Annotated in this window: 64 protein-coding genes and 1 pseudogene (2 of these 65 only partly in view); 37 read left to right on the top strand and 28 right to left on the bottom strand. The window is 72.1% G+C overall.

The genetic code is table 11. The annotated features are described in order from the left end of the window. A protein-coding gene (locus ABEA77_RS02810) for a mercury transporter (protein ID WP_086755797.1) crosses the window boundary here: on the bottom strand, nucleotides 1-88 show its start. Its footprint begins 215 nt before the window's first position; 88 of the gene's 303 nt are visible here — the first part of the coding sequence; it begins with the start codon at nucleotides 86-88; its stop codon lies beyond the left edge, outside the window. Beyond that, on the bottom strand, nucleotides 85-471 hold the full coding sequence (locus tag ABEA77_RS02805) for an ArsR/SmtB family transcription factor (RefSeq protein WP_107468970.1): 387 nt from the start codon (nucleotides 469-471) through the stop codon (nucleotides 85-87). The genes ABEA77_RS02810 and ABEA77_RS02805 overlap by 4 nt, the downstream gene beginning before the upstream one ends. 125 nt (nucleotides 472-596) lie before the next feature. On the opposite strand from ABEA77_RS02805, the gene merA (ABEA77_RS02800) reads away from it, so the two are divergent. Further along, nucleotides 597-2021: a mercury(II) reductase gene (gene merA, locus ABEA77_RS02800; RefSeq protein ID WP_086755795.1), complete on the top strand. Its 1425-nt coding sequence runs from the start codon at nucleotides 597-599 to the stop codon at nucleotides 2019-2021. A gap of 2 nt (nucleotides 2022-2023) precedes the next feature. Here the strand turns inward: merA (ABEA77_RS02800) and ABEA77_RS02795 are convergent, their stop codons facing one another. From ABEA77_RS02795 to ABEA77_RS02780, 4 genes are all read right to left on the bottom strand, one after another. Then, nucleotides 2024-2401, bottom strand: coding sequence for a hypothetical protein (locus ABEA77_RS02795; RefSeq protein WP_086755794.1), 378 nt, complete (start codon nucleotides 2399-2401; stop codon nucleotides 2024-2026). Between the two features lie 21 nt (nucleotides 2402-2422). Continuing rightward, nucleotides 2423-2710 (bottom strand): hypothetical protein, encoded by a 288-nt coding sequence (locus ABEA77_RS02790; RefSeq protein ID WP_086755793.1) that lies wholly within the window; start codon nucleotides 2708-2710, stop codon nucleotides 2423-2425. A 74-nt stretch (nucleotides 2711-2784) separates the two neighbouring features. Beyond that, a complete protein-coding gene (locus tag ABEA77_RS02785) occupies nucleotides 2785-3108 on the bottom strand; it encodes a hypothetical protein (RefSeq protein WP_198427656.1) in 324 nt (107 codons plus the stop codon). Continuing rightward, nucleotides 3095-3517, bottom strand: a complete 423-nt coding sequence (locus tag ABEA77_RS02780; protein ID WP_086755792.1) for an ArsR/SmtB family transcription factor — start codon at nucleotides 3515-3517, stop codon at nucleotides 3095-3097. The genes ABEA77_RS02785 and ABEA77_RS02780 overlap by 14 nt, the downstream gene beginning before the upstream one ends. 123 nt (nucleotides 3518-3640) lie before the next feature. Here ABEA77_RS02780 and merA (ABEA77_RS02775) point away from each other — a divergent pair, with 123 nt between their 5' ends. The 17 genes from merA (ABEA77_RS02775) to ABEA77_RS34060 all read left to right on the top strand — a co-directional run bounded on the left by merA (ABEA77_RS02775) (nucleotide 3641) and on the right by ABEA77_RS34060 (nucleotide 20784). Beyond that, nucleotides 3641-5065: a mercury(II) reductase gene (gene merA / locus ABEA77_RS02775; protein ID WP_086755791.1), complete on the top strand. Its 1425-nt coding sequence runs from the start codon at nucleotides 3641-3643 to the stop codon at nucleotides 5063-5065. Between the two features lie 93 nt (nucleotides 5066-5158). After that, nucleotides 5159-5665, top strand: a complete 507-nt coding sequence (locus tag ABEA77_RS02770) for a DUF1440 domain-containing protein (protein ID WP_086755790.1) — start codon at nucleotides 5159-5161, stop codon at nucleotides 5663-5665. 93 nt (nucleotides 5666-5758) lie between these two features. After that, on the top strand, nucleotides 5759-7117 hold the full coding sequence (locus ABEA77_RS02765) for a dihydrolipoyl dehydrogenase family protein (RefSeq protein ID WP_086755789.1): 1359 nt from the start codon (nucleotides 5759-5761) through the stop codon (nucleotides 7115-7117). 63 nt (nucleotides 7118-7180) lie between these two features. Next, a complete protein-coding gene (locus ABEA77_RS02760; protein WP_086755788.1) occupies nucleotides 7181-7942 on the top strand; it encodes a glycoside hydrolase family 15 protein in 762 nt (253 codons plus the stop codon). A gap of 245 nt (nucleotides 7943-8187) precedes the next feature. Next, the gene (locus ABEA77_RS02755) at nucleotides 8188-8637 is read left to right on the top strand and encodes a MerR family transcriptional regulator (RefSeq protein WP_237277184.1); all 450 of its coding nucleotides are present in this window, start codon (nucleotides 8188-8190) and stop codon (nucleotides 8635-8637) included. 109 nt (nucleotides 8638-8746) lie between these two features. Beyond that, nucleotides 8747-9394 carry an organomercurial lyase MerB gene (gene merB, locus ABEA77_RS02750; protein ID WP_086755787.1) on the top strand — a complete coding sequence of 216 codons (648 nt, stop codon included), beginning with the start codon at nucleotides 8747-8749 and terminating at the stop codon, nucleotides 9392-9394. 51 nt (nucleotides 9395-9445) lie between these two features. Then, on the top strand, nucleotides 9446-9787 hold the full coding sequence (locus ABEA77_RS02745; RefSeq protein ID WP_086755786.1) for a MerR family DNA-binding protein: 342 nt from the start codon (nucleotides 9446-9448) through the stop codon (nucleotides 9785-9787). A 164-nt stretch (nucleotides 9788-9951) separates the two neighbouring features. Further along, nucleotides 9952-10536, top strand: coding sequence for an MFS transporter (locus ABEA77_RS02740; RefSeq protein ID WP_345641020.1), 585 nt, complete (start codon nucleotides 9952-9954; stop codon nucleotides 10534-10536). 62 nt (nucleotides 10537-10598) lie between these two features. Further along, complete coding sequence (locus tag ABEA77_RS02735) at nucleotides 10599-11852, top strand: methyltransferase domain-containing protein (protein ID WP_345640593.1); 1254 nt, start codon at nucleotides 10599-10601, stop codon at nucleotides 11850-11852. Further along, complete coding sequence (locus ABEA77_RS02730; protein ID WP_345640590.1) at nucleotides 11849-12700, top strand: class I SAM-dependent methyltransferase; 852 nt, start codon at nucleotides 11849-11851, stop codon at nucleotides 12698-12700. The genes ABEA77_RS02735 and ABEA77_RS02730 overlap by 4 nt, the downstream gene beginning before the upstream one ends. Further along, nucleotides 12697-14079, top strand: a complete 1383-nt coding sequence (locus ABEA77_RS02725) for a phosphotransferase (RefSeq protein WP_345640587.1) — start codon at nucleotides 12697-12699, stop codon at nucleotides 14077-14079. Before ABEA77_RS02730 ends, ABEA77_RS02725 begins: the two co-directional genes overlap by 4 nt. A gap of 33 nt (nucleotides 14080-14112) precedes the next feature. After that, a complete protein-coding gene (gene fxlM, locus ABEA77_RS02720; RefSeq protein WP_345640585.1) occupies nucleotides 14113-16488 on the top strand; it encodes a methyltransferase, FxLD system in 2376 nt (791 codons plus the stop codon). Between the two features lie 2 nt (nucleotides 16489-16490). Continuing rightward, the gene (locus tag ABEA77_RS02715) at nucleotides 16491-17351 is read left to right on the top strand and encodes a hypothetical protein (protein ID WP_345640582.1); all 861 of its coding nucleotides are present in this window, start codon (nucleotides 16491-16493) and stop codon (nucleotides 17349-17351) included. 25 nt (nucleotides 17352-17376) lie between these two features. Beyond that, nucleotides 17377-18261 (top strand): glycosyltransferase family 2 protein, encoded by an 885-nt coding sequence (locus ABEA77_RS02710; protein ID WP_345640579.1) that lies wholly within the window; start codon nucleotides 17377-17379, stop codon nucleotides 18259-18261. 40 nt (nucleotides 18262-18301) lie between these two features. Beyond that, on the top strand, nucleotides 18302-19075 hold the full coding sequence (locus ABEA77_RS02705) for a PIG-L deacetylase family protein (protein ID WP_345640576.1): 774 nt from the start codon (nucleotides 18302-18304) through the stop codon (nucleotides 19073-19075). 49 nt (nucleotides 19076-19124) lie between these two features. Continuing rightward, a complete protein-coding gene (locus ABEA77_RS02700; protein ID WP_345640574.1) occupies nucleotides 19125-20219 on the top strand; it encodes an NUDIX hydrolase in 1095 nt (364 codons plus the stop codon). 52 nt (nucleotides 20220-20271) lie between these two features. Then, the gene (locus ABEA77_RS34060; RefSeq protein ID WP_440078503.1) at nucleotides 20272-20784 is read left to right on the top strand and encodes a GFA family protein; all 513 of its coding nucleotides are present in this window, start codon (nucleotides 20272-20274) and stop codon (nucleotides 20782-20784) included. A gap of 7 nt (nucleotides 20785-20791) precedes the next feature. Here ABEA77_RS34060 and ABEA77_RS02690 read toward each other — a convergent pair whose 3' ends face one another. Together ABEA77_RS02690 and ABEA77_RS02685 are read right to left on the bottom strand one after the other, a co-directional pair. Further along, nucleotides 20792-21319 carry a GNAT family N-acetyltransferase gene (locus ABEA77_RS02690; protein WP_345640568.1) on the bottom strand — a complete coding sequence of 176 codons (528 nt, stop codon included), beginning with the start codon at nucleotides 21317-21319 and terminating at the stop codon, nucleotides 20792-20794. Beyond that, on the bottom strand, nucleotides 21316-22710 hold the full coding sequence (locus tag ABEA77_RS02685; RefSeq protein ID WP_345640565.1) for an NsdA family TPR-like regulatory protein: 1395 nt from the start codon (nucleotides 22708-22710) through the stop codon (nucleotides 21316-21318). Before ABEA77_RS02685 ends, ABEA77_RS02690 begins: the two co-directional genes overlap by 4 nt. 170 nt (nucleotides 22711-22880) lie before the next feature. Between ABEA77_RS02685 and ABEA77_RS02680 the strand changes: the two genes are divergently transcribed. Continuing rightward, nucleotides 22881-23357, top strand: coding sequence for an NUDIX hydrolase (locus ABEA77_RS02680; protein WP_189898305.1), 477 nt, complete (start codon nucleotides 22881-22883; stop codon nucleotides 23355-23357). On the opposite strand, the gene ABEA77_RS02675 is transcribed toward ABEA77_RS02680, so the two are convergent. Beyond that, nucleotides 23308-24039, bottom strand: coding sequence for a PIG-L deacetylase family protein (locus ABEA77_RS02675; protein ID WP_345640559.1), 732 nt, complete (start codon nucleotides 24037-24039; stop codon nucleotides 23308-23310). The two genes, ABEA77_RS02680 and ABEA77_RS02675, sit on opposite strands and share 50 nt — an antisense overlap. Before the next feature lie 66 nt (nucleotides 24040-24105). Between ABEA77_RS02675 and ABEA77_RS02670 the strand changes: the two genes are divergently transcribed. After that, the gene (locus tag ABEA77_RS02670; RefSeq protein ID WP_345640556.1) at nucleotides 24106-25194 is read left to right on the top strand and encodes a hypothetical protein; all 1089 of its coding nucleotides are present in this window, start codon (nucleotides 24106-24108) and stop codon (nucleotides 25192-25194) included. Here the strand turns inward: ABEA77_RS02670 and ABEA77_RS02665 are convergent. From ABEA77_RS02665 to ABEA77_RS02640, 6 genes are all read right to left on the bottom strand, one after another. Further along, the gene (locus tag ABEA77_RS02665; protein WP_345640553.1) at nucleotides 25179-26129 is read right to left on the bottom strand and encodes an aldo/keto reductase; all 951 of its coding nucleotides are present in this window, start codon (nucleotides 26127-26129) and stop codon (nucleotides 25179-25181) included. The genes ABEA77_RS02670 and ABEA77_RS02665 overlap by 16 nt on opposite strands. Further along, a complete protein-coding gene (locus ABEA77_RS02660) occupies nucleotides 26126-27037 on the bottom strand; it encodes an NAD-dependent epimerase/dehydratase family protein (RefSeq protein WP_345640551.1) in 912 nt (303 codons plus the stop codon). Before ABEA77_RS02660 ends, ABEA77_RS02665 begins: the two co-directional genes overlap by 4 nt. Next, nucleotides 27034-27678: an HAD family hydrolase gene (locus tag ABEA77_RS02655; RefSeq protein WP_345640549.1), complete on the bottom strand. Its 645-nt coding sequence runs from the start codon at nucleotides 27676-27678 to the stop codon at nucleotides 27034-27036. Before ABEA77_RS02655 ends, ABEA77_RS02660 begins: the two co-directional genes overlap by 4 nt. After that, nucleotides 27665-29218 (bottom strand): AMP-binding protein, encoded by a 1554-nt coding sequence (locus ABEA77_RS02650; protein WP_345640546.1) that lies wholly within the window; start codon nucleotides 29216-29218, stop codon nucleotides 27665-27667. Before ABEA77_RS02650 ends, ABEA77_RS02655 begins: the two co-directional genes overlap by 14 nt. Beyond that, nucleotides 29218-30342: an acyl-CoA dehydrogenase family protein gene (locus ABEA77_RS02645; RefSeq protein ID WP_345640544.1), complete on the bottom strand. Its 1125-nt coding sequence runs from the start codon at nucleotides 30340-30342 to the stop codon at nucleotides 29218-29220. The genes ABEA77_RS02650 and ABEA77_RS02645 overlap by 1 nt, the downstream gene beginning before the upstream one ends. 83 nt (nucleotides 30343-30425) lie before the next feature. After that, complete coding sequence (locus ABEA77_RS02640) at nucleotides 30426-31349, bottom strand: NAD(P)H-hydrate dehydratase (RefSeq protein ID WP_345640541.1); 924 nt, start codon at nucleotides 31347-31349, stop codon at nucleotides 30426-30428. Nucleotides 31350-31469: 120 nt separating this feature from the next. On the opposite strand from ABEA77_RS02640, the gene trpD reads away from it, so the two are divergent. Then, nucleotides 31470-32522, top strand: a complete 1053-nt coding sequence (gene trpD, locus ABEA77_RS02635; protein ID WP_345640538.1) for an anthranilate phosphoribosyltransferase — start codon at nucleotides 31470-31472, stop codon at nucleotides 32520-32522. A gap of 14 nt (nucleotides 32523-32536) precedes the next feature. On the opposite strand, the gene ABEA77_RS02630 is transcribed toward trpD, so the two are convergent. Next, nucleotides 32537-33367, bottom strand: a complete 831-nt coding sequence (locus tag ABEA77_RS02630; protein WP_345640535.1) for a nucleoside-diphosphate kinase — start codon at nucleotides 33365-33367, stop codon at nucleotides 32537-32539. Between ABEA77_RS02630 and ABEA77_RS02625 the strand changes: the two genes are divergently transcribed. Continuing rightward, entirely contained in the window at nucleotides 33366-33530 is a 165-nt protein-coding gene (locus tag ABEA77_RS02625) for a hypothetical protein (protein ID WP_345640532.1), read from the top strand. The genes ABEA77_RS02630 and ABEA77_RS02625 overlap by 2 nt on opposite strands. A gap of 391 nt (nucleotides 33531-33921) precedes the next feature. Here ABEA77_RS02625 and ABEA77_RS02620 read toward each other — a convergent pair whose 3' ends face one another. Together ABEA77_RS02620 and ABEA77_RS02615 are read right to left on the bottom strand one after the other, a co-directional pair. Beyond that, a complete protein-coding gene (locus ABEA77_RS02620) occupies nucleotides 33922-34815 on the bottom strand; it encodes a carbon-nitrogen hydrolase family protein (RefSeq protein ID WP_345640529.1) in 894 nt (297 codons plus the stop codon). 170 nt (nucleotides 34816-34985) lie between these two features. Next, nucleotides 34986-35828, bottom strand: a complete 843-nt coding sequence (locus ABEA77_RS02615; protein ID WP_345640526.1) for an SDR family oxidoreductase — start codon at nucleotides 35826-35828, stop codon at nucleotides 34986-34988. Between the two features lie 42 nt (nucleotides 35829-35870). On the opposite strand from ABEA77_RS02615, the gene ABEA77_RS02610 reads away from it, so the two are divergent. Further along, a complete protein-coding gene (locus tag ABEA77_RS02610; protein ID WP_345641044.1) occupies nucleotides 35871-36074 on the top strand; it encodes a hypothetical protein in 204 nt (67 codons plus the stop codon). Between the two features lie 11 nt (nucleotides 36075-36085). Next, a pseudogene (locus ABEA77_RS02605) lies at nucleotides 36086-36346 on the top strand (PIG-L family deacetylase); the annotation flags it as partial. 173 nt (nucleotides 36347-36519) lie between these two features. Here the strand turns inward: ABEA77_RS02605 and ABEA77_RS02600 are convergent. Both ABEA77_RS02600 and ABEA77_RS02595 read right to left on the bottom strand, forming a co-directional pair. Next, on the bottom strand, nucleotides 36520-37089 hold the full coding sequence (locus ABEA77_RS02600; RefSeq protein WP_345640523.1) for a hypothetical protein: 570 nt from the start codon (nucleotides 37087-37089) through the stop codon (nucleotides 36520-36522). 112 nt (nucleotides 37090-37201) lie between these two features. Beyond that, complete coding sequence (locus tag ABEA77_RS02595) at nucleotides 37202-37567, bottom strand: type II toxin-antitoxin system prevent-host-death family antitoxin (RefSeq protein WP_345640520.1); 366 nt, start codon at nucleotides 37565-37567, stop codon at nucleotides 37202-37204. A 236-nt stretch (nucleotides 37568-37803) separates the two neighbouring features. On the opposite strand from ABEA77_RS02595, the gene ABEA77_RS02590 reads away from it, so the two are divergent. The 4 genes from ABEA77_RS02590 (at nucleotide 37804) to ABEA77_RS02575 (ending at nucleotide 39263) form a co-directional block, all read left to right on the top strand. After that, nucleotides 37804-38334: a hypothetical protein gene (locus ABEA77_RS02590; RefSeq protein WP_345640517.1), complete on the top strand. Its 531-nt coding sequence runs from the start codon at nucleotides 37804-37806 to the stop codon at nucleotides 38332-38334. Nucleotides 38335-38469: 135 nt separating this feature from the next. Continuing rightward, the gene (locus ABEA77_RS02585) at nucleotides 38470-38679 is read left to right on the top strand and encodes a hypothetical protein (protein ID WP_345640514.1); all 210 of its coding nucleotides are present in this window, start codon (nucleotides 38470-38472) and stop codon (nucleotides 38677-38679) included. A gap of 255 nt (nucleotides 38680-38934) precedes the next feature. Beyond that, nucleotides 38935-39093, top strand: a complete 159-nt coding sequence (locus ABEA77_RS02580) for a hypothetical protein (RefSeq protein WP_345640511.1) — start codon at nucleotides 38935-38937, stop codon at nucleotides 39091-39093. Further along, complete coding sequence (locus tag ABEA77_RS02575; protein ID WP_159057265.1) at nucleotides 39090-39263, top strand: hypothetical protein; 174 nt, start codon at nucleotides 39090-39092, stop codon at nucleotides 39261-39263. Before ABEA77_RS02580 ends, ABEA77_RS02575 begins: the two co-directional genes overlap by 4 nt. 188 nt (nucleotides 39264-39451) lie before the next feature. Here the strand turns inward: ABEA77_RS02575 and ABEA77_RS02570 are convergent, their stop codons facing one another. Then, a complete protein-coding gene (locus tag ABEA77_RS02570) occupies nucleotides 39452-40444 on the bottom strand; it encodes a DUF6624 domain-containing protein (protein WP_345640509.1) in 993 nt (330 codons plus the stop codon). A gap of 66 nt (nucleotides 40445-40510) precedes the next feature. Between ABEA77_RS02570 and ABEA77_RS02565 the strand changes: the two genes are divergently transcribed. After that, nucleotides 40511-40945: a hypothetical protein gene (locus ABEA77_RS02565; protein WP_345640507.1), complete on the top strand. Its 435-nt coding sequence runs from the start codon at nucleotides 40511-40513 to the stop codon at nucleotides 40943-40945. A gap of 166 nt (nucleotides 40946-41111) precedes the next feature. Here the strand turns inward: ABEA77_RS02565 and ABEA77_RS02560 are convergent, their stop codons facing one another. Beyond that, nucleotides 41112-41681: a GNAT family N-acetyltransferase gene (locus ABEA77_RS02560; protein WP_345640505.1), complete on the bottom strand. Its 570-nt coding sequence runs from the start codon at nucleotides 41679-41681 to the stop codon at nucleotides 41112-41114. Nucleotides 41682-41685: 4 nt separating this feature from the next. Then, a complete protein-coding gene (locus ABEA77_RS02555; RefSeq protein ID WP_060880355.1) occupies nucleotides 41686-42465 on the bottom strand; it encodes a GntR family transcriptional regulator in 780 nt (259 codons plus the stop codon). Between the two features lie 584 nt (nucleotides 42466-43049). Here ABEA77_RS02555 and ABEA77_RS02550 point away from each other — a divergent pair. The 8 genes from ABEA77_RS02550 (at nucleotide 43050) to ABEA77_RS02515 (ending at nucleotide 49120) form a co-directional block, all read left to right on the top strand. Continuing rightward, nucleotides 43050-43238, top strand: coding sequence for a hypothetical protein (locus ABEA77_RS02550; RefSeq protein WP_345640501.1), 189 nt, complete (start codon nucleotides 43050-43052; stop codon nucleotides 43236-43238). Next, nucleotides 43238-43756 (top strand): hypothetical protein, encoded by a 519-nt coding sequence (locus tag ABEA77_RS02545; RefSeq protein WP_345640498.1) that lies wholly within the window; start codon nucleotides 43238-43240, stop codon nucleotides 43754-43756. The genes ABEA77_RS02550 and ABEA77_RS02545 overlap by 1 nt, the downstream gene beginning before the upstream one ends. Next, nucleotides 43753-43914: a hypothetical protein gene (locus ABEA77_RS02540; RefSeq protein WP_159057266.1), complete on the top strand. Its 162-nt coding sequence runs from the start codon at nucleotides 43753-43755 to the stop codon at nucleotides 43912-43914. Before ABEA77_RS02545 ends, ABEA77_RS02540 begins: the two co-directional genes overlap by 4 nt. Before the next feature lie 243 nt (nucleotides 43915-44157). Continuing rightward, entirely contained in the window at nucleotides 44158-45819 is a 1662-nt protein-coding gene (locus ABEA77_RS02535) for a DUF2637 domain-containing protein (protein WP_345641018.1), read from the top strand. After that, complete coding sequence (locus tag ABEA77_RS02530) at nucleotides 45812-47053, top strand: hypothetical protein (RefSeq protein WP_345640493.1); 1242 nt, start codon at nucleotides 45812-45814, stop codon at nucleotides 47051-47053. Before ABEA77_RS02535 ends, ABEA77_RS02530 begins: the two co-directional genes overlap by 8 nt. 22 nt (nucleotides 47054-47075) lie before the next feature. Next, nucleotides 47076-47540: a hypothetical protein gene (locus ABEA77_RS02525; protein WP_060880359.1), complete on the top strand. Its 465-nt coding sequence runs from the start codon at nucleotides 47076-47078 to the stop codon at nucleotides 47538-47540. Further along, nucleotides 47537-48613, top strand: coding sequence for a hypothetical protein (locus ABEA77_RS02520; RefSeq protein ID WP_345640490.1), 1077 nt, complete (start codon nucleotides 47537-47539; stop codon nucleotides 48611-48613). The genes ABEA77_RS02525 and ABEA77_RS02520 overlap by 4 nt, the downstream gene beginning before the upstream one ends. A gap of 243 nt (nucleotides 48614-48856) precedes the next feature. Next, entirely contained in the window at nucleotides 48857-49120 is a 264-nt protein-coding gene (locus tag ABEA77_RS02515; protein WP_345640488.1) for a hypothetical protein, read from the top strand. 209 nt (nucleotides 49121-49329) lie between these two features. On the opposite strand, the gene ABEA77_RS02510 is transcribed toward ABEA77_RS02515, so the two are convergent. From ABEA77_RS02510 to ABEA77_RS02490, 5 genes are all read right to left on the bottom strand, one after another. Further along, nucleotides 49330-49707 (bottom strand): hypothetical protein, encoded by a 378-nt coding sequence (locus ABEA77_RS02510; RefSeq protein ID WP_345640485.1) that lies wholly within the window; start codon nucleotides 49705-49707, stop codon nucleotides 49330-49332. 41 nt (nucleotides 49708-49748) lie between these two features. Next, on the bottom strand, nucleotides 49749-50552 hold the full coding sequence (locus tag ABEA77_RS02505) for a hypothetical protein (protein WP_345640483.1): 804 nt from the start codon (nucleotides 50550-50552) through the stop codon (nucleotides 49749-49751). 139 nt (nucleotides 50553-50691) lie between these two features. Beyond that, complete coding sequence (locus ABEA77_RS02500; protein WP_345640480.1) at nucleotides 50692-51588, bottom strand: hypothetical protein; 897 nt, start codon at nucleotides 51586-51588, stop codon at nucleotides 50692-50694. A 183-nt stretch (nucleotides 51589-51771) separates the two neighbouring features. Further along, nucleotides 51772-52305, bottom strand: coding sequence for a hypothetical protein (locus ABEA77_RS02495; protein ID WP_345640477.1), 534 nt, complete (start codon nucleotides 52303-52305; stop codon nucleotides 51772-51774). A gap of 125 nt (nucleotides 52306-52430) precedes the next feature. Continuing rightward, a protein-coding gene (locus tag ABEA77_RS02490) for a hypothetical protein (RefSeq protein ID WP_345640475.1) crosses the window boundary here: on the bottom strand, nucleotides 52431-52715 show its 3' portion. Its footprint extends 75 nt past the window's final position; the window shows 285 of its 360 coding nt (coding positions 76-360); its start codon lies beyond the right edge, outside the window; the stop codon is at nucleotides 52431-52433.

Genomic DNA, 52715 nt, shown 5'->3' with positions numbered 1-52715 from the left:
TGATCGGCAGCAGCATGACGCCGACCATCCCGAGGGTGCCGAGCAGGCCGCCACGGCGGTCAGGTGTCTGGGTGGGCGGAGGCGTCATCGCTGCTCCCCCTCTCCGGGGATGCGGGTGCAGCAGTCAAGCGCGGCGGCGTTGTCGGCGGCCAGGGACCGGGCCAGCATGATCAGGTCCGCGACGCGGGGGTCGCCGACGGAGTAGCGCAGTTTCTTGCCGTCCCGGCGGGCGCTGACATAGCCGCAGTCCACCAGGCACGACAGGTGTACCGACACCCGCGGCTGCGAGATGCCGGCGTACTCGACGCACTGCGCGCTGGTGCGCTCGCCGCGCTGGATGAAGTCCAGCAGCTTCAGCCGGGTGGGGTCCGCAAGGGCGCGGAAAAACTTGGCCGTGGTGTCCAGGTGGAGACACGGCACCTCGGCCGCATCGGCCGTGGCAGGGGAGCCGGCAAGGGCAGGGGTTTTCATGGGCGGGGCCTTTCCACAAGCAGCTATTCGCTTGCCCGCATAGTATGGTGGTCCTCTGCCATTCGGCAAGCCGCATAGAAAAGGGGTCCGGCACGGAGCCTGGCCCCACTGAGGGAGGTAGTGCTGTGCTCCAGGCACACACTGGTTACGACCTGGCGATCATCGGTTCGGGAGGCGGCGCGTTCGCCGCGGCCATCGCGGCCCGCAACAAGGGCAAGCGCGTGGTCATGGTCGAGCGCGGCACCACCGGCGGCACCTGCGTGAACGTCGGCTGCGTGCCGTCCAAGGCGCTGCTGGCCGCCGCCGAGGCCCGCCACGGCGCGCAGGCGGCCGGCCGGTTCCCCGGGCTGGCCCCGGCCACGGTGCCGGTCGACTTCCCGGCCCTGATCGGCGGCAAGGACGCCCTGGTCGAGCAGCTGCGTACGGAGAAGTACACCGATCTGGCCGCCGATTACGGCTGGCAGATCGTGCACGGCACCGCCACGTTCGCCGACGGCCCCGTACTCCAGGTCGCGCTGAACGACGGCGGCACCACCACCATCGAGGCCGCCCACTACCTGATCGCCACCGGCTCCACGCCCTGGGCCCCGCCCATCGACGGCCTGGACGAGACCGGCTACCTGACCTCCACCACCGCCATGGAGCTGGAGGAGCTCCCCGAGCACCTGCTGGTGCTCGGCGGCGGCTACGTCGGCCTGGAGCAGGCCCAGCTCTTCGCCCGCCTCGGCAGCCGTGTCACCATGGCCGTCCGCTCCCGCCTGGCCTCCGGCGAGGAGCCGGAGATCTCCGCCGGCATCGAGGCCGTCTTCGCGGACGAGGGCATCACCGTCCACACCCGCACCCAGGTCAGCGCGGTACGCCGCGACGGCGACGGCATCCTCGCCACCCTCACCGGTCCCGGCGGCGAGCAGCAGGTGCGCGCCAGCCACCTGCTGGTCGCCACCGGACGCCGGCCGGTCACCGACGGCCTCGGCCTGGAGCGGGTGGGCGTGAAGACCGGCGAGCGCGGCGAAGTCGTGGTGGACGAGTACCTGCGCACCGGCAATCCCCGCATCTGGGCGGCCGGGGACGTCACCGGGCACCCCGACTTCGTGTACGTGGCCGCGGCCCACGGCACGCTCGTCGCAGACAACGCCCTGGACGGCGCGGAGCGCACCCTGGACTACACCGCGCTGCCGAAGGTCACCTTCACCAGCCCCGCCATCGCCTCGGTCGGAATGACCGACGCCCAGCTGGCCGAGGCCGGCATCGCCTGCCAGTGCCGCACCCTGCCGCTTCAGTACGTACCCCGGGCGCTGGCCAACCGCGACACCCGCGGCCTGGTCAAGCTCATCGCCGAACGCGGCACCGGAAAGCTGCTCGGCGCCCACGTCCTGGCCGACGGCGCGGGCGACATCATCACCGCCGCCACCTACGCCATCACCGCCGGGCTGACCGTCGACCAGATCGCCCGCACCTGGCACCCCTACCTGACCATGGCCGAAGCATTGAAGCTGGCCGCTCAGACGTTCACCTCGGACGTCGCCAGGCTCTCCTGCTGCGCCGGCTGAACTCAGCCGCCGTCCCGGGGCCCCTGCCTGAGGGGATCCCGCCCGACGGCGCCCTCGCCAACGACGCGATGACCGGACGGAGCTTGCTTGGGCGGGCAGCAGGCCCGCGTACGCTGACGCCGCACGATCAGCGAGGCAGCAATCAGCGTGGTCCCGGCCGTCAGAAACAGCCAGGACCAGGGGCCTGCCACAGCGCCGCCCGTGGCGGCCGTGCCCGCACCCGTGACGGCCAGGCCGCCACAGCACAGGCCGACCAGCGCCACCCCCGCGCCAAGCGTGGCGGCCAGGGCACCGAGAGCGGCAAGCGTGACTTCCAGCAGCCGCCGAGCAGCCCGGCCCAGCGCAGTGCGCTGGGCCGGTGCGGATGAGGCGGCCGTCATCGCAGGATTCCTCCCTGCGGTTCAGCAGCACCGCCTGCGGCGCCGGCGGGCCTGGTCGTCCGGGGAGGACGCGTCGCGCCGCAGAGAGCGGCGCACGAGCACGGTGGCGACGGTAGCGATGGCCAGAACGACCGCGACGTCGACCGCCCACGTGATCGACAAAACGAGGCCGATCCCGGCCAGGACCCCGGCGGCGAGCAGGGCAAGACCGGTAATGCGAGCAGGGGGCGGCAGCCAGGCGGTGCCTGCGGCTGCGCCGTCACCGGACCGGTCCGGCTCGCGGCGTGAGGGCTGGGAAGGGGCATACATGACGGCCTCCTCGGTGTCAGTCACACGCGGCCAACTGGTTGCGCGGATATGAGCCGGGGCGGGCGACAGCAGTGTCAGCGGTCATGCGGGCCGCCTCCCTGGCGGGGTTCGCGGTGGCGCGTCGCGGAGGTGCCCGAGGCGTCCCCGGGCGGGCAGCAGTCGTCGCGGTGGGCGCGGCGGCGTACGAGGACGGTGACGGCCGCGACGGCCAGGACCACGGCCGCGGCGATCACCCAAGGATTGCCGAGCCAGGCGCCGATCCCGGCGAGGGCACCGGAAAGGATGAGGACGGGAAGCGCGCAGCAGGCAATCATCAGCAGGACGATCCCGATGCCCGGGGCAGCGTCCATGCCGGGCCGGTCCGGTTCGCGGCGGGGAGGCCGGTCAGAGGTCGGCATGGCGGTTCCTTCCGAGCATCGGTCCCGGCTGGGCGTGATCACCGGAGCAGCGGTCCGGGACGCCGTCGTGGTCCGCGGCGACGGCGCGGGCGAGGACGACCAGGTCCGCCACCCGGGGGTCGCCGACGCGGTAGCGCAGCCTCCTGCCGTCCCGGTGGCCGGTCACATACCCGCAGGCCGTCAGGCAGGCCAGTTGGACCGAGACCCGCGACTGGGAGACACCGGCGTATCCGACGCACTCGGGGCAGGTGCGCTCCCCGCGAAGGATGAACTCCAGCAGCTTCAGCCGGGTGGGATCGGACAGGGCTCGGAAGAACCGGGCAGCGGCGTCGGTATGCGCGCACCCGCTGTCGGCCTGGCGGGCGGCCGTTATGACTGCGGTGCGGACCAGGACAGGCGCAGGGCCCATAGCCACCAGCCCTCTTCCACATGCATCTATTCGCTTACTCGAATAGTATGGCGGCGTTCGGGCATTCGGCAAGGCGTATAGAAAGCGGACCGGGTAACCCGGTCCCCCAGGGAGGTGGTGGCTGTGAGCACGCGGCACAACGGCTTCGACCTGGCGGTCATCGGTTCGGGCGGGGCGGCGTTCGCCGCCGCAATCGCCGCACGGAACAAGGGCGCCAAGGTGGTGATGGTCGAGCGCGGCGCCACCGGCGGCACCTGTGTGAACACCGGGTGCGTGCCGTCCAAGGCGCTGCTGGCCGCCGCCGAGGCCCGCCACGTGGCCCTCGCCCAGCCGTTCCCCGGTATCCGCACCGAGGCGGGACCGGTGGACTTCACCGCCCTGATCAGCGGCAAGCAGGCCCTGGTGGAGGCGATGCGGGCGGAGAAGTACACCGACCTGGCCGCCGAGTACGGCTGGACGATCCTGGCTGGCACCGCCCGCTTCGCTTCTGGCCCGGTCCTTGAGGTCACCCTGAACGACGGCGGTACGACTACGATCGAGGCCGCCCACTACGTCATCGCGACCGGCTCCGCCCCGTGGGCGCCGCCCATCGACGGCCTGGACGAGGCCGGCTACCTGACCTCCACCACCGCCATGGAACTCGACCACCTGCCCGAGTCGATGCTCGTGGTCGGCGGCAACGCCATCGGCCTGGAGCAGGGCCAGCTCTTCGCCCGTCTCGGTACCCAGGTGACCGTCGTCGAGGCGCTGGACCGGCTCGCCCCGTTCGAGGAGCCCGAGGTCTCCGCAATGATCGAGGACGTCTTCACCGGCGAGGGCATCGGCGTGCACACCGGCCTCACCGTCACCGCCGTGCGCCGCGACACCAGCGGCTACCGGCTCACCGCCGCCCGCAGGGGCGAGGTCTTCGAACTCCAGGCGGAGCAACTGCTGGTGGCCACCGGCCGCCGCCCCGTCACCGACGGCCTCGCCCTGGAAACGGTGGGAGTCAAGACCGGGGAGCGCGGCGAAATCATCGTGGACGAGCACCTGCGCACCGGCAACGAACGGATCTGGGCCGCCGGTGACGTGACCGGGCACCCGCAGTTCGTGTACGTCGCCGCTGCCCACGGCACACTGGTCGCGGACAACGCCCTGGACGGCGCCGAGCGCACCCTGGACTACCACCACCTGCCGCGGGTCACCTTCACCACCCCGGCGATCGCCGCCGCCGGTCTCACCGACGCACAAGCCGTGGCACAAGGCTTCGCGTGCGACTGCCGCATCCTGCCCCTGGAATACGTGCCTCGCGCACTGGTCAACCGCGACACCCACGGCCTGATCAAACTCGTCGCCGAACGTGGTACCGGCAAGCTGCTCGGCGTCCATGTCATCGCCGACGGCGGTGGCGATGTCATCGCCACCGCCGTCTACGCCCTGGCGAACCGGATGACGGTGCACCAGATGGCCGACCTGTGGTGCCCCTACCTGACCATGGCCGAAGGGCTGAAGCTCGCCGCCCAGACCTACACACGGGACGTGAGCAAGCTGTCCTGCTGCGCCTCCTGACGCTCCGCCGCAGCCGTCACAAAAGGAAGGGGGAGCACCCATGAAGTCCGGGTTCAGCAGCGCGCCCACCGTCGGACGTGCGGGAGGAAAGCCATGAAGGCCCAGCATCTTGTCGAGGACCTGGCACTCGGCGCCGCCTCCGGCTACCTGGCCACCAAGGTGATGGAACCGGTCAGCAGCACGCTGTACGCATGGGAGTCACAGGAGTCCCGGGCGCGCGAGGACGCCGCCCGGCCAGGCCCGCCGTTCCAGATCGCCGCGGAGAAGAACGCCCGGCTGTTGGGGTTCGACCTGTCCGAGGAGCAGTTGGAGCGGGCGGGAATGGCGTTCCACTACGGGTTGGCGATGAGCTGGGCGCCGCTGTACGCACTGATCCGCCGCCGGTGGCACACGCCGCCGTTGACGACCGCGCTGGCAACCGGGGCGGCGATGTCCCTCATCGTCGACGAGGCCCTGACCCCCGCGCTCGGCTACAGCGCCCCCAACCGGGCCTATCCGGCCGTCACCCATGTGCGCGGAATTCTGGCCCACCTGGCCTTCGGGGCGGCCGTGGCCGTGGTGACCGAGGCGGGCTGGGCGCTGCGGCACCGCCGCCCCTGACAGCGGCAGGGATGCCCGGCCGCCACCGCAGCGTCACACAAGACACCCGCAGCGTCGCAACACCCGACCCGTACCGCCGAAAGGAACGACAGTATGCCTACGGATTTCGACGTGATCGTCATCGGAGCCGGCCCCGGAGGAGAAGTCGCCGTCTCACGCCTCGTCGCGGGCGGTCTGCGGGTGGCCCTGGTGGAGCGCGAACTCATCGGCGGTGAATGCGCCTACTGGGCCTGCATCCCCTCCAAGACCCTGCTGCGCCCGCCCGAGGCCCGCGCCGAAGCCGCGGGCGCGGCGGGCCTGTCCACCCCCGAGCAGGACTGGCCGGCCCTGCGCGACTACCGCGACTACATGATCCGCCACCTCGACGACGCTGCCCAGATCGACGGCTACCGCGAGCAGGGTGCCACCGTCATCAAAGCCGCCGCCCGCCTGACCGGCCGCGGCCCCTGGCGGATCGAGGCAGACGGCCGGCAGATCACTACCGAGCACCTCGTGATCGCCACCGGCTCCGAGGCCCTGCGTCCGCCCATCGACGGACTGGACCAGGTGGAGGTGTGGACCAACCGGGAGGCCACCACGCTGCGGGAGATCCCCCGGCGCGCCGTGATGATCGGCGGCAGCGCGGTCGGCGTGGAGTTGGGCCAGTTCCTGGCCCGCATGGGCAGCCAGGTCACGATCGTCCAGCGCGGCCAGCGGCTGCTGGACCGCGAGGAGCACCGCCTCGGCGAGCTGGTCGCCGACCGGCTCGGCAAGGACGGCATCGACGTACGTGTAGGCCGCCAGGCCACGGCCGTCCGCCAAGAGGGCGATGACACCGTGGTCGAGTTGGACGACAGCAGCCGCGTGCATACCGACGTGATGGTGCTCGGGGCGGGCCGCCGCCCGCGCACCGGCGACCTCGGGCTGGACGCCGTCGGGATCCGGGCAAACGACCGCGGGGCCCTGGACGTCGACATGCACTGCCGCGTCACCGATGACGGACTGTGGGCGCTCGGCGACGTCACCGGCATCGCCCTGTTCACCCACGTCGCCCAGTACCAGGCCCGGGTGGTCGCCGACACCATCCTCGGCACACCCCGCCGCGCCGACTACACCGCCATCCCCCGCGTCGTCTTCGCCCAGCCGGAGATCGCCGCCGTCGGCCTCACCGGCGAACAAGCACGCGAGCAGGGCATCAACCTGGCCACCAGCGAACTCGACCTCGCAGCCTCCCTCGCCCGTCCCTGGACCTACGAGACGGAACCCACCGGTCACCTCGGGCTGCTCGCTGACCGTGAGCGACGGATCCTCGTGGGCGCGTGGGCCATCGCCCCACAGGCCGGGGAGTGGATCCACCAGGCCGCTCTGGCCATCCGCGCGCAGATCCCGATCGACACCCTGCTGGATCAGGTCGCGCAGTTCCCCACCTACAGCGAGGCGTATCTGAAGGCCACCGAACGCCTGGACCTGTGACTCTTCCCCACCGCGCGCCGTAACCGCCGTTAGCAGCCCAGACAACCAGACAGGGAGTCCGCCATGCGTGCCGTCGTCACCACGCCCAGGACAGCGGATACCCACCGGCTGGTAGAACTGCCCGACCCGAAGCCCGCGCAGGGGCAGGCCCTGGTGGAGGTGCTCTCGGTCGGGCTGGACGGCACGGACGTCGGGATCGCCCGCGGTGGCTACGGCGAGGCACCCGACGGCGAGGACGAACTCCGCGCCTACGACGACCCAGCAGTGGATGGCGCACTGCTCATGCTCCCCCTCGTCGGCTTCATCGACGGCACCCGACCCGCGCAGACCGCCACCATCGACGCCATCCTCGACCACCTCGCCCCACCCAGCGGCCCCCATCAGCCATCCCTTCTGTGGCGGTACCCGCCGGCCACCCCACGCAGCAGCCCCGACGGCCTCCCCGGCGCCGAAGGCGCCTTCATCCTGTGCAGCTTCTGGCTCGTCGAAGCCCTCACCCTGGCCGGACGCCCCGCACGAGCCGAGCGTCTGTTCACCGCCCTGTGCGACCTAGCCCAGCCCCTGGGCTCCCTCGCCGAACAAATCGACCCCGCAACCGGCGAACAGCTCGGCAACACACCACAAGCCTTCACCCACATCGGATTGATCAACGCGGCCCTCCGCCTGGCAGGAACCACGGCCAAGGGCAGCCGCCGACCACCGCCCCCAACCCCACAGGCACACGAGAAGGAGGCCGGTAAACATGGCGCCCTACGGCGCGATCATGGCCGGCTGGGTCCCCGGGAGACCCAGGTCTTCTGCCCGCAGGAGGTAGACGGCCGTTGAGCGCAAAGTGCCCGGCCGAAAGCGCCCTACGGGAGCGTGCATCGCCGACCGAGACACTCCCCGACCGGCGGGTCCTGCCCCGACCGGCCACATCACACGGTCCGCAGCCTCACCGCACCGATCACCCTGCGCACTCGCCTGGCCGCCATCACGGAGAGAACGCTCAACCCAGCCGCACCAGCGGCCATTACTGACCCGATCCGCCCCGACACATCCTCGACAGAACCCGCGCCCAGTATCCGGAGATGCCTGTGACCAGCGAGCCGCCCGCGCAGCCGATGACCATCGGCGAACTGTCCCGGCGCACCCAGGTGACCGTCAAGGCACTGCGCACCTACACCGACTGGGGCCTGATCTACACTGCTGGCCGCAGCCCGGCCAACTACCGTCTGTACGACACTGACGCCCTGTGGTGCGTACGGCTGATCGGCGAACTGCGCAGCCTCGGCCTCACCCTTGCCGAGATCCGCGACCTCCTCAGCACCTACGCGGACAACGGCGAGCGAGCCCTCGGCCCCTCACTCGCCGAACGTCTGCGCACCGCCCGGGCCCGCATCGACAGCAAGATCGCAGACCTAGAAAAGACACGGCGCCGCATCGACGCCTTCGAAGCCACTCACCAGGCTGAACTTGCCCACGGCAGCGGCCCCGGCCTGCTGGCGGACGATCCGCGACGGTGCACACGGTGCGCTTGACTCTGCCCCCGGGGACAGACCCTACGGTCAACACCAGACGCCACCATCCGGACGCACGGCAGCCGGCCCTCTGCCGGCCTCCGCCCGAAGACGACAAGGAATCTCCACCATGGACACCTCCGCCCAGCAGCTCGCCGACCGCCTGACCACCGCCCTGGGCGGCGGTGAAACCGTCACCGGCCAGCCCTGGCTGTGGCGCCCGCTGCTCCAGCTGCTGGCCACCGGCCAGCCCGTCACCACCGCCCAGCTCGCCACCGCCACCGGCCACAGCGAAGACGACGTCCGCCACGCCCTGGCCGCCATGCCCGACACCGAATACGACGACAGCGGCCGCATCATCGGCAGCGGCCTGACCCAGCGCCCCACCCCCCACCGCTTCGAAGTCAACGGCAAGCAGCTGTACACCTGGTGCGCCCTGGACACCCTCGTCTTCCCAGCCGTCCTCGGCCGCACCGCCCACATCGAATCCCCCTGCCACGCCACCGGCACCCCGATCAGCCTCACCGCGGCCCCCGACGGCGTCACCGACCTCGCCCCGGCCGACGCCGTCGTCTCGATCGTCACCCCCGACGACATGACCTCCGTACGCTCGGCCTTCTGCAACCACGTCCACTTCTTCGCCAACCCGGCCGCCGCCCAGGACTGGCTCACCGACCACCCCGGCATGACCGTCCTGCCCGTCGCCGACGCCTACCAGCTCGGCCGCCCCCTCACCCAAAACCTCCTCGACGGGACAACCCCGGAGTCCTGCTGCTGAACCGCGCCCAGCCTTGACCTTCCCCCCTGCTGGAAGGTCAACGCTGGAACCATGCGCATCAGCACCCTCGCCACGGCCACCGGCCTCACCACCAAGACCATCCGCTACTACGAGCAAAGCGGACTGCTGCCCGCACCGCCCCGGACTGCGGGCGGCTACCGCGACTACCCGCCCGAGGCCCAGCCCCGGCTCACCTTCATCCGCGACGCCCAAGCCGCCGGACTCACCCTCGCCGAGATCCGCGGCGTACTCGCCCTGCGCGACAGCGGCCAAGCCCCCTGCCCCCACACCGCCGCACTGATCGAAGCCCACCTGCGCCACATCGAGGAACGCATCACCGCCCTCACCCGCACCCAAGCCGCACTACGCCAACTCACCACCCAGGCCCCCTGATCCATCCCACTCGCGTCTCAGGGCCCGCTACAGTGTGGCCTTCGTCACGACAAGCGTTGGAGATAGCGACACGGTGAGCCCTTCGAATGCGACACAGGCCAGGTCTTCGTCCCCCTTGTAAAGCGACACGACCTGCGGGGGACACAGCGTCTGCGGAGACAAACCTGCTGAGGACCCTGGCGATGAGCGCGACCGTCTTCGGGGTGCTGCTGGGCCTCGGCGCGCTGGGCGCGGCCGCCGGAGCACTCACCGCACCGGCATTGGCCCGCCGGTATGGGCCGGGGCCGATGATGCTGGCCGCGCTCGCGGTAACTCCCCTGACCCAGCTTCCGCTGCTGCTCGCCTCTCCCGGCCTTGCCTGGCAGATCACGATCGGCTTGGCGCTCTTCCTGCAGCTCGCCTGTGCCGGTGCCGCGGGTACCACCCAGCGATCCATCCGCCAGATCGTCACCACGGCCGGGATGCAGGCGCGGATGCAGGCGGTGAGCACCTGGCTGACGTCCGGCGCGCGCCCCGTGGCCGCGCTTCTCGCCGGCGCCTTGGGCACGTGGGTCGGTGTCCGGCCCGCCCTGACCGCCGGGGCCCTCCTGCTGCTGATCCCGCTCGTCGTCCTCGCCCGCTCCCCGATCCGCGCCCTACGGCAGATGCCGGACCCGCCCGCGGACCGGACGTCCCCTCCGGCCGTGCCCTCTCCGACGCGCACGGACGACGCGCGGCACGAGCGCGCACTCGGAGGCGATGCCTCGTGAACGAGGTGCCGAACTCGCCGGTGCTACCCGCTGCTCCCTCTACCGATCCCCTGGAGTGCACCGTGCTGAGCGACCCCACTGCGCCCGCCGCGCCCCTCCTTCCGGTCCAGCACAGCGCCGACACCGTGGAGGCTGTGGCGGCCCGGGCGGCGATGGTCGCCCGGCTCGAGGAAAGCGGAGCGCTCGGCCCCGGACCGGTGCGAGAGGCGCTGCTCGCGCTGCCGCGCCAGATCCTGATGCCCCAGGCATACGTGCGGCGCAGCGCCCCGGATGAGACCCCGCCGCGCTGGGATCTGCTGGACTGGAGCCGTCCGGCCGACCGGAAGGAGCTGCTGGAGCGGCTGCACAGCGGGGACAGCGTCTCGATCCAGCACGACGGCGAACCGATCCTCGGCCGACCTCCCGGGCCTCGCCGCAGGGGCGCGATCACCGCCATGTCGAGCACGATGAGCCTGACCACGGACCTGCTGCAGCAGCTGGACCTACGGCCCGGCCAACGGGTGCTGGACGTGGGGACCGGCGCCGGGGTGACCGCGGCGGCGGCCTGCTTCGTGTGCGGCGACAAGGGCGTCGTCACCCTCGACATCGACCCCCACGTCACCGCGGCCGCCCGCGAGCGGCTGTCCGCCCTCGGCTACCGGCCGGCCACGGTGACCGGAGACGGCAGCACCGAATGGACCGCCGCCGCCCCGTACGACCGGATCTTCGTCTCCTTCGCCGTCCGCCACGTTCCGCAGGCACTGGTGGAGCAACTGGCGCCGGGCGGGCGCGCGCTGATGACGCTCGGGACGTCGTCGCCGTCGTGGCCGGGCCTGGCCGTGGTCGAACGGCGACAGGACGGGAGCGTGGAGGCCCAGCTGCGGGCGGTCGAGTTCGGTCACCGGGCCGGTGCCGGCTTTGACCGGCTGTTCCTGTCCTCCGCCTTCCGCGCGGAGATCGCCACGGCCGACGGATGGACGCAGCGCAGCATGATCGCGCCGCCGCCCGACATGGCGCGCGGCATGTGGCTGGCCCTGGACCACCTGCATCCAGGGCTGGTGCGCGACTTCGGCGCCGAGGACCTGACGATCGGCGCGCCCGGGTGCCGGTCATGGATGCGCGTGCGACCTGTCGGCCTCCGCCGGTGGGACGTGACGACGTCGGGGCCGCGGGACATCTGGGCGGAGATCCACGATGTCGCCGGCCGGTGGCGGACGGCCGGTGAACCGGACGTCTTCCGGCTCCGATTCGACGCTGACGGCAGCCAGCGGGCCACCAGCCCGAACGGCGCACTGACCTGGCAGCTTTCCCCTGGCGAGACTGGAGACGCACGATGACCCGCCCTGACCAGCCGACCTCTGCGGCGGTTTCGGACGATGCCTTGTTCGGGCCCGAGGCCGCCGACTACGCCCGCTACCGTCCCGGCCTCCCGGACGCCGTAATTCACCTCCTGGCCGCCACCCAGCACGGTGTGCCCGCCCCCGTCCTCCTGGACCTGGGGACTGGCACCGGTCAGGTGCCCCGAGCGCTGCTGCCCGTCCTGCGCCGACTGGCGCACGTCTACCTGGTCGACGTGAACGCCTCGATGCTGGAGGCGGCTCGCGCCGCAGTCGAACCGGTCCGCGGAGCATGCACGGTCGACGTCTTCACCGGCGCCGCCCACACCTTCGCGCCCGCCGCGCCCGGCCGGGCGCCCACCCTGATCACCTGCTCCCGGTCCTTCCACTGGATGTCCCGCCCGGAGGTCCTGTCCATGGCCGACCGGGTGGCCGCGCCGCGCGCCGTCGTGGCGATCATGGGCGACGGCAGCCTCTGGACCCATGAGGCCCACTGGACGGCCGCCCTTCGGGCACTGATCCAGCGCTACCTCGGCGAAGACCGGCGCGCGGGCCCCCACGGCACCTACGCCGGACCGGACCGCCGCTACGAAGACGATCTGGCCGACTCGGCGTTCAGCGCGGTGACCGAGCACAGCTTCCCCGTCGCCCGCACCTGGACGCCCGAGGAGGTGATCGGCTACCTGCGCACCACCAGCTTCGCCCGTCCCACTCTGTTCGCCGGCCACCACCCCGAGTTCGAGGACGCTGCTCTCCGCCTGCTCCAGGACCATGCCGGCGGCGGCGTCCTGAAGGAGGACGCGGTGTTCACCGTGCTGCTCGCGCGCCGCCCCGGCGGTGAGGCGTGAGCGGCACCCAGCGGCACACCGAGCCGCTCGACGTTCACTTGCTCGCCGTACGCGACGGCGAGGCCGGGCCCGAGGTGCTGCTGTCCAGGCGGGCCGGGAACGTGTACGCGCCGGGCTGCTGGCATCTCGTGTCCGGGCATTTGGACGGCCCGTGGGAGGACATGGTCACCGCCCTGGTGCGCGAGGCCCGAGAGGAGTCTGGCGTCGTCATCGACCCGGCCGACGTCCGGGCGGCCGTCACCGTGCACCACCGCGCCCCCGCCGGCGGAGCCCGGGTCGGGGTGTTCTTCGAGGTGAAGCGCTGGGAGGGCACTCCGGAGGTCATGGAGCACGATGTGTGCGACGCCATGAGGTGGTTCTCCTTCGACGCCTTGCCGGAGCCGATGGTGGCGTACTGCCGGGCCGGGCTGGACGCCTACCGGGCCGGCGCGCGGATGGCCGTGCACTTCCAGGAGCCCAGCGACCCGATCGCCTACGACCGGACCGTCGACCGGCTGCTCCTGGTCCCCGAACCCGACGCGCACGGCGCGGTCCCGGAGCCGGCGGTGCGCGCGTTCGCCGAACAGGCGGTAGGGCGGGTCACCGCCTGGACGGACGTGTCCTGGGCGAGGGAGGAGAGCCGTGTGTGGCGGGCGGCTGGCGCCGAGGGCGGCGAGTGGTACGTCAAGATCCACCAGAACGACCGCTTCCACCAGCGTGAAGTGAACGCCCTTCGCAGCTGGGTCTCCGGCATCGGGGCGGCCGCACCCCGGCTGGTGGCCGCCGAGCCCACGCTGCGGGCCGTCGTGCTCACCGCGGTGGGCGGCCGGACCCTGCACGGCGCCGTCCATCCGCCCGAGCAGCAGCGCCACATCTTCCACCGCATCGGGCAACTCGCGGCGGCTATCCACCACAGTGCCCCGCCCCGGCCCGCGTCCGGCGGCCTGCCTCTGGGGAAGCTGGAGCGCCACCTCGCGGGCGCCCTGCCCCACCTCGCGCCCGGCGACGAGAAGTTCATCCGCACCACCGCCGAGGCGACCACCGGCCTGGCGCCCTTGGAGACGGTGCCCACGCATGGTGACTTCCAGCTCCGCAACCTGCGCTGGGACGAGAGCGCCGACACCCTCTACGTCATCGACTTCGAACGGTCGGAAGACGGCCCAGCCGTGCGGGACTTCGTACGGCTCTCCGACGCCTGGCACGGCCGGCCCGACCTCCTCCAGGCCGTGATGGACGGCTACGGCCGCCCCTTCACCCCGGACGAAGAGGCTCACCTCACGATCCTGTCCGTCCTGGATTCCGTCTCCGGCATCGCCTACGGCGCCACCCACGACGATCCCGAGCTCGTCGAGCGCGGCCTGCGCACGCTGGCCCGGCTCCGCGCAGCCCAACGCCCCTGAACACCACCACGCCTACGTACGAGGAGCAGCACGTTGACGTACACCACCCGCGACAAGTGGGAGAAGCACTTCAGCGACGGCAAGAACTTCCGGCAGGTCGGTGAGCGGGAGCGGGAGCTCCTCGCCAACCACACCCCCGCCCCGGACGGCGGCGGCCGGACGCTCGATGTGGGATGTGGTACCGGGGAGCTGGCCGTCTACCTGGCCTCGCTCGGCTACACCGTGGACGCCATCGACTTCGCCGAGAGCGCGCTCGCACGGGCCCGGGAGGAGCACGCCGGTGTCGAGGGCGTGCGCTGGCTGCGACTGGACATCGAGCGCGACGACCCCGCCCCGCTGCATGAAGAGGGGTATGACCTGATCACGCTGCGCCTGGTGTACCCGTTCGTGCAGGACAGGGGACGCGTCCTGCACGGGCTGGGTGAGCGGCTGCGCGACGGCGGCGCTCTCGTCGTCATCACCCCGGTGGCGGCCACCACACCCGAGGAACGGCGCGCCATCGCCTTGGACGAGGATGAGATCGCCGTGCTCGCCGCCGGATGGGAGACGGTGGAGCGCCTGGACGCGGACGGCCTGGCCGTCCTGATCCTGCGCGGTCCCTGCCACACCGACACCAGGGCCGTCGAGAAGCGGCCGACCACCGCCCATGCCCTGACCGGCGCCCTCGCGGTCGTCACCGACGACGCCGGCCGGGTCCTGCTCGGCCGCTCCCGCCGCGGCATGCTCGAACTGCCCGGCGGCAAGACCCGCGGCCCGGAGGGCTTCGCGGCCGCGGCGGTCCGCGAGCTCGCCGAGGAGACGGGCCTGATCGCCGACCCGGCGGATGCGTACGTGGTGACGATGCTGGTCGACGACAGCCACGGCATCCCGCGGCTCACGGCCGTCGTCCGCATCACCGCGTGGACGGGAACGCTGACCAACGAGGAACCGGAGCTGTTCGACCGCTGGGAGTTCTTCGACCTGCACGCTCTCGCCTGTGTCGGAGACGTCTTCGTTCCGGCCGCACTCTCGATCGACAGCGTGTGGCCCGGCGTCATCCCGGACCTGCCGCCTGTGGTCTCCTACCCGCTCGCCGCCGACCGGCCGCCCGTACCGGGTGAGCCAGCTGAGGCCGTCCGGCTGCGCCAGGCGATGGCCCAGACGGTGATCGACGGCGGCTGGGCCCCGTCCGAGCCCGTCCGCGACGCGCTGCGCACGGTGCCCCGCCATCGGTTCGCCCCGGAAGTGAACCTGGCGGACGCGTACGACGGCGGCGACAGGGCGGTCATCACCCGCCGCGACGAGACCGGGACGGCGATCAGCTCGGTGTCCGCGGCCTGGCTCCAGGCCGACATGATCGAGAGCCTGCGCCTTCAGCCGGGTGCCATCGTGTTCGAGGCGGGGTCCGGTGGCTACAACGCCGAGCTGCTCGCCCACGTCACCGGGCCCGGCGGGCGGGTGGTGAGCGTCGACATCGACCCGTGGGTCATCAGCCGCACCCGGGCCTTCCTCACGGAGACCGGCAGCGGACGCGTCACCGCCATCGAGGCCGACGCCGCCCTTGGCGCGCCCGCCCACCTCGTACCCCGCGGCGGCTTCGACGGCAGCATGATCACCTACAACTGCTGGGACATCTCCCCGGCCTGGCGCGAACAGCTGGCCGAAGGCGGGCGCCTGGTCCTGCCGCTGGAGATGGGCGGCTACACCAGGGCGATCGCGTTCGAGCGGCACGGCGAGGTGCTGCACGCCCGCCGCTTCACCTACTGCGGCTTCGTCCGCGACCAGGGGCAGCAGGCCCGCCCCGCCCCGGTTGCCCCCTTGCTCGACGGAGCTCTGGCACTGCGCTTCGACGACGGTCCCGTCCCCCGCACGGAGGGCCTGGAGGAGGCGCTGCGCGGGCGGCGGCACGAGGTCGCGACCGGCGTGACCATGGGTGCGACGAACTCCTACTTCGGCTCCCTTCAGCTGTTCGCGGCCACCACCGTGCCGGGCTCCTGCCGGCTGGCCGCCCACCAGGAGTCCGCCGAGGCTGTGACCGGCATCGCGAAGGACCGCGACGCCCCCGCGATCCTCTGCGGGTCCTCGCTGGCCTACCTGATCCACGTCCAGACCAAGGACAGCGACCGCCGGGAAGACAAGGAGTGGGAGTGGTTCGCGTACTCCTTCGGCGAGCAGGGGCCCGAGCTCGCCGAGCGGCTGGTGGCCACGGTGCTGGCCTGGGACCGTCACATCCGCGCCGAGGCCAACGACGAGCACGCCGATCCTGTCCTGACGGTCCACCCGGCCGGCACGCCCGACGATGCGTTGCCCGCCGGCGACGTCCTGGACAAGGTGAACTGCCGGATGGTGTTCCGGTGGCCGGGGCGTGACGTGGTGCTGCCCGGTCCCGTTGAGCGTCCTGTGGCCGACGCCGTGGCGGAGGGGGTGTGACGATGGAACGGACCTTGCGACAGGCGGTGTTCGTCGCCCCGGCAGAGCGCGACGAGTCCGACCGGGTGCGTCGCGCGCACGCGGCCGCCGCCAAGCAGTTCCGGGTGTCCGCATCGGGGCCGGAGGTATGGGGGTGGCAGGGCCGCACCCTGGGGCGGCGGGCCGGGAACTGCTGGCTGCGCATCGTCTCCGCCGAGGTGGACAAGGCGGGCGGTCGGCTGTGGGAGGGGACGGCGACCGCTGACACGCACGTGCCGCGGTCGGTGCCGCGGCCGCGGCTTCGCGGAATTCTCGACTGGACCTCAGCGGATGTCGCCTACCGGGCGGAGCTCACCGAGTACGTGTCCGTCCAGCCGGTCACCAGTGGTACTCCCGCGCTCGACCAGGACATCGCTCTGCCCGACTCGTGGTGGTCGGAGCTGAAGTCCGCGCTCGGGACGCTCGCGGCGGTGCGCACCGACCGGGAATCGGTACGGCAGAACTGGGTCGACCGGAACTTCCGCCGCTTCCTCGGCATCGACCCCATCCAGATCCGTGAGACGACGACCGGGCACGCCGATCTGCACTGGGCGAACGTGACGCGGGCGCCCCTGGTCCTGTTGGACTGGGAGAACTGGGGCCGGCTGCCCGTGGGCTACGACCTGGGCCTGCTCCACGCGTACTCACTGGCCGCGCCGGTGACCGCCGCCCGGATCCGGCGCGAGTTCGGCCACGTCCTGGAGACCGACGCCGGCCGGACCGGGGAGCTCATCGCCCTCGGACAACTCCTCCAGGCGTGCTCCCGGGGCGTCCACCCTCACCTCGCCCCGCTCGTCGCCCGCCAGGCCGAGCACCTCACCGGCGCCCCCATCCCCACGCCCTGACCGGCCCCGAGCCTGGAGGAACCCCTTGTCCCGCCCACGCGTCGACGTCGTCGTTCTGACCATGAACGACCGCCCTGCGGAGGAAGCAGCCGCGCAGGCGACGCTCCTTGCCCAGAGCGGCGTCGACGTGCGGGTGGTGGTCGTCGGCAACGGCTGCAAGCCCGAGCTCGTGCCACCTGGTGCGCTCACCGTGTTCCTGCCCGAGAACATCGGCATCCCCGGCGGTCGCAACGCCGGCGCCGACGCACTGCACGAGGCCGGCGATCCGGCCGACTGGCTGTACTTCCTGGACAACGACGCTCGCTTCCCCCGCCCCGACGTCCTCGCCCGGCTCGTCGCCGAGGCCGAGCAGCATCCGGAGGCCGCCTGGGTGCAACCCCGGCTGACGGGCCCGGACGATGTGACCACCCCGCGCCGCTGGGTCCCCCGGCTGCGCGCAGCGAACCCGGGCCGGCCGGGGAGGGTCACCTCGATGACCGAGGGCGTCGTCCTGATCCGGCGCGCCGCCTTCGACGCGGTAGGCGGGTGGGAAGATCAACTCTTCCTGTATCACGAAGGGTTCGATCTGGCCTGGCGGCTGTACGCGGCGGGATGGAGCGGCTGGTACGCCGCCGGCATCCGTATGCACCACCCGCTCACCACACCCGCCCGCCATGCGCTGTACCACCGGCTCGCCGCCCGCAACCGGATCTGGATCGCATACCGGAACCTGCCCGCCCCGTTCATCCCCCTCTACCTGGGCGCGTGGACCGTGATCACCCTGGCCCGGGCCGTACGCGGCGGCGGATTGCGCCAGACGCTGCGCGGGATGCGCGAAGGCTGGACGACCCGGCGTACGCAGCCGCGGCGCCCGATGAACCGGCGCACCGTGTACCGGCTCACCGCCGCCGGACGGCCGCCGGTCATCTGAACCTCCCGTCCGCCCACCCCTTCGAGGAGAACCCTTCGTCATGAACAGCCCGCCGCTGCCCTCGCTGCTGGGGGTGTTCGCGCACCCGGACGATGAGAGCCTCCTGGCCGGCGGTGTACTCGCACAGCATCACGCCGCCGGGGCGCGCACCGGTGTCGTCACCGCCACCTGGGCGCCGGATAGCAGGCGAGCGCCCGAACTCGCCGCGGCCCTCGCTGTCCTGGGCGCCGGTCCCCCGCGGCTGCTCGGCTACGGCGATGCCCGCAACCCCGAGTCCGCCCCTGGTGAGTCCCGCCTCGTCGACGCGCCCCTCGACGAGGCCATCGGCCGTCTCGTCGCCCACATCCGCGCTTTCCGCCCCGAAGTCGTCGTCACTCACGACGCTCTCGGCCAGCTGACGGGCCACGCCGACCACGTGCGCACCCACCAGATCACCGTGCTTGCCGTCGAGGCCGCCGGTCTCGAGCCCCTCTACCCCGAGGCGGGCACCCCCTGGCAGCCGTCGGCGCTGTACGCGGCCACGCATTCGGAGGCTGGCGTGGGCCGGCTCGGGACCCTGCTGGAGAGGGTCGGGAAGAGCGTGCTGCCCGTCCCCGACGCGTATGTGACCACGACCGTCGACGTCAGCCCGTGGACCGGGGTGAAGTGGGCGGCCATCCTTGCCCACCAGGGGGAGGTCGCACGCGAACGGCCCCTGCCCGGCATCCTGGCCCGCCTGCCCGAAGTCGAACGCAAGGAGATCATCAGCACCGAGTTCTTCACCAGGCTCACCCCCGGCCCCGTCGCCGGTGATCCGTCCCGGCTCCTCGCCTGACAGGCACGCCCCCGCACTCTCCGCGCGCACCGCACAACTGGAGTCCACGATGACCACCACACCTACCGCTGACGAAACACCGGGCACCTTCACCGACGAGCAGTACGGGGCTCAACGCGCCGAGGCGGCCGTGTGGGCCGGAGCGTCCGTACTGATCACGGATCGGCGCGGCCTGGTCCTGGTCGAGCGCGTCGGCTATCGCGACACCCGCCTCCTGCCGGGCGGCGCGGTCGACAAGGGCGAGTCACCCGCCCAGGCCGCCGCCCGCGAACTGCGCGAAGAGCTCGGCGTCACGATGGCCCTCGACCGCGGGCTCGCCGTGGACTGGGTCTCCACCGCCGGCGCCAACGCGCGCCCCGCCATGCGGTTTCCCGGTGAGGTGCTGCACGTCTTCGACGGCGGGACGTGGGACGACGAACAGATCGCCGCCATCCGACCCCGCGCAGGTGAGATCGAGGCGGTCGAGTTCGTCGAACCAGCCCGACTGCCCGAGCTGATGTCACCCGACAACGCCCGCCGGGCTCTGTCCGCGCTGCGCGCCCGTATCAACGCCGCCGGCCCCGCCCTGCTGGAGGACGGTCTCCCGATCGCCCCCACCGTCCTGGACCGGGCCGGTGTCCTGAGCACTGCCCGCCCCCGGCACCACTTCCCCTTCCATACCGGTCCGGCTCCCGAATGCCTCCCCGTACACCAGGTGTGGGGCTGGCTCTTTACCCCGGACGGCCGCATGCTCGTGCTACTGGAGCCGGACACGGGCGCGGCGTGCCTGCCCGGCGGCACTCCCGAACTCCAGGACTGCGGCGACCCTGTGCTCACACTGCGTCGGGAGACCCGCGAGGAGGCCGCAGCCGAGGTCGGGGAGCCGCTGTTCATCGGGCACCTCTCCTCCCCCGACGAAACGTGCTCCCGCCTGCGGTACGCCGCCGCCCTCACACGCCTGGGGCCAGCGCCTGTCGATCCGGCCACCGGCCGCACCTACATCCGCATCCTGGCCACACCCGAACAGACCCTGGAGCTCTTCGACTGGGGCGAGCCGGCCGTCGACCAGCTCGCCGCCCTCCACCAGGCCCGCACCCGCCTCGGCATCCCCAAAGCCGTACGCCAGCCCGTCTCCGAACCGGCCGTCGGCACGTTCGCCCTCTGACAGTCCCTGCCCGACCCAGGAGGGCCGGGCCCACCTTGAAGCGAGGACTCCCATGACCAGCTCATCGCCTGCTGCCGGCAAGCAGCCCGCGCCCACTTCACCGCTGCCGACCGAGTCTGCCCACAGCCTGTCGCCGAACACTGCCCCCACCACCGGTCACCGGGCGCCGGTCCGGACAGGGCACTGCCCGTGCGGCCACATTTCCTACCAGGTCAGCGGCATTCCGGACGATCCGCACCTTTGCTCCTGCGAGCGAGATACTCGGGTGTCCGGCGGGCCCGCCGTGCTGTGGGTGGGGTTCCCCAAGGACTCGCTGATCTGGACTGGCTCCGGCGGCGAGCCGAAATGGTGGTACCCCTACCCCACCCTTCGCTGCGGCTTCTGTCCCGACTGCGGATCGCAGCTCGTTTCCATCGCCGACGACTCCGACATGGCCATGGTCACCGGGTTCAGCCTCGCTGACCAGAGCGGCATCGAACCACTGGGCCACTCCTTCCGCGAGCACGCCGTGCCGTGGATGCACATCACCCTCGCACCCGCACCCGCACCCGATCCTGGGCCTTAGGCGCGTGCTACAAGAGCAGGCCGGTGTGGGGGTGGGGCGCCGGCTGCTGCCGGATGACCTTCCTCAGTGCCCGGTTGATCTCGGGGTTGCGGCCAGGGACGTACGAGTGGATCGGCTCGTAGCCGCACGCGGCGTACAGGCCGAGGGCGGCGATGTTGCGTATGCCGGTTTCCAGCAGGATCTCGGTGGGGCCGCGGCCGAGCATGTCCTGTTCCAGAGCGGCGAGGATCCTGCGCCCGAGTCCCTGCCCGCGAGCGGGCGGCGCCACGTACATCCGTTTGATCTCGGCGGCCGAGGTGGTCAGGGTGCGCCAGCCCCCGCAGGCCAGTGCCGGTCCGTCCCCGAGCCGGGCGACGAGGAACAGACCGTGGGGGGCGTCGAACTCCGCGTCCTCCGTGGCTTCCGGGTCGTCGGCGGTGCCGTAGGTGGCCAGCTGCTCCTGGTGGAGGGCTTGGACGAGGGCGCGGGCGTCGGGGCTGCCGTAGGGGACGGCGGTGAGCGTCCACTCGGGGGCGGCCTGGAGCAGCGAGGTCATGGTGTCGATAGTGCCGTGCGCAGGGCGTCCAGCGCATCACTGTGTCCGGCGGCGCGCAGTTGCCGGCCGGCAGCTGTGCGGACTCCGGTGAGGAGGGTGCGGCATCGGATGGACTGGACCTGCGGGAGGGTGTTGGTCAGGGCGGTGATCCAGTGGGCGGTGGCTTCGGTGTCCCGGGCCCCGATGCTGGCGCGGACGAGGTGGATTCCGTGCAGGAGGCCGGATCGGCGGTAGCCGGTGGCCGTTCCCTGGGCGGCGGTCGGGTTCAGGAGCTCGGCGGCTTCCTGGAGCAGGAGTGAGCGCCGCCCGCGGGTGTGGCCGGCGAGGTCGACAAGCGCCTGGCCCGACTCGGCATCGACCTGCTGGGGAGTGAAGTAGTAGAGGGAGGGAGGGTCATCGCTGTGGCGTTGGCCGATCAGCTGCCGACATCGGTCGGTGGCCCGACGGAAGGCGTCCAGGTCTCCCGCGGCGGCCTGGGCGGTGGCGAGACGCCCCCACGCCCGGGCCTGGACCAGTGGGACGGCCTTGGCGGAGTGTTCAACCGCGGCGTGGGCGAAGCGCAGGGCCAGGCGTGGGTTACTGCCGGCGGCGTGCTGGTAGGCGAGCATGCCGAGGGCGTTGGAGACGGTGGTGGTGTCGCCGGCGGCGCGCGCGATCCGGATGGCCAGGAGCTGGTAACGGTGGCCAGCGGGGTCGAGGCCCGCGTCGAAGCTCATCCAGCCAGCGAGTTGGGCGGCGCTGGCGGCGTACCGGAGGAGCCGGTTGCCGGTGGCCGCGTTGTAGCGGCCGGTGTGGATGAGGGTCAGGGACTCGTGCAGGGCGATGCGGGCCTGGCGCTGGCTCAGGGGGCCGCCGCCGGTGCGGTCGTCGAGGCGGCGCAGTGCGGCGAGCTGCTCGAAGAGCATGTCGACGAACTCGGGGGCGACGTAGTTGCCGTCGCCCCTGCCGGGGGCGGGAGGGGCGGGGGCTTGGCGGGTGGCGTCCCAGACGGCCGCGGTGAGGTGTTCGGCGGCGGCTGAGTGGACGAGTGCCGGTTCGACGGCGCCGCTTGTCCACTCGGACGCGGTGCGCAGGACGTGCTCGAGTGGCAGGGGGCCGAGCAGGTCTTCGGTCTCGGCGGTCTCGGTGGCGGGCTGGTCGAGGCCCCACAGCTGCGCGGAGGTGTAGCGCAGGCCTGTCGCCTCGGTCAGGACGACCGCCACGACGTCGCGCACGGCGGCGGAGCGGGGCCGGTGTCCGCGCAGCCACTTGTAGCCCGCGGTCAGGTCTACCGGAGGCTGGCCCATGGCGTTCAGCCGTGGGTTGATGGCTTTCACCAGCTCGCGGGCCGACCACTTGGCGCGGTCCAGGGCGTCGGCAAGCACGGGCGAGGGGACGAGATCAGTCACCACGCCATGACGTTAGGTCACAAGCGGTGAGCGTGGGAGGTTTCACGGGATTTCACACTTCCGGTGCCTGCTTCACGTCCTTCACGGCCCGGGCGTCTGCCGGGTGCCGGGTGGGGGTGGTGGGCTGGGACGATGCCGATTCCCCTGCTCCTTCACGCCCCACGGTGGCCTTCATGATTCCTGCGTACGTTGCCGAACTCCGCTCCTTCGTCGGCCCTGACCACCGGCTCTGGCTGCCGGGAGTGAACGCGGTCGTCCTCGACGAGGGGCGGGTGCTGCTGCACCGTCGCTCCGACACCGGGGACTGGTCGATCCTGAGCGGCATCCTCGACCCGGGCGAGGAGCCGGCGGCCGGGGTGGTGCGCGAGGTGGCGGAGGAGACCGGGATCCGTGTGGTGGTCGAGCGCCTCGCCGGGGTGACGGTCTCCCCGCCGGTGGTGCACACCAACGGGCACCGGGCGCAGTACTTGGAGCTGGTCTTCGCGTGCCGTCCGGACGGCCCGGGCCAGGTGGCCCGAGCCGCGGACGACGAGTCGCTGGAGGTCGGCTGGTTCCCGGTGGACGCGTTGCCGCCGATGCGGGCGCGGACCGGCGAGTTGCTCAGGCTCGGCCTGGAGGAGCGGGAGCGGGCGTGGTTCCGGCCGGCGTGAGGACGGTGTGCCGCAGCACCTCGAACGCTTCCGCGGCGTCGTGGCCGATCTGGGCACCGCGCAGCCGGGCTGCGGCCAGTACCGCTTCGGGGGAGCGGGTGTGCGGCCAGGGCCGCATCTCCGTGGTGTACACCTCCAGGGCCTTCTCCTTGACGGCCAGCGCCTGGGGGGTGAGGGGCTGGAACCAGGTCGGGTGGAAGGGGCGTTGGGGTGCCCATTCGGTGGCGGAGCGGACTTCCCAGGCAAGGACCGTGGTGACCGGGCAGCCGGGCTGGGGCCGGGTGGCCGCGGCGACGGCCTCGGCGGTGATGCGGTGGTCCAGGGACAGGTCGGCGTTGCTGTGGGTGTAGACGATGTCGGGCTGCCAGGTCCGGACGGCGTTCTCGACGGCCTGGGTGATCTTCAGCCGGGGCACGGTGTCGAAGGCGTTGTCGTCGAAGGCGGCGATCTCGGCCTGGGCGTTGTAGAGGGCGGCGGCCCGGTGGACGCAGGCGCTGCGGTGGGCGACGGCCTGATCGTGGTCGTGGCCGGGGCGGCTGGTGGAGCTGGCGCTGAGCACCAGGATCCGTACCCGGTCCCCGGCGGCGGCGTGCTCGGCGAGCGTGCCGCCGGCGCCCAGGGTCTCGTCGTCGGCGTGGGCGGCGACGGCCAGCACGGTGCGGGCGGTGGCGGCGGTGTTCATGGCGCTCCTGTCGGCGGATCGGTTCGGGTCGCGTCGCGGCCCGCTGGAGAAGGGGTGGGAACTGGTATGCGGGAGTCGTGCTTTCCCGGTGTCGAGCTGCGGGTCGGCCGGATGGAGATCGGCGAGGGGGTGCGGATCGGTGAGGGCACGGTGATCGTGGCCGACGACCTGGTCCTGGGCGCCGGGGCGGTGATCGGGCCGGGCTGCGACCTGCGTTCGGCGCGCCTGGAGTTCGGCCCCCGGGTCCGTGTCGGCGAGGGTGGCCGGTGGCTGGTCGCGGACCTGGCCCGGCTGGGAGCCGGGACGGTCGTCGACGCGGACGCCGAGTTGGTGTGCCGGGAGCTGACGATCGCCGAGGGCACCTACGTGGGGCACCGGTTGCGGATCGGCGCGGGGGCGACGATGGAGGAGCGCTCTCTGGTGCGGATCGGGGCCCGGTGCCAGATCGCCCCGGACGTGACCTTGAACTGCACGGAGCCGGTCGTGATCGGCGACGAGGTGGGGATCAGCGCCCAGGTGGCGGTCTTCACCCACGGCTACCACGCCGGGCACCCGGTCCGCGACGGGCACGCAGGGGCGTTCGCCGGGGTCAGGGTCGAGGACGGGGTGTGGCTGGGCTTGCGGTCGGTGCTGCTGCCCGGGGTACGGGTGGGGGCGGGCACCGTGGTCGCCGCGAGCGCCACGGTGACCCGGCCGCTGCCCGCCGGGGTGCTCGCGGCCGGCGTGCCTGCGACGGTCAAGCGCCGCCTTCAGCCGCGGGCCCTGGATGCCGCGCAGCGGCGCGAGATGGTGTCCGCCCTGGTGGAGGGCTGGATCGAGCGCCTGGCCTTCAAGGGCCTGGCGGTGCGCCCGACGCCGGGCGGTGAGGGCCGGGCCGGGTGGGAGGTGACGGGCCGGGGCGGACGCTGGTCGGTGCTCCTTGCGGTTGACTCCGGGGCGGCGAGCGTCGAACTGGCCCGGCACGGCGGCGAGATGGTGGCGTTCGGGTTCGGTGAGCCGCTGACGGTGCGCGGGGTGCTGGATGAGCTCGGGCACGATCTGCGCGATCACTGCCGCAGGGCGACGTGGCTGTTCCCGTACGGGACGAACAGCCAGGGCCTGATGCCGCAGCGGTTCGCGCGGCTGCTGGACGGCGCCGGTCACGGGCCGGCCTGAAGGTAGGCGGCCAGGGCGGAGGTGACGCGCTCGGCCTGCGCGGCGCCGGCCATGCTCTCGGCCAGTTGCTGATGGGTGCGCGGGCCGATGACGGGGATCACCGGTGCCGGGCGGTGGGCGCGCAGCCAGGCCAGGGCCAGCCCGTGCGGAGTCATCCGCAGGGCGGCCGCCGCCTGGTGGAGCCGGGCGCGGCGCTCGCGCCCGGCCGCCGTGTCGTAGGCGGCACTGTGGTGGGCGCGGTGGCGGCCGCTGTGGTGGGCGACCAGGTAGCCGGCGGCGAGTGTGCGGTACGGGGTGACGGTCATGCCGTGCCGGGCGGCCATGTCCAGGTGTGCTCGGTCGGCTTCGACGAGCCAGGGTTCGGCGGGCGGATCGGCGCGCGCGGCCAGGCTCCACAGCGGCGCGGTGAGCGTCGGGGCGGTGAGCCGGGCCGCCGCGGCGTACGTCGCCCAGGCCTCCAGGCGGGCGGTTGTCCAGTTGGAGGCGCCGACGCGTTCGGCGAGGCCTTCGCGGACGGTGCGGTCGGCGGCGTCCGCGATTTCGTCGACCGGCACGGCGGGGTCGTCGCGGTGCAGCACCAGGATGATGGGCCGGCCGAGGCGGTCGGCGCTGCGGCGGGCGGAGGCGAGGATCGTCTCGGGGCGCAGGTCTCCCTGGTCGGGGCGGGCGGGGTCGAGTCCGGCCTTGGTGATCACCCGCATCGCGGGGGCGCCGGCGGTGTGCAGCCAGGCTCCGATCAGCGGCTCGGCCAGGAACGCGCCGTCGTGGGGGCCGTAGGTGGGGGCGGTGTCGATGAGCCGGCCGCCGAGCTCCTGGTAGGTGTCGAGGAGCCGGCGGGCCCGGTCGGCGGGAAGTGCGGGGGTGCCGAACTCGAAGGTGCCCAGCGCCGCCACCCCCGTCAGCGGGGTGGCGGCGCCCGTGGGGGCGGGGGTCACCGGGGCGCCCCGGCCGGGGTCCAGGCGGCGGCGCGGGTGCGGGCGGTGTCGGCGAGGGCCCCTTCGAGCGGCCGGGTGGGCAGCGGCCCGTAGGTGGCGGTGAACAGGGACGTGTCGGCGGTGAAGGAGCGGATCTCGTTGGGCCGGGGGTGGGTGTGGGTGAGGGTGCCGCGGCCGGTGGCGCGGATGACCGCCTGGGCCAGCTCGAGGACGGTGATGGCCTGTCCGGAGCCGATGTTGACGACGGGCAGCAGCCGGTCGGTGTCCAGGATGCGGCCGAGCATGGTGACGGTGTCGTCGATGTGGGTCAGGTCCCGGGCCTGGGTGCCGGTGCCCTCGATCATCAGGGGCCGGTCGGCGAGGGCGGCGTCGATGAAGGCGGGGACGACCGCGTCCGGGTCCTCCCAGGGGCCGTAGGTGTTGAAGAACCGGACCGTGCCGATCTGCCGGCCGGGGCCGAGGCGGGGCCGGTAGATGTCGGCCAGGTGCTCGGTGGCGGCCTTCCCGGCCGCGTACGGGGAGCGGGGCCGGTGCGGGGCGGTCTCGGCCAGCGGTCCGCGCTGCTCGCCGTAGACCTCGCAGGAGGAGGCGAGGAGCAGGCGGCCGGCGGCGGAGGCCGCGAAGGTGTGGAGGATGTGCCGGTCGACGGCCGTGTTGTGCTCGAAGCCGCCCGGGTCGAACGAGGCGGGGACGGACTTGTGGGCGGCCAGGTGCACGACGGTGTGGAAGTCGTCCAGGTCGGCGGGGGTGAGGGTGCGGACGTCGCGCTCCACGAGGTTCTCGGGGCGGGGCCGGGGCGAGTGGACGGACAGGTCGTCCAGGGCGGTGACGGCGTGCCCGGCGGCGCGCAGGGCGGTGGTGAGGGCGGAGCCGATGAAGCCGGCCGCGCCGGTGATCAGCAGGTTCACGAGGGGTCCTTGGCGGGGTCGAGGGTGTCGAGGTAGGAGGCCAGGGCGGCGGGGCCTTGGTAGGTGTGGGCGCGGATGCCGAGCTCGGTCGCGGCGTCGGTGACGAGGGCGATGTCGTCGACGAGGACGAGGTGCTCGCGGGTTGTGTGGTGGGCGGCGGCGACGTGGTCGAAGAACGCCGCGCCGGGCTTGGTGGCTCCGATCTCGTGCGAGCAGTGCACCGTGTCCAGGACCGGCAGTTCCTCGCGGAACAGGTCTCGCCAGAACGCGGCGTGCAGCACGTTGGTGTTGGAGACCCCGACCACGGCGTCGAAGCGGCCGCGGACCGCCGGGGCGGCCAGCAGGGCGAGCAGGAGGGGGTCGGTGGTGCCGTAGATCGCGTTCCAGCCCGCCTCCAGCTGGTCGTCGGTCAGGTCCACGGCCAGGAGACGGCGCAGGTGCTCCAGGTAGTCGGCGGGTTCGATCTCGCCGCGTTCGAAGGCGTCGAAGGGGGCGTCGATCAGCCAGCGCTCCCGCAGCTGTTCGGGGTTCTGCCCGGCGGCGTCGGCCCATGCGTCGAGGGCCTTGAGGAAGGAGTAGCTGAAGAAGACGCCGCCCATGTCGACGAGCAGGACACGGCGGGGTCGGTCAGACGAGAGCACGGATGGCACGGGTGGTCTCCAGAGTCGGCAGAAGGTGGCTGTAGCGGACGGCGATCAGGTCGCGGCGGGGTTTGCCGGTGGAGGTGACCAGAAGGAGGTCGGGCCACCGGTCGGACAGGACGTGGACGGCCGCCAGGTCGCAGTAGGGCAGTTCGCCCTCGCGCCGGGCCGTTTCGACGCCGTGGAACAGCTCACCCTCCAGCGCGGCGACCCGGTCGGGCATCCAGCCGGCGGTGGTGGGCGCGGAGACGAGGGCGACGGCGCGGGGAAGACCGGGGCCGAGTAGGCACGCGGCGTCGACCGCGGGGTGGGTGAGCAGGTGCGCCTCGACCGGTTCGGGGTGGATCATCTCGCCCGCGCCGGTCTTGAACGCCGATCCGATCCGGCCGGTCAGGCACAGCCCACCGGGTGTGTCCTCGTCGGTCCTCACCAGGTCGCCGGTGTGCAGCCAGCCGTCGCGGTCGGTGACCGCGTTCAGCCGCGGCCACTGCTCGACGTATCCGGCGGCCAGATGCGGGCCGCGCAGCAGGAGTTGGCCGTCGTCGTCGATCTGGTGGTCCACGCCGATCGGCCGGCCCAGCCCGGGGGTGGTGGCGTCGTCCTGGTGGAAGGCGGGGACGGTGGTCTCGGTGGCGCCGTAGGCGCCGCAGATACGCAGTCCCGTGTGCCGGTGAAGGGTGTCGGCGACCGTGCGGTCGAGGGCGGCGGCGCCGTTGACGGCGGTGCGCAACCGGGCCAGGGCCTGCCGCAGCCGCTGTCCGCTGTCGCCCGGCTGCTGGCAGGCGGCGGCCAGGCGGGCCCACACCTGGGGGACGCCGAGCAGGGTGTCCGCCCGGTGTTGACGCAGGTCCTGTGCGAGGCGGGCCGGGGTGGAGGCGATGACGGTGGTCCCGTACAGGCACATCAGGGTGTGGCCCATGATCCGCTGAGCGATGTGGGAGACGGGCAGGTAGGACAGGGTGGACGCGGGCCGGCCGGTCCACTGCGCGGTCCAGGTGTCGGTGCCGTGCACCAGGGCCGCCTCGGTGAGGGCGACGGCGCGCGGCACTCCGGTGGTGCCGGAAGTGAACACGATGGTGGCGGTCTGTTCCAGCCGGCGCCCAGCCAGGCGGCGGGCCGCCGTGCGCCACTGCGCGGGGGTGCCGCCCGGCCGGGTGCTCCGCTCGTCCACAGTGTGCACCGGCGTCCGGGCGTGGCCGGCGACGGCGGCGAGCGCGCCGTCGCCGCCGGTGTCCAGGACGGCGGCGGGCTGCACCACCGGCCACAGCGCGTCGAGTTGGTCGCGGGTCAGGTCCGGGAGGACGGCGGGTACCCCGCCGGCCAGGAGGACGGCCAGGTCCGCGACGGAGAACAGCGGGCCTGGCCCGGTGCGCAGCAGCACGACGCGCCCGGTCACGTCGGTGGTGCCGCGCAGTTGCTGGGCGAGAGTCAGTGCCCGGCCGAGGACCTCGTCGAACGTCCAGACGGTGCCGTTCAGGTCGACGACGGCCGGCTGCCTGCCGGGGTGGGCGAGGAAGCGCTCGAGGAGACGGTCGGCCATCACAGGTCCCGGGCGGTGGTCGCGGTCAGGTGGTGGGCTCCGGCGAGCTGGCGGCCGCGGGCGGCGACGAGCGCGTGGCGGGAGATGGTCAGGGCGTCGCGCCAGCAGCCCTCCAGGCCCGCGGCGCGGTGGATCGCGGCCGCCCCGGCGGCGTCGAACAGCGTCCGGCACGCGGCCTCGGCGGCCTCGGCCATCTGGCAGCAGGCCGTGCGCAGCAGCGCCCGCTGTCCCGGGCTGACGTGGCCGGTCAGTGCGCTGCTCCACGCGGCGTCGGTCGCGGCGTCCAGCAGGGCGGCCGCGGCGCGCAGGCGGCCGTCGGCCTGGTCGAAGGCGGCCTGGACCGCGGGCTGTCCGGCCATCGGCCCGGTGCCGTAGCGGCTGGTGGTGGTCGAGACGAGCCGGGTGAACGCGGCCCGGGCCCGCTCGCCGGTCGCGCGGGCGACTTCGGCGATGCACCCGGCCAGCAGCCCGTACAGGGGGTAGCGGTACAGCGGCCCGTCCGCGAGCGGCGGGTCGGTCAGGCTGATGCTGTGGGCGGGCGGCAGCAGGGTGTCGCAGGCGACGGTGTAGGAGGCGCTGCCGCGCAGCCCGAGCGCGTCCCAGTCCTCTTCGACCGTCGTCCGGTCACGCGGGGCGAGCCACCAGCGGGTGCCCGTCATGCCGCTGTTGGCCGGGGCCGCGAGGGCGGCCAGGGTCATCGCCGGCGCCCCGGTGACCAGCGGCCAGCGCCCCCGCAGGCGCACCCCGTCGCCCTCCGGCTCGGCCCGGCCGACCGGAACCGAGGAGCCGGCGACCACCGGGGCGGGGCCGGCCAGGTCGCGGGCCGTCTGCGCGTCCAGGCGCGACAGGAACGCCCCGGCCGGGGCGTGGATCGCCGTCACCCACCCGGCGGCCGGGTCCGCGAGGGCGACCTCGCGCACTGCCAGGAGGATCTGCGGCACGTCCCACTGCAGGCCGCCGCAGTGGGACGGCAGCGCAGCCCGGGGCAACGCCGAACTGGTCAGCGCCTCCCACACCTGCGGATGTAAGGTCCCGTTCCGCTCCCCGAACTCCCGGTACTCCGCGGCGGTTCGGCTCAGCTGCTCCACGGCCGCGAGGGCGGGGCGCTCTTGGACAAGGGTCATCTCGAATCTCCACTCGGATCAGGTCGAGAACAAGGCGAAGGTGCCGCCGACGGCGGCGAAAAAGGCAGCTAGGGGCGCCCGGGTCAGTGGCGGGCGGGGGCGGCGAGCAGGTCGCGCAGGGCGGCGGCGACCGCGTCCAGGAGTTCACGTGTCAGCCAGCCCGGCCCCGCCGCGCGGTCCAGCACCTCGCCGGCGGTGCCGACCAGGTGGCAGGCCAGCGCCGCCGCGTCGGCGGGCGCCAGCGTCTGGGCGAGCAGTGCGGCGGCGACGCCGGCGAGCACGTCCCCCGAGCCGTGCCGGGCCAGCCCCGGGTGCCCGGCGGGGACCAGCCGGGTCCGGGTGCCGTCGGTGATCAGATCCGGATCGCCCTTGGCCACCATCACCGCGCCGGTCTGCCGGGCCGCCTGCGCCAGTGCCGCCGCGTCGACCGCCCCACCGCGCCCTGCTCGGCCGGCCGGGCCGGACACGGCGAGCAGGGCGTGCGCTTCGGCCCGGTTGAGCAGGACCAGGTCCGCGCCCAGGTGCCGAAGGCGCTTCCGGGCGCGGGGGCCGCCGCCCAGCGAGCCGTCGACCACCAGCGCAGCACCGCGGTCGTGGTCCCGGACCTCCTCCAGGGCGTCCAGCACCCTCCCGGCCACCGGGCTGCCTCCCAGCCCCGGACCGACGAGCCAGACCACCCGGCCCCGGGCCCCCGTCTCGGTCAGGCGCTGCGCCATCCGCCGCGAGCCCCGGGCCGCGGCCGCCACCGCAGCGGCGTCCAGCTCGAACCCCAGTCCCGCGATCAGATGCGCCTCCAAGGCCACCTGCTGCGCCGCCGGGGCGGGCGGCGCCGCGACCCGCACCCCGTGGGCCCCGGCCCGCCGGGCCGCCAGCGCCGCCACGTACGGCGGGCCGGGATACTCGCGCGAGCCGCCGATCACCATCACCAGCCCGCCGTCACCCTTCACTCCCCCGCCGGCCACCGCAACGGCCCGCAGCGCCAACTCCCGGGCACACGACCGCTCCACACGCACAGCTCCGGAACCGACGTCACCGCGAACCTGGCCGTATGACGCTTCGTCAGTCGCTAGGCTCGGAACAGACACCCGCGCCGGCACCCGGCGCCGGGCCGCTTCGAGGGGAACCCCGTGACCGCACCCACCCGTACCTGGCCGCACCTGCTCGCCACCCTGCTGCGCGGCGAAGACCTCACGGCGGACGACACCAGGTGGGCGATGCGCGCGGTCATGGACGACGACCACGAGCCGGTCGCCCTGGCCGGCTTCCTCGTCGCGCTGCGCGCCAAGGGCGAGAGCCCCGCCGAGCTCGGCGGCCTGCTCGACGCCCTGATGGAGCGCGTCGTCCCACTGCCCGTCGACGGCACCGGTGTCCTCGACATCGTCGGCACCGGCGGCGACGGCGCGCACACCGTCAACATCTCCACCATGGCCGCGATCGTCACAGCCGCCGCCGGAGCCCCGGTGGTAAAGAACGGCGGCCGCTCCGTCTCCAGCAAGAGCGGCTCCGCCGACGTCCTGGAACAGCTCGGAGTGCCCCTCAACCTCAGCCCCGAGCAGGTCGCCCAGTGCGTCCGCGACCTCGGCATCGGCTTCACCTTCGCCCCCGCCTTCCACCGGGGCCTGCGCCACGCCTCCCCCGTGCGCCGCACCCTCGGCGTGCCCACCGCGATCAACTACATCGCTCCGCTGACCAACCCGGCCCGCCCCGGCACCGCTCTGGTCGGCTGCTCCAACCTCCAGCTCGCCCCCCACCTGGCCACCGTGCTCGCCGGCCGCGGAACCCGGGCACTGGTCGTCCGGGGACAGGACGGTCTGGACGAGATCACCACGGCCGCCGTCACCGACGTGTGGCACGCCGACGACAGCGGCGTGCACCGGACCACGTTCGACACCGCCCGCTTCGGCCTCGTCCGCCCCGGTGCGGACGCGCTGCGCGGCGGGGACGCCGTCTACAACGCGAACGCCGTCCACAGCGTGCTCGCCGGCGCCCCGGGGGCCGCCCGCGACGCCGTCCTCGCCAACACTGCCGGAGCCCTCGCCGCCCACAACGCCACGGCCGACCTCGAGGACGCCTTCGCCGAAGGCCTGGACCGGGCCCGCGCCGCGATCGACAGCGGAGCCGCCGCGGACCTGCTCGCCCGCTGGACCAAGCTCGCCACCGCCCTGGCCGCCCCTCGCTGACCTCGTCACCCTGCTCACCGCACTGCCCCGTCCGTCAGCAGCGGGACCTGCCGCGACCACCGCTCCACCGCCTCCCACCGCCGGCCGGTGCCCTCCGCGGTGATATCCCGTACGAGCTCCGCGAACGCCGCCTCCCGCTGCGCCGGCACTCGACCCGGAAGGGCGTCTGCGGCGGCCAGTCCCTTCGCCGGGGCGTAGGACGCCATGACGACGGCGAGCGGAGCCTGCACGACCGACTGCGGTGCGCTCGGGCTGGACGCGTGCGCGGATGCCACCAACGCGGCCCGCTCCCGCCAGGGCAGGAACGCCGCGAGCTCCCGGACCACATCCAGCGGGTCGTCGCTGGTGTGCACCATGGTCAGCAGCCGGTTGGGACTCCCCGCCACCGAGCGCAGCGAGTCCGCCGGCCGTCCGGCCGGGTCGTTCCCGCCCTTCAAGCGCGTCAGCCGTCGCGCGGCGTCACCGCCCGGGTGGCGGTAGAGCACCAGCAGCCCCGGTCCCAGCTCCACCACGGCGTCCAACAGCAGCAGTCGCTCCGCGGTCGCGCGATGGAGCTGCCACCACCACAGCGCCCGGACTCCGGCCCGCTCCAGCCGGACGGCGCTCGCACCCACCGGTGTGAAGCCATCGGCCTCCACCCTCGCAAGCACGTCCGCCGCGGCGCCGGCTGCCACGGCATCCGGCCGCACCCACAGCAGTGCAGTCTCGAAGGCGAACCGCTCCGCCTCGCCCGCGCCGAGTACGCCCACCAGCGTCGCCCAGCCCTCCCGCACCAGCGGGTCGAAGGCATAGTGCCGCGCCTTCTCCGGCTCCCGGGTCAGGCGGTCCGGGGCAGGAGCGGGCATGTCCGCCCACCCCTGCCCCATGGTCGCCGCCGTCCTGACGGATGTCGTCACCGCGATCCCTCCGCTCCTGCCGACTGTGTGCCTCGACCAGCACACCGCTGGCGTGCGGACGACCACAGAGGTCAAGACCGTGAACGTCGTGAACCCCGAACCGCTTGTGTGAATCCGCGTGAAACAGAGCCGGACCAGGCGCGGCCCGCCCAGCCAGCCAGCCAGCTGGCGCGGCGGTGCGGTGCTGGCCGAGCGGAGCATGGGTGGCGAAAGTGACGGTGGATCGGCTTCGGGTCGCCGGACAGGTTCGTCTGCCTTGACGGCACGGTGCGGCTCACCGCGGTCTCCACCGGACCCGCCGACGATCCAGAGAACTCGGCGGGGCGGTCGTGCAGGAACTCCTCGTCCAGGGCCCCAGGCCTCCTCGGTCCGGTGCGGCGTACGCGCGAGATACGTCCGTACGCCGATACTCGGCGGCCCTGGGCGCCCGGTAGGCCATCGTGAAGCGGACCGTTGTGGCTTACCTGGGCGCCGAGAGGCTCTGTGGGGGCAGGACGGCGGTCTCAGAAAGAGGTGTGGGTGTCGCTTCGCGGGTCCCCGGTTACCAGATGTTCGTCGTAGAGCCCGTTCTGAGCTGAACGGCGCCAGGACCGCGCGTAGCGGAGGGCCACGTCGATGTCCGGGTCGGTCGATTCGAGATTGATGTCCGCGACCGCCAGAGCGGGTTGCCCGTCGGCGGGGCATTGCGCTAGCCACCGGCCGCCGGGTGCCACGATCCCCGACGGCACCGTGGCGCTGAACTGGGCCGGGATGGAGTACCCGAGCCAGTAGCTGTAAAGAGTTCCGTAAGCCTGGGCGACCCGGGCCCGCGGCGCGTCGTCGACCATCACGGAAAGCAGGACGCAATCGACATCCAGGCTTTCGTACTCGGCGAAGAGCGGCGGAAAATTCGCCTCGACGCATAGCGCGCAGCCGATGCGGATGCCGTCCACCTCGAAGACCACAGGTTCGCGTCCCGGGGTGTACAGGTAGGAGACCTCGGTGTGCGATAGGAAGCGCTTGTCGTAGCGCGCGACTAGCTCGCCGCGGTCGGAGACGATGAAGAGGCTGTTGTGGGGCCGGTTCGGCGGTGTGAGCGGGTGGATCGACCCGAACGCCGTCCACAGCCGTAGTTCTCCCGCCAGCGCGGCGATTGACTCGGCTTCTTCGCGCAGGACGTCCCAGGCGGCACGGCTCCAGTCGGCCGGGGCCAACTCGCCGTCGGGGCCGGCCGCCATCACGTGCTTGCTGGGGTAGGTGATCGCTCCCTCGGGGAACTGCACCAGGCGCGCGCCCACGTCGGCAGCCTCAGCCATCAGGGCCCGGATCTCCTGCCCAGCTGCTCGCAGCGCGCCTCGGTCGGTGGGATCCTCCGGCACAGTGCTCTGCGCGACAGCCAGCCGCAATGTCCTCGCCATGGCGCGGACGCTACGGCATCCCAGTCCCTGTGGCTCGAAGCTCGGGTGGGCCCGGCCAGATCCGCGTGGTTCCTGTCCGGTTCGCCGGCCGTGACCGGCGGGCTGGCGCCCATCACGATGAGGGCCGGCCCGCATTCGTCCTCTCATGGCAGCGCCGGAAGGCACGCCCGTCACGTCTGCTCCGGGCTGCTCCCGCTCAGGAACTCGCGGGCGCCGCGGAGCCGGGTGCGCAGCTTCTGCTGGGTGGCGCGATTGTCGAGTCGTACGTCGAGCCCGCCGGGCAGTCCCGTGTCCGAGCGGCGTGCGGAGGGCAGCCGGGCGGGGTCGAGCCCGTCGCGGCGTGCGATGAGCTCGCCCAGCTCGTAGCGGCTCAGGGCGTCTGGGCCGGCCAGGTGGAACATGCCGGCGGCGTCGGACCCGGTGATCTCCCACAGGGCGGCGGCGAGGTCCTCCACGTGTACGGGGCAGCGGATGTCGTCGGTGTACAAGGCGCCCTGCCGGGCGCCGGCGGCCAGCGCGTGCACCAGTTGCTCGTGTTCGGAGCGGGCGTTGCCGATGATCAGTGAGGTGCGGGCGACGGCCGCGTGGGGGCATAGGAGGCGTACGGCGGTCTCGGCGGCCGCCTTTGCGGCCCCGTACGGGGTGAGCGGATCCGGAAGGCGAGACTCGTCGTACCAGTCGCGGCCCGTGCCGGAGAAGATCGCGTCGCTGGAGACGTGCACCAGGTGGATGCTGCGCTGGGCCGCGGCTTGGGCGAGGCGGATCCCGCCTTCGGCGGTGACCTCCCAGTCCGCGCCGCCGCTCGTCGTGTTGATCACCGCGGCCGGAGCCACTGTGTCGAGGACCTCCTCCAGGCGGGCGGGGTCACGGAGGTCGAGGTGATGCCAGGTCGCCCCGGCGTCGCTGCCGGGGCGGGAGTGGAAGGTGGCGGCCGGGCGACGGCCCGCGGACACTGCCTGGCGTACCAGCTCGGCCCCCAGGAAGCCGCTGCCACCGATGATCAGCACAGTCATGCCGCTCCACGTTACGGGTGACGGGTGCCGCCCAGGCGGGCTTTGGCGGGATCCGCTGATCCGCTGAAGCCGAGTAACCCGGCCGAGTTCGCGCACGTCCTGGACACGCCCGCCGGGCAGACCGGGGAGCTGGTCGCGCTCGCCCAGCTCCTCCAGGTCGCCGGGCGCGGCGGCCACCCGGACCTCGCTCCCCACCTCGGCCGCCGGGCCGAGCACCTCACCGGCACACCCGTCCCCGTACCGTGACCGCCCTGGAGATCCCCGTGCTGCCCAGCCTGCTCGCTGTCTTCGGCCACCCGGACGATGAGCCCCTCCTCGCTGGTGGCGTCCTCGCCCAGCATCACGCCGCCGGTGCCCGGACGGCGGTCGTCACCGCCACCTGGGCCCAGGACAGTCGGAGGGCGCCCGAACTCGAGGAGGCCGTCGCCATCCTGGGCGCGGGTGTCCCGCGGCTGCTCCGCTACGGCGACGCCCGCAACGCCGAGTCGGCGCCCGGCCAACCACGGCTCGTCGACGCCCGAACGGTGGCCGAGCCAGGAGGACCACGACGGTGAGCAGGAGCCGACTCGGTTCGAGTGCTTCTGGATCCCGCTGGAGACCGCGCACGTGCTCCAGTCCGGACAGGGCGCGCTGCTCGGGCTCTTGGACGCCTGACCCCACCCGTTCGCCTCGACCCGCGCTCCCGGTCGCCTCAAGCGCGTGGGTCGTGTGGGATTCGAGCGCCGGTGCGCATCTTGACGAACTGCTGCTGTGTGGCCTTGATGGACGCCGCGCCGGCGGGGCCGATGGTCTCGCCGGTCTCTTTGTAGTGCCGGGTGACGAAAGCCTGCACCAGGTCATCCCACTTCTTGGCCTCGATGAGTTCCGCGCATCCGCCACAGGCGGTCCAGGGCACTTCGTTCAGAGCGCCGTCGGTGTCGAGGATGTGCTTACCGTCCGGGGAAACGTAGACGGGGCGTACCGCTGCGAGCGGGGCGACCTGATAGGACCATACGACTCCCTGGCCTCCACAGAAGTCGCACTGGACCTCATCCCACACCCATACGAGGTCGGGCCCATGGTCCTCATCGCGTTCGGAGTGGCGGTGCTTGATCACCGTCTCTGAAGCAGCGCCCGAGCGGAGGTTCTTCAAGCGGATCAGATCGTCACCGCAGAGCTGGCACAGTGCCCGTCGATTGCGGTCCTCGTACGGAGTCGCGCGATCGGGGTTCATCTGCTGCGGGCGTACCCGACGCTGCTTGTTGGCCTTCCGACGTCCCATTCCCACACATTATCGGGGCCCCACACGTCGGCTGCCCCCCTCAGCCCGGTGGACCAATCGGGGGCCTTCGGCATGGGGAATCACCGCCTTGTCATGCCCTGCCTTCCCGAGGTCACGTCGGATCGGCGACCGCCTGCGCCGTGGTGTCGGCCCGGTCGTCCGGAGCTGAGCCGATGGTCTGCGCGTGCCACTCGGGTGGGACAGCGACGGCCGCGGGTTTGCCGCGGTGGGTCACGGCCACATGCTCTCCGCCCTGCGCGCGGTCGAGGAGGTCGGACAGTCCGCGTACGGCGGTCTCCGCGGTGATGGTGTCCGTCACCGTTCCCCCGGCTTGAGCATGCCAGGCGGCCGGCACCAGCACCGCTGCCGCGTGCCCGTGCCGGGTGACCACATGATGTGCCGCCTTCAGGCGTACCCGGGTCAGAACGGGACTCCATCCCGACCGCAGGTCGTCAGCGCTGCCGCTGGTCGTCTCCATGTGCCGGAGTCTACGGACTACCAGGACTTCACGGACACCAGCGAACTTCCCGAACTTCCATAACTTCCCGAACTGCAAGGTTTCTTGCTACGGTCGATCACGTCGGGGCGGAAGCACCGACGGCGTCGCCTCAGCCTCGAACAGGCGGGGTTCGCCATGCCCTTCCGTCACGGCCGGTGTCTTCAGCACCAGTCGTAGGCGGATCCGATCACCCTCACGAACCGAGGAACCTCGCGATGAACAGCACCAGTAGGCGCGCGAGCGCCGCGGCCGCCGCAGCCGTCGGAATGCTCGGACTGCTCTCCACCACCGCGCGGGCCGACACCATCGACCCCGACAAGCCGACCCGCACCTACACCGAGGAGCGCACCAACCCGGTGACCGGTGAGAAGGAGACGGCGACGGTCACCGAGTACCCGGACGTCGTCAAGCACGGCGACGGAGGCGGCTCGGACAGGAGGGACCGCAGCTACGCGAGCGGCACCAACCCGATCACGGGCGAGCCGGGGCGGGTCACGGTGACGGTGACGCCCGGCACCACGATGCCGGCCCCGGGCACCGGTGGCCTCTTCCTGCGCGATGCCGGAGGCGCGATCAAGGGCCTCATGGGTGAGGGGGACCGGGCGCGGGTCCTCACCTGCCACCCCGGCAACCCCAACCTGGTCAAGGTCCAGCAGCTCTCCGGCGGGCACGGCGGCTGGGGCGCGTACATCGGCTACGTGAAGATCGCCGCGACCGCGGATCCCAGCAGCATCGGCTGCGGCTGACCCTCCACGCCGCCCGTCGCCCCTTCTCGCGCGAGCGAAATCCGGGCGGCGCCGGCGGCCGCCCCGGCCCGCCGATCGGCGCGGCAGGGGCGGCGAGTCCCCTCTTCCCCGCACATCAACAGCAAGGAGAGGCCCGTGCCTGCCGACCTCCAACACCTGGCCGAACGCCGCGCGTACCTCGTCCGCCAGCTCATGGCGTCGAGTGAGAACCTGCCGACCTTGAGTTCCGGCCCTGATCGAGCGGACGCCGACTACGCCCGCACCCTGCTGGCCGCCGACATCGCCGCCCTCGAAGGGGCGCTGCTCGTCGGCATCGCCGATCCCGAGCACCGGCACGGCCACTGACCGTTGGCGTCGACGGTAGCCAGGCATGCGGCCGCTGCGGACTCGAACCTCGCCCGGCTCAAGCGGACGCGCCCGGCTTCCGCTCTGCGACGACGCGAGCACCCGTCGGGGACCGACCAGCGAACGGGCGGTCCCGGCCCGGTCTGCGCCGTCCGGGCCTTTCCCAACGAGACGGCCCTGGCCGGGTGTCTTCAGCACCTGGCCAGGGCCTCGCCGACCGAGCCACAGACCACGAACCGGTAGGAGCTCAGCAGCATGGCCAACCGTACCCACGACCGCGACCATCGCCTTCGGCGCATCCGCACTGGCGGGCAGGGCGAGGAGAACGCCCGCTCCGCCGCCGCCCGGATCAGCCGTGAGCGTGCGCACCGCAGCACCTCCGGCGGCGGCACCGCGCCCGGGGCCGCCTGGTGATCTTCGGGCGGAGCAAGAGCGACAGCACCACCAGTTCCACGCAGACCACTTCGTCCTCGACGAGCGGCTTCACGGCCGAGCAGAAGGCCGGCCAGCAGAAACTCAATGACCGGCTTACCTGCAGCCGACTGGAAGACCGCGACAAGGACGCACCCGCAGGCAGCTTCTGACTCCCAGTGTCTCCGCGACATCCCGTAGAGCGCCGCCCCGGACCGTCCAGGGCGGCGCTCTGGTGTCCGGCCCGGCGAGCAGCGCCTGCCTGCAACCCGCGGAGCCGCGTGCGATGTTCACGGGCGAGTGGGGCAGGCCCTTCGCTCGGTCTCCGGCCGAGACGCCGCCCGGCCCGGAACGGAGCACCTCAGCCCGTGGCCGTCGTCCGGCAGGCTTGGAGGTATTCCTGCATCGGCCCCAGACCGACCTCGCTCCTCCGCTGCTCGAGCCGCTCCTCGTCCCAGACCGATGCCGGCGACAACTGGCCCGCTTCATCCAGGAGAAGCTGCGTGCCGAAGATCTGCGGCCGTCCCTCGGCGACACGGATCCGGTCCTGCAGCAGCGCCCCATGCCGTGGGTCCGCCTCGCCGGCCAGTCCCGCGTGCGCGAGCAGATCCCGGCAGTGCCGCTGGAAGTCGGGGACGGCGTCGCTGTGCTGGGCGAGGAGCCACAGCGCCGCGGCGCCGCGCTCCCCGATCTCGGAGATACCCGGCCACCCTCGCGCCTCGACGAGCTGGTCCAGCCAGAGGCGGTTTTCCAGGTCGATCCGCTTCCACCGCTCCAAGGCCTCCGGGGTGCGGTCCTCTCGCGGCAGCAACCGCACCTCCTGGTCCAGCTCTTGACGGCGGAGTAGTTCGGCGGCCAGGTCATCGTCCGGCGTGGCCGGGCGCTGCGGAAGCACGGCCGCGCCGATGACGTCGAAGAGGTGAGCGCCGAGGATCTTGGTGTCCGCGGGGGCGTCCAGGGCCTGAAGCTCCTTCCGGTCCACCCATCGCACCGGAAGCTCCGGGGTGCTCAGGGGCTCGTACGGCAGCGCTACGACGCCGACGAAGACGTGATCGCGGTGCAGGTGACGGACGTCGGCACGGCCGTCGGGTCCGGCGGCCATGTCCACCGTCCACCACGGGCCGGTGACACCGGGATGCAGGTAGCCGCTGGGGAGCGGGGCCGGCAGGAGTCGGGGGCGGAATCCGGACTCCTCGACCGCCTCGCGCAGGGCGGCGTCCACCGGCGGCTCGTTGCGCTCTTTCCGGACGTGCCCGCCGGGAGCCAGGTATCCGCCGTCGCGGTCGTGTGCCGAACTTGCTGGATGCCGATCCTCCGGTGCCAGAGCGTCGCGGGCTGCACGGGTGCTACCCATGCCGTCTCTGTCCACAGCTTCGCGCCCGTACGGTCCGGTTCCCGATCACGGAACGGAGACCCTTGCATGTCCGCAATAGTCTGGCTTCGACTGTCCGACGACCGGCTCGTCCGTGCCGATCGTGTGGTCGCCGTAGACCTCCGGGTGCCGCTCACCGACGACGCCGGGCGCCAGGAGCCGCTCAAGCCGGTAGCCAGGGAGCAGGGCGCGTGGATCGTGGCTCAGCTGACCGGACCGGAGACTTCCTGGGTTCAGGTCGCCGCGTGCCCCGCCGTGCGCGGCGGAGAACTGGTCGTCGGGCTGCTCGGCGCACTCGCCGCGGCCTCCGCGCATGCCTCGGGTGTCCGGTTCGTCTACGGGCTCCGGCACGGAGGAGAGCTCTCCCGGTGGACGTACGGGCCGGTGATCCCGCTTGCCGATCCCCGGGTGGTGCCGCTGCACGAGGTGCAGGACCCGGCTCCCGGTCGGTGGCTGGCCGCCTCCTCCCGGGAGGGTCGCTAGGGGCAGCGGCCAGGGACCGGCGATTCGGGCAACAGCGATGCAGGGGAAGCTGCGACGCCGCTCGCCGAAGCAGCCCGTGCGCCCGGCGGCTTCGCCCGGTCATTCATTCCGCAGCAGCCCTCATCGCTCCCGCGGGCGGCGTACATCGGGCAGGAGGTCGAGCCCGTCACTGGAGCGCACGGGGATCTCCCTCGGCTTCGACGAGGGGATGGTCCGGGTGCTGGATGACGTCGGCAGGACGCTGCCCCATCCATCCGGACAGGCGGTGGTCGGGGCACTCGGTGCGGACGTGGGTGAAACCCTCGCGGAGGTAATAGTCCTGCAAGCGGATGTTCGCGCGGTCGCAGTCGAGGCGTACCCAGGGCCGGCCGTCTTTGCGCGCAACGGATGCCACCCAGTCGATGATGCGTCCCCCGAGCCGGTCTCCGGCCGTGTGGCGGGAGCTGATGAGCTTGGCGATGTAGACCGCCGAGTCGAGACCGTCCTCCGGGGTCCAGAAATCCGTGTCGGGCCGGGCGAGGGTCACGGTTCCGATCACGCCGCCGTCGACGTCCTCGACGACGAATGTTCGGCCGGCGGCGATGTCGGTTCTCCACTTGTCGAGTGCCCGGTCCCGGAACCCGGGGCTGCGCCACTGGTCGATCCCCTGGGCGGCGAGCCATTCCTCGGCCTCCAGGCGCAGCTTCATCAGCGCCATGGCGTCGTCGTCCGTGGCTCGTCGGATCAGATCTTGCACGCGCTCATTCCTCGAAGTCATAGATCAGAACATTGCGGTCACCAGGGGCGATGGTGACCATGCAGCGGACGGGCTTGCCGTCGGCTCCGTAGCCGATGAGGGTGTGTCTGGTGACCGGGTGGGTGGCGTCCGGGTCGAGGTCCAGCCGCTTGATCTCCTCGTCGGTGGGCAGCCAGGAGCGCACGATGTGCCGCCGGCGGACCTGGGGGTGGCCAATGTTTTTGAGGATGCCGCCGGCCATGGTGACGTCGCGTTCCTCCATCAGCGGAGAGTCCATGGCGACCTCCGTGGGGAACCATGAGTCGGCGAGCTGGAAGGGCACGCCGTCGACGCGACGCAGGCGGCGGCGTGCGACGGCGAAGGACCCGGGCTTCAGTTCAAGCCATTTGGCGATGTCCTCGGGGGCCCGCTCGACCGTGACGACCGGGGTGTCCTGGCTCGGCACGCGGCCGAGCTCTTCGATGGATGCCTTCCAGTCGTCGACACCGCGGGCGGGGTCGTCGCGGCGCTCCCCGCGCTCGAACGAGTGAACGTGCCACTCGATGGGGTCTATGACGCGCACGAAGACCCCCTTGCCCTGCCGCGAGGTCACCAGCCCCCAGCTCTTGAGCTTCAGGACGGCCTGGCGCAGCGTCTCCGGCGAGGTGTAGTACTCCTCGACCAGTTTTCGGGTCGCCGGCAGTTGGCTGCCTTCGCTGAACTCCCCGGCCTGGATCCGGCTGCGTAGATCCTCGGCAATCTCCTGGGCACTCCAACGCCTTTGCTCTCTCGGTCGGCTTGTCATGCCGTCAGAGTAGCCAACTTACCAAGTGAAGCAAGTGAAGCTAACGGGCCATCATTGCGCCCCCGCCCCAACTCCGTGGCTGACCAGCACCTCACTTGATCCACCTCGGCCCAACCTCCTTTACACGCGATCCGGTTGACGGGGCGACAGCTCCCGGTCTACGGTCGCACTCAACTTCACTTGTGAACCTAGTGAGGCTAGTGAAGTTGGGTTGGGTGCTCGGGTCGCGTGGGTCTGGCCGTACGCAACGGCCACCTGCGGATCGCGATTCACTCCAATCCCTCACAAAACGCCGCATGGCGTCGTTGCTTGAGAACTCCACAGCGGATATAGGACTGAGCGCCCGGCGCGGCTCGGCGGCATCGCGATCGCCGCACGGCCGACAGGCCGGGCGCACCTGAGAAGTCCAGACACCCAAGGCCCGGCTCACGAACGCCGTGCGCCGGGCCTTGACCTTGGCCACCTGGCCAACAAGACAGCCCCGCCCAGGAGTTCCTCCCGGACGGGGCCACTCGGCCCGTGAAGGAGTCGCCACTCCGGACCGGACCTGATCCGAACACCTCACTGAGCGAGGAGTCCGAACTATGTCCCAGATTAATAAGCACCCCGCCCCCGCCGCCGCGCGGGTCGGCACGACGAGCACCGCGCACTCCAAGAAGATCGCCGCCTCGGTGGACACCGCCACCCGGGCCCGCGCCGCGGAGGTCGCCGGGGCGTACCTGTCCAACCTGACGCTGGCCGCGAGCGCGGCCGCCGCCAAGGGGGTGCGCTGATGACAACCCTCAACGACTACGAGCTGATGCACCCGAGCCTGGCCGCGTTCGCAGGAGTGGCCCGCAGCCGTCTCGACAACCTGAGCCCGGCCGAGCGCCGGGTGCAGGCGGCCGAGGCTGCCAGCGACGTGCTGCTCCGGGCGAGCAAGCTCGACCTGACGCACATGACGACGGACGAGCTCGTCCTGACGGTCCTGGAGATGCGGCGCGCCCTGGCCGGCCTGCTGACCGTCACGGTCCCGGCGGCCACGCCGCCCCCCGGCTCCGACCAGGGCGGGCTGACCGATGACGACCTGGTCGCCAGTCTCTTCGACGTGATCAGCGATGTGGCACCGCTGGAGGCCGACGTGGCCGTCCACCTCGGCCGGCCGCTGCCCAACCCGCTGATCGACACCCTGGTCCGTGCGATCAACGCCCCGGGGCTGCGGGACGCGGGCGGGTACGTCGAGGCCCGCGGGCACTGCGGGACCTCCACCGTCCACATCACCGCCACGCCGGCCGCCGCAGGTGCCCGGTGACGCAGAGCGCGCCCGAGGACGGGCGCCCCCGCGAGAACCAGATCATCGCCGAGCCCGCCACGGTCGACCGGTGCCAGGCGGACTACCGCCGCGGATCGGCCGACCGGAACACCGCCTACAAGAAGATGCGCCGGGCGGGGGCACCGGGTCGCTCGTGACCACGGCCCCGCCGGTCCCCGCCCGCACCAGCTGCCGCGACGTCGCGGCAGCTGGTGCGGGCGGCCCCTCAGCAACGCACGGGGACGGAAGAACCCCCCGATGTCCCCCTCGCGGTCTCCGTCACCGGAGCCGCCTCGCACAGGAGAAATACGGTGACCACCACCTCCAGCACTCCCCCTACGACACCCCCGCCGGCCCCGGCCGGCGAGCCGGACCGGCAGCCGCTCAACAAGGCGCAGCGCGTGATCGTCGGTGTCGTGGTCGGCGGCGCGGTGGTAATCGCCGGGATCGGATTCGCCGGCTCGTACGCCGCCGTCCGGGACCTGGCGATCCGCAAGGGATTCGGCACGTTCGCCCACGTTTTCCCGCTCGGCGTCGATGCTGGCATCCTCGTCCTGCTTGCGCTCGACCTGCTGCTGACCTGGCTTCGGATGCCTTTCCCCATGCTGCGGCAGACCGCGTGGCTGCTGACGATCGCGACGATCGCGTTCAACGGGGCGGCGGCCTGGCCGGACCCTCTCGGCGTCGGCATGCATGCGGTGATCCCGGTCCTTTTCGTCGTGACGGTCGAGGCCGCCCGGCATGCGATCGGGCAGCTGGCGAACATCACGGCCGGCCGTCACATGGAGCCGGTCCGGCTCATCCGGTGGCTGCTGTCGCCGTTGCCCACGTTCAAGCTGTGGCGGCGGATGAAGCTGTGGGAGCTCAGGTCGTACGAGCGGGTCCTCGAGCTCGAGCAGGAGCGCCTCGTCTACCAGGCTCGGCTGCGGACCCGGTTCGGTCGTGCCTGGCGCCGCAAGGCACCGGTCGAGGCCCGGCTGCCGCTGAAGCTCACCCGCTACGGCGTGCCTCTCAGCTCCGATCCCGCCTCCGCAGCTGCCCCTGCGCAGACGCCGGCGGGTAACGCTCTGGAGGCCCACGTCGCCGACGCGCTCGCCATCGCCTCGGCCGCAGACGCCCCGTCGGCGCTTCCTGCCGGCGAGGGCATGAACGTTCCGCCGCGCCCCGTGAACGCGGGCGCCGACGACATCGTGAACCATCGCGGCGGCGGTCTGCCAGCGTCGCGGCCGGCGACCGTGAACACGGCGTCCGAGCGTGAATCGGGCCCCGTGAATCCGGACTCCGACTCGAGCGTGAATCCCCCGGTTCACGCGCCCGCCACTTCCCGCGTGAACGGTTCACGCGGGGTCGATTCACGGTCGCCCGTGAACGGGACCGAGCGCGCCCTCGATTCACGCATGAAGCAGTTCACGCGCACCGTGAACGGCTCCGGCGTGAACAGCGTGAAGTCCGTGAATCCGCAGGTCACAGGTACCGTGAACGGGTTCACGCTGGTCGTGAAGCCCCGTGAATTCACGCGTGAAGACGGGTGCGTGAATCGCCGGGACTGGCGCGTGAATCACCCGGTGCAGCTGCGCGTGAACCCGTCGGCCGGCCGTGAATCGGACGGCGTGAACCACGGCGCCGGCACCGTGAATCCGACGCCGGGCAAGGCCGTGAACGAGGACCCCGCCGGTCGTGAATCGGACGGCGTGAACCGCGGCGCCGGCACCGTGAATCCGACGCCGGGCAAGGCCGTGAACGAGGACCCCGTCGACCGTGAAGAGGAGGGCGTGAACCACGGCGAGGACGGCGTGAACGACGGCGGCGTGAATTCACGCCGCACCCGCCGGGTGTACGCCGCGAAGGCGCCGACGCCGACCTCGGTTCACGCCATGGTCGGCGTCCCCACTCCGGAAGAGGAGGAGCGGGCCAAGGCGGCAGCCGACTGGTTCGCCGCCAAGGAGGCGAACCCGCGCCTGACGCAGAAGGACTTCGTCGCGAGTCTCGGCCGCTCGCCGGCGTGGATGTCCAAGGCCCTGGCGGAAGCGGCTCGGAAGGCCGAGGCCACGGCCGATGACTGAGCCGCTCTACGCGGCCCACTCCAGTGCGGCCGGGCCGCTGACCTGCCACGACGCCGACCACAACGAGAAGTTCATACACATGCTGATCCACCTCGCCCTGCGGGGCGAGCGGATCACCGGAGCCTCCGAGGAGGGAGGGAAGATGACCACCGCAGACGAGAAGGCTGACCCGTTCCATGTGCCGCTGCCGGACGAGGTGCCCGTACCCGCGGCGCGCGCGGAGGCAACGGGCGCCGACAGTGGCCAGGCGACGGCCAAGCCGGCGGATCCAGCCCCTGCAGACGCCGATGTAGATGCGCCTGTAGATGCTGTAGATGCGCAGGTCAGCACCCCGGAAGGGGGTGCACCGGCCCCCCGGGGGAGCGAGGCGGAACTTGTTGTTCCGCCCATGCCTGCCTCGCCGCCCAAGACGCCGGAGAGCGACCCGGATTGGTGGCGCGTCCCCCGGGGTGAGCCGAAGGCCGCGGCCCCGGCGAAGGGCTCGCCGCGTGAGTCCAAGTCCGGCTGGTGGGACCGCCTCTACAAGGACCAGGACGCGGACCTCGACACCTACACCGGGCACGTGCTGACCGTGCCGGCTGGCAGCGGACCGGTCCTCATTGAGGTCCAGAAGAGTCCGGAGCCCGAGAGCCCGGAGCCGGATGAGGGCGAGGCCGAGGAGCCCTCCGCCCGCCGGGAGGTCCTCGATGTGCACAAGCCGCAGCCGACTCTCCAGATCCGTACGCAGCCCGCGAAGCGGTGGCGCCCCACGAGGTTCTGGCGCGTCATCACCTTCAACGGAACTGCCGCGGCGGTCGGCTCTGCCATCGGGCTGAACGCCTACCTGTCCCAGTTCCCGCCGGCCGCCGTCACTGCTGCCGGTGGACTGCTCGGGGCAGGCATGGCGCTCGGCGCGGGGTTCACGGCCTGGAAGGTCGCGGGCAGTGAAATGCTCTCGCCGTTCGTGCCGTTCGGCTCCCTGGGCCGTCTCGGCGCGGTGTTCGTCTCCGCCGAGCTCGGCCGCCGGCTCGGCCAAGAGCTCCTGCCGTACACCTCCGGCACGATCGCCCGCTACGTCGGCCTGAGCCAGACCGACACCTCCCTGCTCGTTGTCGGCCTCACCATGTGCGGCGCCTCGGGCTGGCTGGTGTGGCGCACCCGCTACGGCGGCCTGCTCAAGCGCTGGCTCGCTCGCATCCCGCTGGCCACTTCCCTGCTCGTCTGCGCGCTGTACTCCAACGGCCCTGTCATCTGAAAGGCACCCGCCCGTGATCCCCATGACCACCGTGCTCGCCGCGCCTGCCTCCGGCGCCAGCTTCACCCAGGGCCTGGGAGCCGTTGGCCTCTCGTCCCTCGCGGGCGCAGGTTTCATCGTCCTGGTCATCGCTATCCGCAACCGCTCGAAGCTCACCAAGAAGTACTTCGACGACCGCCGCTACCTTGCCGGGCTCGCTGCTGTGACCGGTGTCCTGTTCATCATTGCCGGGGGCACCTGGAGGATGATCGCCCAGGGCACCCACGACCTGGCGGCCTCGACCCTCAACGATCCGAACGTTGTCGCCGGGCTGTCGCCGGCCGGACTCGCACTGATCATGACCATCCTGGCGTTCCTGCCCGAATGGCAGCGTCGTGTTCCCCCCGCGTTCTTCGGTCTGGGGGCCGGCGTCTCGTGGGGCCTCGCCGGCGCCTTCTGGGGGATCCTCTTCAAGGTGATCGGCGGGATGCTGGAGAAGCTGGCATGAGAGCCCTGCTCAAGAGGATCAGGGCCAACCCGCTCGTCAAGGAGATCGGCATCCCGTTCCGGGGCGGCAGGCAGTCGCTGCTCCTTCTGCTCCCGTTGATCTCCGGGTCGTACCTGATCGCGTCCTACCTGCTGCGCAAGGTGGGACGCCTCATCAAGGCCGGCTGTTCAGCGGCCATGAACCTTGACGCTCCGGCCGCCAAGGCCGCCCCCGCCGTCAAGGCCCAGGACGACGAGAGCGCTGACCCGGGATCTGGCGGAGAGTCGGGCCCGAGCACCACCAAGGTCACCAAGAAGGCGGCCCAGGCCTCCGCCGACGACGCGATCGAGCGGGTCGGTCTGGGATGCCTGATCATTTCGTTCGTCATCGTGGTCGTCGCAGGGCTCATCTGGCTGTTCATATGGCTTGCCTGGCCCCACATCGCTCCGTACGCCAAGATCGGCGCCGCCGTTCTCGGGGCGCTTTGGGTGATCGCCGCGTTGATGATCGCTCCCCCGCTGAAGGAGAGCGCCACCCCAAACGATCATGAAAAATCTGCGGGGGAGCAGGACCAGGAGTCCGACCAGGAGTCAGACCGGGACCGGTTCGCCCGCGGGCTGGCCCAGTTCATCGTGGCCGCCGTCCGAGATGCTGCGCCAGATCACATGGGCGTTCACATCGCCGAGCTCCTTGAGCGGCTGCAGAAGGAGGCACGGGGTTTCGACAACTGGGAGCAGCTCCAACTGCGGGAGTGGTGCACTGCCGCCGGGATCCCCGTCAGCAGGAACGTCCGGGCCAAGGGGAAGGGGCCCACCTGGGGTGTCCGCGCCGACGAGCTGCAGCAGGCGTTCGGCACCTCTCTGGACGAGGCCCTGGAGACCCTCTCCCGGCCCCTCTCCGGGCCCCCTGTCCCGGCCCCGTCGGAGGGGCCCGCGGAGGCCCCCGTTCAGGCCGCGGAATCGGGCCCGGACGCACCCCTCACCGCACCCCTCACCGCGCCCCCCGCGGAGGCCCCCGTGCCGGCCGGACACAGCACCCTTCTTCAGCCCCGCCTCCAGACCGTTCCCGACCCCTCCCCTGGCGCGGTCACATGATCCGGCCCTGTGGGGGCGTAGATGCCATCTACACCCCCATCTACCAGGGCATCTACCGCTTATCTCACCGCCGTCGACGGGCCGTCGACACTCCCGTCTACGGCCCGTCGACCTCGCGTCGACGGGCTGCCCCCGACCCGCGAGCACCCCTTCGCCGGCGGCGAGAAACCGCCCCTGCCCGTCCACGGCCGCTGTCTTCGCCCTCTACGATCCGGGGACCACCGATCGGATCAGGAGGCGTCCGTGCCGTTCACGTACAACTGCCCGCGCTGCGGCACGGCGTCCCGGCCCTACACCTTTCGTGCCGGCGCCGATAACCACGGCGCACACCACCGCCGCCGACGTCACGACGGCGACTACCCCGTGGGCGAGAGCATCCAGCGCATCGCGCGGACCAACCCGCTCGACCGCGCGATGGCCTGGCGGCCCTCCAGAGGCGACGCCGTCGCCGCTGCGGTCGTCGGTCTCCTCGTCCTCTGGAGTGTCTGGCACCCGTTCACGAACTGACCCCAGGCAGCGACACATCATGCGTGATGTGTCGCTGCCTGGGGTCAGTTCGTTTGTGCCGCTCCCGAATTCTCGAACGCCCCCAGCACGACAGGTGCTGGGAGAGCGGGCGATCGCGCCACGGCCCGGAACTCCGACTTCTCCTCTTCTTCGCCGACCAGCCGTTCGTCCGACGGGCCGCTGCTGAAGAGCAGGGGGTGCCGGAGCGTTCAGGGCGCGAGCGGGAGGCTGTTCCGTACGGCCGGCGGCAGCGGGTAGGCAGCGGCCAGGGCGGCGATGATCTGGTGGGCCGTTTCCCGGTCTGCTTCGGGGTCGGCCGTCTCGATGGTGCCGTCGTCCGCGCTGAGGAGCTCGGCGAGTTCGTCCTGGAGGTCCTCGTCGTCCCCGTCGTCGGGACGCTGCTCCTCGATCCGGTCGGCCACGTACCGGTGGACCCGGTGCAGGCTTGCCGGATTCTCCGCCTCCCCGTTGATCTCGGTGCCGGTGGCGATGGCCATCGGTCGAGGTTCGGACTCGGTGGGCGGGATGAGGAGGGTGAGGACCGCGTCCTTGAGGCCGGTGCGGTCGAGGTAGACGCTGACGTCCAAGGAAGTCTCCTGTTCGGGTGCGGATCGGGGAAGGGCGTGGCTCAGCCGGTCAGCTCGAAGGCGTGGTCCAGGCGGCGGGTGCAGTCGGGAGCCAGCAGGTCGCTGAGGGACAGGGTCGAGCCGAAGCGGTAGTCCGCCCAGTCCGGGGTCATCTCCAGGTGCTCGGCCGTGCGGCTGCGCAGCGACTCCATGCCGCGGGCCCACTGCTCGGCGGTGGTGAGCGCCTCCCACCTCTGCTCGGCGGCATCCTCGTCCAGGTCCTCGCCCTCCGGTGTGCGCGGGCGGGAAGTCCACCAGGTCGGGAAGGACTCGCTGACGGAGACGACGACGGGCTGGTCGTCGCGTGCGAGGAGGAAGCTCTGCAGGTCCTCCCAGCCGCACGCCTCCCGGAAGTAGCCCTCGTGGAGGCCTTCGGCGACGACGCCGGCCAGCCAGCTGCGGTGCGGGCCGTCGACCCAGGTGTTGAGCTCGCACTGGCCCGTCAGCCGGGCGGCGAGGCGCAGCGGGTCCGGGCCGGTCTCCATCGCGGTGTTGAGGGTCAGGGTCAGGGGGCGAACCCGGTGGCCGCGGTAGTCGACGATCGGGTCGTCGAAGATGACGTCCTGCAGGGTGCGGGCGTAGGCATTCATCCAGCGCCGCGGGCTGACCCGCCAGCCCGGGGGAACCTCCCGGAGCTCGTGCTTGCGCGGGAGCAGGTCGAAGAGCGCGTGGGCTCGGTCGCTGGCGTCCGGGTGCTCCAGGAGTACGCGCTGGGCGTGGTCGCGCAGCAGGCTGAGTATCCAGTGGCGCTCGTGGCCCTTGAGGTGGGTGGAGCCGTGGAGGTCCTGAAAGCGGATGTAGCTCACGGGGGTCCTTTACGTCGTGCATGGATCGTGCGGGGGGGGCGGGGCAGCAGTCGGCTGCCGGGTCGATCGAGGTGGTCCGGTGCCTGCGACCTCGGTGTTCCTTGTACCAGCCGGGTGTGACAGCAGTGCCGGACGATGCTCAGTTCTTGGCCGGGGCGAGGGCGGGTCGGGTGCTGGTCTCCAGAGCGGCGATCGCCTCCAGAGGGACAGGGATGACGCCGTCGATCAGGTTCAGTGCACGGCGCAGGGCGAGTTGCCGCTGGGGCGCGTAGCCGCGCTCGTCGCGGGCGACGGCGAGAGCAGCCTGTGCCTGTTCGATGTTGCGGCGCTCGGCGCGCGGGAGGTAGCTCGCGCCGGTCGTGCGGGCGTGGTGGTCGGCACTCCTCCAGGCCAACTCCAGGGCGGTGACGGCCTGGCGGTAGGTGTCGAGGGCTTCGGGGGCGGTGGAGATGCGTGCGTCGCGGGCGGCGTCAAGGGCGTCGATGAGGCGGGCGGTCTGCGGCACGTTCACGTCGGCCAGGGCGAGACGGTGGAGGTTGTCGAGCAGGTTCATCTGGAAGTCGCCGAGGGCATCGCGCACCGCGTCGTGGCGTTCCTCCACCTCGGAGCGGCGCCGGGCGAGTTCGTCGGCGCGGCGCTGCTGCTGGCTGGCGCGCTCGCGGTGGCGGCGCAGGCCGGCGGCGAGGGCGAGGGAGCCGAGGAGCAGCGCGATGGCGGCCACCGTGATGCCGAGGACGAGCGCGATCGTGCCCCAGGGCGGGCCGTCTGTCCCCGGCCCGTGCGTGACGTTCGGGTCCGGGGTCGTCGGGCGCGGGTCAGCTTCGAGATCGTTGCTGAGCGATGCCCGGAGTTTGGCCGCCAGCTCGAGCGGGAGCGTCGGTCGGAACACGACGGTGGAGGCGACCAGGGCCCCGATCAGCGTGCTGCACATCCGAGGCCAGTTCTGGGTGATCCAGAACCAGACGGTCTGGACGGCGAGGAACAGGCACATGCCCGAACCGGCGAGGGAGAGTATCCAGGCGGCGGTCGTGGACATCGGTGGCATCGGCCGGGGGCCTTTCACGAGGTGCGTCCCGCCGGGCCGATCGTGTGGAACGGTCCCGTCGGTGTCCTGTGATGGGTCAGGACCAGATCACGATGTGCCGGACTGCCTGTGGACAGAGTCCGGCGCTCGCGCGTGCACCTGTGGACAGCGATGCGGCCGGGGCGGCCGTCCGGGTCAGATGGAGTCACCGATCTTGATCGTGCGCCACTTGTCCTCGGTGACGTGCTTCCAGCGGGAGCGTTCGCCCTTGACGATCAGGACCTTCCAAACCTCCGGGGTCCTGTGCCAGCCGGTCAGCTCGCGGCCGAGGTACTGACGGTCGCAGACCCGGCGGGTGCCGCCGCCGCTCGATTCGCCGCTGGAGCCGGAGGAGTTGTCCTTGTTGCGGTTGTTCGGCGTACCCGGCTTCACCTTCGAGACGCCCCCTCCGCCGCTGCCGCCGGTGGTGGTGCGTCCGCCGGAGCCGCCGGTCGTCGGCCGGCTGATGCCGGTGAGGGTGAGCGCGTTGGTGGTGACCTTGCGGCAGTTGGTCTCGCGGTAGCGGTTCTCGTAGATCGGCGTGCGGGTCGCCTCGTCGTGGACCTTCTTCTTCACGGTGCCGTGCTCCAACGGCTTGGGCCGGGGCTCGGTGGAGGCGCAAGCCGTGAGCAGGAGGGCCGCGGTGACGGCGGTCGTGGTGATCGTGAGCTGGCGTGCGGTGGCGAGCATCGCGGGGTGGGTCTCACTTTCTGGTGATGCGGGAAGGGGAGTTGGCCTGCGCGGGGCGCGGCGGCACGACTGTCCGCCAGTTGGGCTGTGGACAGCGGCCGCCGCCTCCCGCGTCGAGGTGTTGCTCAGCGGTCCAGGGTCTGGATCTCGTGGATCACCCGGGGGCCGTCGCTGTCGTGGACGACGCGGTGGACCAGGAGGTCGCCCCGGTGGAGGGCGCGGTGGCGGGCCTTGTCCTCGATGGCGGCGAGCTTGCTGCCGGAGTCGATGACGGTCCCGCAGCTGCAGACGACGCCGAAGCCCTGGCGGCCGCCGAGCGCGGCGCATTCCGCGTTGAGTGGCCTGCCCTTGTGGTGGCGGTGTTCGTGGTCTCCGGTGAGGGGGCACGGCGAGCGGTCCTTGGCGTGCAG

This window comes from Streptomyces tremellae (genome assembly GCF_039540215.1).
GTDB classification, from domain to species: Bacteria; Actinomycetota; Actinomycetes; order Streptomycetales; family Streptomycetaceae; genus Streptomyces; species Streptomyces tremellae.
Note: the sequence above shows the minus strand (reverse complement) of the source record. Positions and strands in the feature narration are given on the sequence as shown.

Excerpts from the sequence above, each read along its gene's own strand:
- ABEA77_RS02805 (WP_107468970.1), bottom strand. The coding sequence starts at position 471 with ATGAAAACCCCTGCCCTTGCCGGCTCCCCTGCCACGGCCGATGCGGCC.
- ABEA77_RS02795 (WP_086755794.1), bottom strand. The coding sequence starts at position 2,401 with ATGACGGCCGCCTCATCCGCACCGGCCCAGCGCACTGCGCTGGGCCGG.
- ABEA77_RS02790 (WP_086755793.1), bottom strand. The coding sequence starts at position 2,710 with ATGTATGCCCCTTCCCAGCCCTCACGCCGCGAGCCGGACCGGTCCGGT.
- ABEA77_RS02785 (WP_198427656.1), bottom strand. The coding sequence starts at position 3,108 with ATGCCGACCTCTGACCGGCCTCCCCGCCGCGAACCGGACCGGCCCGGC.
- ABEA77_RS02780 (WP_086755792.1), bottom strand. The coding sequence starts at position 3,517 with ATGGGCCCTGCGCCTGTCCTGGTCCGCACCGCAGTCATAACGGCCGCC.
- ABEA77_RS02770 (WP_086755790.1), top strand. The coding sequence starts at position 5,159 with ATGAAGGCCCAGCATCTTGTCGAGGACCTGGCACTCGGCGCCGCCTCC.
- ABEA77_RS02765 (WP_086755789.1), top strand. The coding sequence starts at position 5,759 with ATGCCTACGGATTTCGACGTGATCGTCATCGGAGCCGGCCCCGGAGGA.
- ABEA77_RS02760 (WP_086755788.1), top strand. The coding sequence starts at position 7,181 with ATGCGTGCCGTCGTCACCACGCCCAGGACAGCGGATACCCACCGGCTG.
- ABEA77_RS02755 (WP_237277184.1), top strand. The coding sequence starts at position 8,188 with ATGCCTGTGACCAGCGAGCCGCCCGCGCAGCCGATGACCATCGGCGAA.
- merB (WP_086755787.1), top strand. The coding sequence starts at position 8,747 with ATGGACACCTCCGCCCAGCAGCTCGCCGACCGCCTGACCACCGCCCTG.
- ABEA77_RS02745 (WP_086755786.1), top strand. The coding sequence starts at position 9,446 with ATGCGCATCAGCACCCTCGCCACGGCCACCGGCCTCACCACCAAGACC.
- ABEA77_RS02730 (WP_345640590.1), top strand. The coding sequence starts at position 11,849 with ATGACCCGCCCTGACCAGCCGACCTCTGCGGCGGTTTCGGACGATGCC.
- ABEA77_RS02715 (WP_345640582.1), top strand. The coding sequence starts at position 16,491 with ATGGAACGGACCTTGCGACAGGCGGTGTTCGTCGCCCCGGCAGAGCGC.
- ABEA77_RS02705 (WP_345640576.1), top strand. The coding sequence starts at position 18,302 with ATGAACAGCCCGCCGCTGCCCTCGCTGCTGGGGGTGTTCGCGCACCCG.
- ABEA77_RS02700 (WP_345640574.1), top strand. The coding sequence starts at position 19,125 with ATGACCACCACACCTACCGCTGACGAAACACCGGGCACCTTCACCGAC.
- ABEA77_RS34060 (WP_440078503.1), top strand. The coding sequence starts at position 20,272 with ATGACCAGCTCATCGCCTGCTGCCGGCAAGCAGCCCGCGCCCACTTCA.
- ABEA77_RS02690 (WP_345640568.1), bottom strand. The coding sequence starts at position 21,319 with ATGACCTCGCTGCTCCAGGCCGCCCCCGAGTGGACGCTCACCGCCGTC.
- ABEA77_RS02680 (WP_189898305.1), top strand. The coding sequence starts at position 22,881 with ATGATTCCTGCGTACGTTGCCGAACTCCGCTCCTTCGTCGGCCCTGAC.
- ABEA77_RS02675 (WP_345640559.1), bottom strand. The coding sequence starts at position 24,039 with ATGAACACCGCCGCCACCGCCCGCACCGTGCTGGCCGTCGCCGCCCAC.
- ABEA77_RS02670 (WP_345640556.1), top strand. The coding sequence starts at position 24,106 with ATGCGGGAGTCGTGCTTTCCCGGTGTCGAGCTGCGGGTCGGCCGGATG.
- ABEA77_RS02650 (WP_345640546.1), bottom strand. The coding sequence starts at position 29,218 with ATGGCCGACCGTCTCCTCGAGCGCTTCCTCGCCCACCCCGGCAGGCAG.
- ABEA77_RS02645 (WP_345640544.1), bottom strand. The coding sequence starts at position 30,342 with ATGACCCTTGTCCAAGAGCGCCCCGCCCTCGCGGCCGTGGAGCAGCTG.
- ABEA77_RS02625 (WP_345640532.1), top strand. The coding sequence starts at position 33,366 with ATGTCCGCCCACCCCTGCCCCATGGTCGCCGCCGTCCTGACGGATGTC.
- ABEA77_RS02630 (WP_345640535.1), bottom strand. The coding sequence starts at position 33,367 with ATGCCCGCTCCTGCCCCGGACCGCCTGACCCGGGAGCCGGAGAAGGCG.
- ABEA77_RS02620 (WP_345640529.1), bottom strand. The coding sequence starts at position 34,815 with ATGGCGAGGACATTGCGGCTGGCTGTCGCGCAGAGCACTGTGCCGGAG.
- ABEA77_RS02615 (WP_345640526.1), bottom strand. The coding sequence starts at position 35,828 with ATGACTGTGCTGATCATCGGTGGCAGCGGCTTCCTGGGGGCCGAGCTG.
- ABEA77_RS02600 (WP_345640523.1), bottom strand. The coding sequence starts at position 37,089 with ATGGGACGTCGGAAGGCCAACAAGCAGCGTCGGGTACGCCCGCAGCAG.
- ABEA77_RS02595 (WP_345640520.1), bottom strand. The coding sequence starts at position 37,567 with ATGGAGACGACCAGCGGCAGCGCTGACGACCTGCGGTCGGGATGGAGT.
- ABEA77_RS02590 (WP_345640517.1), top strand. The coding sequence starts at position 37,804 with ATGAACAGCACCAGTAGGCGCGCGAGCGCCGCGGCCGCCGCAGCCGTC.
- ABEA77_RS02580 (WP_345640511.1), top strand. The coding sequence starts at position 38,935 with ATGGCCAACCGTACCCACGACCGCGACCATCGCCTTCGGCGCATCCGC.
- ABEA77_RS02570 (WP_345640509.1), bottom strand. The coding sequence starts at position 40,444 with ATGGGTAGCACCCGTGCAGCCCGCGACGCTCTGGCACCGGAGGATCGG.
- ABEA77_RS02565 (WP_345640507.1), top strand. The coding sequence starts at position 40,511 with ATGTCCGCAATAGTCTGGCTTCGACTGTCCGACGACCGGCTCGTCCGT.
- ABEA77_RS02555 (WP_060880355.1), bottom strand. The coding sequence starts at position 42,465 with ATGACAAGCCGACCGAGAGAGCAAAGGCGTTGGAGTGCCCAGGAGATT.
- ABEA77_RS02550 (WP_345640501.1), top strand. The coding sequence starts at position 43,050 with ATGTCCCAGATTAATAAGCACCCCGCCCCCGCCGCCGCGCGGGTCGGC.
- ABEA77_RS02545 (WP_345640498.1), top strand. The coding sequence starts at position 43,238 with ATGACAACCCTCAACGACTACGAGCTGATGCACCCGAGCCTGGCCGCG.
- ABEA77_RS02530 (WP_345640493.1), top strand. The coding sequence starts at position 45,812 with ATGACTGAGCCGCTCTACGCGGCCCACTCCAGTGCGGCCGGGCCGCTG.
- ABEA77_RS02525 (WP_060880359.1), top strand. The coding sequence starts at position 47,076 with ATGACCACCGTGCTCGCCGCGCCTGCCTCCGGCGCCAGCTTCACCCAG.
- ABEA77_RS02520 (WP_345640490.1), top strand. The coding sequence starts at position 47,537 with ATGAGAGCCCTGCTCAAGAGGATCAGGGCCAACCCGCTCGTCAAGGAG.
- ABEA77_RS02500 (WP_345640480.1), bottom strand. The coding sequence starts at position 51,588 with ATGTCCACGACCGCCGCCTGGATACTCTCCCTCGCCGGTTCGGGCATG.
- ABEA77_RS02495 (WP_345640477.1), bottom strand. The coding sequence starts at position 52,305 with ATGCTCGCCACCGCACGCCAGCTCACGATCACCACGACCGCCGTCACC.